Annotated in this window: 50 protein-coding genes and 1 other RNA gene (2 of these 51 cut by a window edge); 21 read left to right on the forward strand and 30 right to left on the reverse strand. The window is 64.1% G+C overall.

Annotation, left to right across the window (positions count from 1 at the left end; genetic code table 11):
• The 3 genes from J3474_RS12725 to J3474_RS12735 all read right to left on the reverse strand — a co-directional run.
• On the reverse strand, nt 1–325 hold the 5' portion of the coding sequence (locus J3474_RS12725; RefSeq protein ID WP_007011121.1) for an XrtA/PEP-CTERM system exopolysaccharide export protein. The gene continues 320 nt to the left of window position 1, outside the view; only the first 325 of its 645 coding nucleotides appear in the window; it begins with the start codon at nt 323–325; the stop codon falls past the left edge of the window.
• Between the two features lie 172 nt (nt 326–497).
• Complete coding sequence (locus J3474_RS12730; RefSeq protein ID WP_207094452.1) at nt 498–1724, reverse strand: pyridoxal-dependent decarboxylase, exosortase A system-associated; 1227 nt, start codon at nt 1722–1724, stop codon at nt 498–500.
• Complete coding sequence (locus J3474_RS12735; RefSeq protein ID WP_207094453.1) at nt 1721–3247, reverse strand: acyl-CoA ligase (AMP-forming), exosortase A system-associated; 1527 nt, start codon at nt 3245–3247, stop codon at nt 1721–1723. The genes J3474_RS12730 and J3474_RS12735 overlap by 4 nt, the downstream gene beginning before the upstream one ends.
• A 39-nt stretch (nt 3248–3286) precedes the next feature.
• Between J3474_RS12735 and J3474_RS12740 the strand changes: the two genes are divergently transcribed.
• The 4 genes from J3474_RS12740 to J3474_RS12755 are packed head-to-tail and all read left to right on the forward strand — an operon-like array spanning nt 3287 to nt 6085.
• The gene (locus J3474_RS12740) at nt 3287–4312 is read left to right on the forward strand and encodes a GNAT family N-acetyltransferase (RefSeq protein WP_242528390.1); all 1026 of its coding nucleotides are present in this window, start codon (nt 3287–3289) and stop codon (nt 4310–4312) included.
• Between the two features lie 39 nt (nt 4313–4351).
• Nucleotides 4352–4615: an acyl carrier protein gene (locus J3474_RS12745; RefSeq protein ID WP_007011125.1), complete on the forward strand. Its 264-nt coding sequence runs from the start codon at nt 4352–4354 to the stop codon at nt 4613–4615.
• A gap of 7 nt (nt 4616–4622) precedes the next feature.
• Nucleotides 4623–5297 carry a hypothetical protein gene (locus J3474_RS12750; protein WP_207094455.1) on the forward strand — a complete coding sequence of 225 codons (675 nt, stop codon included), beginning with the start codon at nt 4623–4625 and terminating at the stop codon, nt 5295–5297.
• Complete coding sequence (locus tag J3474_RS12755; RefSeq protein ID WP_207094456.1) at nt 5294–6085, forward strand: hydrolase 1, exosortase A system-associated; 792 nt, start codon at nt 5294–5296, stop codon at nt 6083–6085. Before J3474_RS12750 ends, J3474_RS12755 begins: the two co-directional genes overlap by 4 nt.
• Nucleotides 6086–6182: 97 nt before the next feature.
• Here the strand turns inward: J3474_RS12755 and trxB are convergent, their stop codons facing one another.
• Nucleotides 6183–7154 carry a thioredoxin-disulfide reductase gene (trxB, locus tag J3474_RS12760; RefSeq protein WP_007011128.1) on the reverse strand — a complete coding sequence of 324 codons (972 nt, stop codon included), beginning with the start codon at nt 7152–7154 and terminating at the stop codon, nt 6183–6185.
• A gap of 333 nt (nt 7155–7487) precedes the next feature.
• Here trxB and J3474_RS12765 point away from each other — a divergent pair, with 333 nt between their 5' ends.
• The 4 genes from J3474_RS12765 (at nt 7488) to J3474_RS12780 (ending at nt 12732) form a co-directional block, all read left to right on the forward strand.
• The gene (locus J3474_RS12765; RefSeq protein ID WP_207094457.1) at nt 7488–8366 is read left to right on the forward strand and encodes an alpha/beta fold hydrolase; all 879 of its coding nucleotides are present in this window, start codon (nt 7488–7490) and stop codon (nt 8364–8366) included.
• 222 nt (nt 8367–8588) lie between these two features.
• Nucleotides 8589–9698 carry an HlyD family secretion protein gene (locus tag J3474_RS12770; RefSeq protein ID WP_207094458.1) on the forward strand — a complete coding sequence of 370 codons (1110 nt, stop codon included), beginning with the start codon at nt 8589–8591 and terminating at the stop codon, nt 9696–9698.
• A 24-nt stretch (nt 9699–9722) separates the two neighbouring features.
• A complete protein-coding gene (locus J3474_RS12775; protein ID WP_207094459.1) occupies nt 9723–11264 on the forward strand; it encodes an MDR family MFS transporter in 1542 nt (513 codons plus the stop codon).
• Nucleotide 11265: 1 nt separating this feature from the next.
• Nucleotides 11266–12732: an efflux transporter outer membrane subunit gene (locus J3474_RS12780; RefSeq protein ID WP_242528391.1), complete on the forward strand. Its 1467-nt coding sequence runs from the start codon at nt 11266–11268 to the stop codon at nt 12730–12732.
• A 49-nt stretch (nt 12733–12781) separates the two neighbouring features.
• Here the strand turns inward: J3474_RS12780 and J3474_RS12785 are convergent, their stop codons facing one another.
• Entirely contained in the window at nt 12782–12952 is a 171-nt protein-coding gene (locus tag J3474_RS12785) for a hypothetical protein (RefSeq protein ID WP_242528392.1), read from the reverse strand.
• A gap of 624 nt (nt 12953–13576) precedes the next feature.
• Between J3474_RS12785 and modA the strand changes: the two genes are divergently transcribed.
• From modA to J3474_RS12800, 3 genes are read left to right on the forward strand one after another with little or no spacing between them, the layout of a single operon-like run.
• Nucleotides 13577–14356: a molybdate ABC transporter substrate-binding protein gene (gene modA / locus J3474_RS12790; RefSeq protein WP_207094461.1), complete on the forward strand. Its 780-nt coding sequence runs from the start codon at nt 13577–13579 to the stop codon at nt 14354–14356.
• A 12-nt stretch (nt 14357–14368) separates the two neighbouring features.
• On the forward strand, nt 14369–15070 hold the full coding sequence (gene modB / locus J3474_RS12795) for a molybdate ABC transporter permease subunit (RefSeq protein WP_207094462.1): 702 nt from the start codon (nt 14369–14371) through the stop codon (nt 15068–15070).
• Nucleotides 15060–15695, forward strand: a complete 636-nt coding sequence (locus J3474_RS12800; protein ID WP_007011136.1) for a molybdenum ABC transporter ATP-binding protein — start codon at nt 15060–15062, stop codon at nt 15693–15695. The genes modB and J3474_RS12800 overlap by 11 nt, the downstream gene beginning before the upstream one ends.
• Before the next feature lie 58 nt (nt 15696–15753).
• On the opposite strand, the gene J3474_RS12805 is transcribed toward J3474_RS12800, so the two are convergent.
• The 7 genes from J3474_RS12805 to J3474_RS12835 all read right to left on the reverse strand — a co-directional run bounded on the left by J3474_RS12805 (nt 15754) and on the right by J3474_RS12835 (nt 26508).
• Nucleotides 15754–15972, reverse strand: coding sequence for a formate dehydrogenase subunit delta (locus tag J3474_RS12805; RefSeq protein WP_242528393.1), 219 nt, complete (start codon nt 15970–15972; stop codon nt 15754–15756).
• Between the two features lie 10 nt (nt 15973–15982).
• Nucleotides 15983–18823 (reverse strand): formate dehydrogenase subunit alpha, encoded by a 2841-nt coding sequence (gene fdhF, locus J3474_RS12810; protein WP_207094464.1) that lies wholly within the window; start codon nt 18821–18823, stop codon nt 15983–15985.
• A gap of 6 nt (nt 18824–18829) precedes the next feature.
• A complete protein-coding gene (locus J3474_RS12815) occupies nt 18830–20383 on the reverse strand; it encodes an NADH-quinone oxidoreductase subunit NuoF (protein ID WP_207094465.1) in 1554 nt (517 codons plus the stop codon).
• Nucleotides 20380–20844, reverse strand: a complete 465-nt coding sequence (locus J3474_RS12820) for a formate dehydrogenase subunit gamma (RefSeq protein ID WP_013833306.1) — start codon at nt 20842–20844, stop codon at nt 20380–20382. Before J3474_RS12820 ends, J3474_RS12815 begins: the two co-directional genes overlap by 4 nt.
• Before the next feature lie 84 nt (nt 20845–20928).
• Nucleotides 20929–21825, reverse strand: a complete 897-nt coding sequence (locus J3474_RS12825) for a LysR family transcriptional regulator (RefSeq protein WP_207094466.1) — start codon at nt 21823–21825, stop codon at nt 20929–20931.
• Nucleotides 21826–21934: 109 nt separating this feature from the next.
• Nucleotides 21935–23752 (reverse strand): translation elongation factor 4, encoded by a 1818-nt coding sequence (lepA, locus tag J3474_RS12830; RefSeq protein WP_007011142.1) that lies wholly within the window; start codon nt 23750–23752, stop codon nt 21935–21937.
• Between the two features lie 32 nt (nt 23753–23784).
• A complete protein-coding gene (locus J3474_RS12835) occupies nt 23785–26508 on the reverse strand; it encodes an EAL domain-containing protein (protein WP_207094467.1) in 2724 nt (907 codons plus the stop codon).
• A 214-nt stretch (nt 26509–26722) separates the two neighbouring features.
• Here J3474_RS12835 and J3474_RS12840 point away from each other — a divergent pair, with 214 nt between their 5' ends.
• Complete coding sequence (locus J3474_RS12840; RefSeq protein ID WP_207094468.1) at nt 26723–28033, forward strand: FAD-dependent oxidoreductase; 1311 nt, start codon at nt 26723–26725, stop codon at nt 28031–28033.
• Nucleotides 28034–28060: 27 nt separating this feature from the next.
• Here J3474_RS12840 and J3474_RS12845 read toward each other — a convergent pair whose 3' ends face one another.
• The gene (locus tag J3474_RS12845) at nt 28061–29443 is read right to left on the reverse strand and encodes a mechanosensitive ion channel family protein (RefSeq protein ID WP_207094469.1); all 1383 of its coding nucleotides are present in this window, start codon (nt 29441–29443) and stop codon (nt 28061–28063) included.
• Between the two features lie 187 nt (nt 29444–29630).
• Nucleotides 29631–30749 (reverse strand): DNA polymerase III subunit beta, encoded by a 1119-nt coding sequence (gene dnaN, locus J3474_RS12850; protein WP_007011146.1) that lies wholly within the window; start codon nt 30747–30749, stop codon nt 29631–29633.
• Nucleotides 30750–30974: 225 nt separating this feature from the next.
• Here dnaN and J3474_RS12855 point away from each other — a divergent pair, with 225 nt between their 5' ends.
• Complete coding sequence (locus J3474_RS12855) at nt 30975–31382, forward strand: hypothetical protein (RefSeq protein ID WP_242528394.1); 408 nt, start codon at nt 30975–30977, stop codon at nt 31380–31382.
• A gap of 27 nt (nt 31383–31409) precedes the next feature.
• Here J3474_RS12855 and fabG read toward each other — a convergent pair whose 3' ends face one another.
• From fabG to J3474_RS12875, 4 genes are all read right to left on the reverse strand, one after another.
• Nucleotides 31410–32174: a 3-oxoacyl-[acyl-carrier-protein] reductase gene (fabG, locus tag J3474_RS12860; RefSeq protein WP_007011148.1), complete on the reverse strand. Its 765-nt coding sequence runs from the start codon at nt 32172–32174 to the stop codon at nt 31410–31412.
• Between the two features lie 129 nt (nt 32175–32303).
• Nucleotides 32304–33239: an ACP S-malonyltransferase gene (fabD, locus tag J3474_RS12865; protein ID WP_207094470.1), complete on the reverse strand. Its 936-nt coding sequence runs from the start codon at nt 33237–33239 to the stop codon at nt 32304–32306.
• Between the two features lie 122 nt (nt 33240–33361).
• Nucleotides 33362–33889 (reverse strand): VOC family protein, encoded by a 528-nt coding sequence (locus J3474_RS12870; protein ID WP_013833299.1) that lies wholly within the window; start codon nt 33887–33889, stop codon nt 33362–33364.
• A 45-nt stretch (nt 33890–33934) separates the two neighbouring features.
• Nucleotides 33935–34738 carry an LD-carboxypeptidase gene (locus tag J3474_RS12875; RefSeq protein WP_207094471.1) on the reverse strand — a complete coding sequence of 268 codons (804 nt, stop codon included), beginning with the start codon at nt 34736–34738 and terminating at the stop codon, nt 33935–33937.
• A 54-nt stretch (nt 34739–34792) separates the two neighbouring features.
• Between J3474_RS12875 and J3474_RS12880 the strand changes: the two genes are divergently transcribed.
• Nucleotides 34793–36205 carry a glutamate ligase domain-containing protein gene (locus J3474_RS12880; RefSeq protein ID WP_207094472.1) on the forward strand — a complete coding sequence of 471 codons (1413 nt, stop codon included), beginning with the start codon at nt 34793–34795 and terminating at the stop codon, nt 36203–36205.
• A gap of 23 nt (nt 36206–36228) precedes the next feature.
• Here J3474_RS12880 and J3474_RS12885 read toward each other — a convergent pair whose 3' ends face one another.
• Nucleotides 36229–37173 carry a DUF808 domain-containing protein gene (locus tag J3474_RS12885; RefSeq protein WP_207094473.1) on the reverse strand — a complete coding sequence of 315 codons (945 nt, stop codon included), beginning with the start codon at nt 37171–37173 and terminating at the stop codon, nt 36229–36231.
• A 259-nt stretch (nt 37174–37432) separates the two neighbouring features.
• On the opposite strand from J3474_RS12885, the gene J3474_RS12890 reads away from it, so the two are divergent.
• Nucleotides 37433–38260: a flagellin gene (locus tag J3474_RS12890; RefSeq protein ID WP_013833295.1), complete on the forward strand. Its 828-nt coding sequence runs from the start codon at nt 37433–37435 to the stop codon at nt 38258–38260.
• A gap of 110 nt (nt 38261–38370) precedes the next feature.
• On the opposite strand, the gene J3474_RS12895 is transcribed toward J3474_RS12890, so the two are convergent.
• Nucleotides 38371–39039: a glutathione S-transferase gene (locus J3474_RS12895; protein ID WP_013833294.1), complete on the reverse strand. Its 669-nt coding sequence runs from the start codon at nt 39037–39039 to the stop codon at nt 38371–38373.
• Nucleotides 39040–39166: 127 nt separating this feature from the next.
• On the opposite strand from J3474_RS12895, the gene J3474_RS12900 reads away from it, so the two are divergent.
• From J3474_RS12900 to J3474_RS12920, 5 genes are all read left to right on the forward strand, one after another.
• Nucleotides 39167–40387 (forward strand): polyhydroxyalkanoate depolymerase, encoded by a 1221-nt coding sequence (locus J3474_RS12900; RefSeq protein ID WP_207094474.1) that lies wholly within the window; start codon nt 39167–39169, stop codon nt 40385–40387.
• Nucleotides 40388–40589: 202 nt separating this feature from the next.
• On the forward strand, nt 40590–40952 hold the full coding sequence (gene rpsF, locus J3474_RS12905) for a 30S ribosomal protein S6 (RefSeq protein ID WP_007011157.1): 363 nt from the start codon (nt 40590–40592) through the stop codon (nt 40950–40952).
• A gap of 3 nt (nt 40953–40955) precedes the next feature.
• A complete protein-coding gene (gene rpsR, locus J3474_RS12910; RefSeq protein WP_007011158.1) occupies nt 40956–41180 on the forward strand; it encodes a 30S ribosomal protein S18 in 225 nt (74 codons plus the stop codon).
• Between the two features lie 14 nt (nt 41181–41194).
• Nucleotides 41195–41803, forward strand: a complete 609-nt coding sequence (gene rplI / locus J3474_RS12915; protein WP_013833291.1) for a 50S ribosomal protein L9 — start codon at nt 41195–41197, stop codon at nt 41801–41803.
• Nucleotides 41804–41953: 150 nt separating this feature from the next.
• Entirely contained in the window at nt 41954–43384 is a 1431-nt protein-coding gene (locus J3474_RS12920) for an AMP nucleosidase (protein ID WP_207094475.1), read from the forward strand.
• A gap of 56 nt (nt 43385–43440) precedes the next feature.
• On the opposite strand, the gene J3474_RS12925 is transcribed toward J3474_RS12920, so the two are convergent.
• The 10 genes from J3474_RS12925 to hrpB all read right to left on the reverse strand — a co-directional run bounded on the left by J3474_RS12925 (nt 43441) and on the right by hrpB (nt 56058).
• Nucleotides 43441–45267, reverse strand: coding sequence for a M2 family metallopeptidase (locus J3474_RS12925; RefSeq protein ID WP_207094476.1), 1827 nt, complete (start codon nt 45265–45267; stop codon nt 43441–43443).
• A gap of 118 nt (nt 45268–45385) precedes the next feature.
• On the reverse strand, nt 45386–46141 hold the full coding sequence (locus J3474_RS12930) for an alpha/beta fold hydrolase (protein ID WP_207094477.1): 756 nt from the start codon (nt 46139–46141) through the stop codon (nt 45386–45388).
• Entirely contained in the window at nt 46142–46585 is a 444-nt protein-coding gene (locus tag J3474_RS12935; RefSeq protein ID WP_007011164.1) for a GFA family protein, read from the reverse strand. It lies immediately after the preceding gene.
• A gap of 149 nt (nt 46586–46734) precedes the next feature.
• A complete protein-coding gene (locus J3474_RS12940; RefSeq protein ID WP_013833288.1) occupies nt 46735–47760 on the reverse strand; it encodes an aspartate-semialdehyde dehydrogenase in 1026 nt (341 codons plus the stop codon).
• 188 nt (nt 47761–47948) lie between these two features.
• Nucleotides 47949–50357, reverse strand: coding sequence for an endopeptidase La (gene lon / locus J3474_RS12945; protein WP_207094478.1), 2409 nt, complete (start codon nt 50355–50357; stop codon nt 47949–47951).
• Nucleotides 50358–50577: 220 nt separating this feature from the next.
• Nucleotides 50578–50922 carry a YbaB/EbfC family nucleoid-associated protein gene (locus J3474_RS12950; protein WP_013833286.1) on the reverse strand — a complete coding sequence of 115 codons (345 nt, stop codon included), beginning with the start codon at nt 50920–50922 and terminating at the stop codon, nt 50578–50580.
• A gap of 1 nt (nt 50923) precedes the next feature.
• Nucleotides 50924–52897 carry a DNA polymerase III subunit gamma/tau gene (locus J3474_RS12955; RefSeq protein ID WP_376706531.1) on the reverse strand — a complete coding sequence of 658 codons (1974 nt, stop codon included), beginning with the start codon at nt 52895–52897 and terminating at the stop codon, nt 50924–50926.
• Nucleotides 52898–53033: 136 nt separating this feature from the next.
• Nucleotides 53034–53128, reverse strand: an RNA gene (gene ffs / locus J3474_RS12960) — signal recognition particle sRNA small type.
• A gap of 69 nt (nt 53129–53197) precedes the next feature.
• Nucleotides 53198–53476 carry an ETC complex I subunit gene (locus J3474_RS12965; RefSeq protein ID WP_207094480.1) on the reverse strand — a complete coding sequence of 93 codons (279 nt, stop codon included), beginning with the start codon at nt 53474–53476 and terminating at the stop codon, nt 53198–53200.
• Between the two features lie 95 nt (nt 53477–53571).
• Nucleotides 53572–56058: an ATP-dependent helicase HrpB gene (gene hrpB / locus J3474_RS12970; RefSeq protein ID WP_207094481.1), complete on the reverse strand. Its 2487-nt coding sequence runs from the start codon at nt 56056–56058 to the stop codon at nt 53572–53574.
• Nucleotides 56059–56198: 140 nt separating this feature from the next.
• Between hrpB and J3474_RS12975 the strand changes: the two genes are divergently transcribed.
• Nucleotides 56199–57671: the 5' portion of a bifunctional diguanylate cyclase/phosphodiesterase gene (locus tag J3474_RS12975; protein ID WP_242528395.1), read on the forward strand. 480 nt of this gene lie beyond the right edge of the window; the window shows 1473 of its 1953 coding nt (coding positions 1–1473); its start codon is at nt 56199–56201; the stop codon falls past the right edge of the window.

Below are 57671 nucleotides of genomic sequence, written 5' to 3' on the forward strand. Positions count from 1 at the left end.
CAATGTACTGCGAAAGCTGCAGGCGTATGTCCTGCGCCAGCATCGAAGGAGTCTTGCCTACCGCGGGCATGTCGGTGATCAGCGGCGTGGTGATGCGCCCGTCGGGACGGACCTGAACTTTCGCGCCCAGCTCGGGGTTGCGCCACACGAAGATGGTCAGCTCATCCAGCGGGCCGATGACATATTCCTCGCCCGGGCCTTCCTGCATGGCAACGAAGGAGGCCGGGGGGAGTTCGGGCGCTGCACCGCCGCTTGCACATCCGCTGAGAGTCACGCCGGCAAGCGCGCAAACGGCGAGCAGGCGAGGCAGACGGCGATACGGCATGGGCACTTCCCTCACTGCGCCGACCCGCCGCAATCCTCACGAGAGCGGCGGACCTGGCGAAATCCGGCTCCCGCTATCGGTCAAAAGGGTGAACATAGCGTTAGCCTTGAGGGACGAATTGGCGGCAGGTCCCGAATCGGGACGCGCAAATGCCTAAATCCTTACGGCTTTTTCAGACCAGCAGTTCGCGGGCCGGTCCCTGCCCCAGGAAATTCGCCGGACTGGCGCTGGCACCATAAGCCCCGGCACAGAACACCGCCACGAGATCGCCAACCTCGGCGCGCGGGAACCCGCCCTTGTCCGCCAGTTTGTCGAGCGGCGTGCACAGGCAACCGACGATGGACGCCTCTTCCTCGACCTCGGCTCCGAAGCGCGTGGCTATCGCCGAGGGATAGTTGCGGCGCACAACGGTTCCGAAATTGCCCGAGGCCGCGAGCTGGTGATGCAACCCGCCATCGGTGATCAGAAAAACTTCGCCGTGGCTGACCTTCCGGTCGACGATGCGGGCAATGTAAACACCTGATTCGCCCACGAGATATCTGCCCAGCTCGATGCAGAAATGCGTTTCGCGCAAGGCGTCCGGCAGGTTCTCGAAGCGCTCGGCCAGCCGCTCGCCGATGAGCGAAATGTCCAGTGCTTCGTCTCCCGGGAAATAGGGGATACCGAAGCCGCCACCGAGATTGCAGTGCGGCAGAGGCGCTCCGCTTTCATCGGCAAGACGCGCTGCAAGGTCGAGGGTCTGGCCCTGGGTCTCTGCAATCGCCTCGGCGGAAAGCGCCTGGCTGCCAGCGAATATGTGAAAGCCGCGCCATTCGGCGCCGCTGGCGATGACTTCGCGCACGAGCGCGGGAACCCGCTCGGCATCGAGCCCGAAAGGCTTGGCGCCGCCGCCCATCTTCATGCCCGAACCCTTGAGGTCGAAATCGGGGTTGACCCGGATCGCCAGCCGCGGCGTCACTCCCAGCTGCCCGGCGATTGCCAGCGCCCGCGCAGCCTCGCCCTCGGATTCGAGATTGAGCGTCACCCCGGCCATAATCGCCGCTTCCAGCTCGGCATCGCGTTTGCCGGGGCCTGCGAAGCTCACCTTGTCGAGCGCAATCCCGGCACCGCGCACGATCTCCAGCTCACCGCCCGAGGCAATGTCGAAGCCGTCGACAAGACCGGACATCGCCGAGAGCAGCGGCGCGAAGGGATTGGCCTTCACCGCGTAATGCAGCGACAACCGCCCCGGCATCGCGGCGCGCAGGGCCGCGACCCGTTCGCGCACCCGGTCGGCGGAATAGAGGAACAGCGGGGTTCCACCGGCTTCTTCCACCCAATGCGTCACCGGCTTGCCGCCCATCGCCAGAACGCCGTCAATGGAGGTGAACCCGGCCGGGATCGGTCCGAGCGCCTTCATGCCGCAAGCTCCGCCTGCAGACCGGTGCGGTCGATCTTGCCATTGGGACCGATCGGCATGGCATCGCGCCAGTGAATGACCTTGGGCTGCATGAAATTCGGCAGTTCCTGCATGAGTTTACGGGGCAATTCCTGTTCGGGGTTTTCGGCGCCGGGGGCCATCCGGACGATCAGGTGGACCGCCTGTCCCAGCCGTTCGTCGGCCAGGCCCAGCGCGACCGCCTCGGCAACGAGGCCAGTGGCGAGCGCGGCTTCCTCGATTTCCTGCGGGCTGATGCGGTTGCCCGCGCTCTTTATCATCGCATCGCGCCGCCCGACGAAGTAGAGCAGCCCGTCCGCCTCGCGCCGCACCCGGTCACCCGACCAGACGGCAATTCCGCCATAAGCGGAGCTCGCGGGCGCCGGCCTGTAGCGTTCGGCGGTACGTTCCGGGTCCTGCCAGTAGCCCTGGGCGACGAGCGGCCCGCAGTGAACCAGTTCCCCCTCCTCACCGTCGGCTGCCGGTTCGCCCGCATCGTTGATGACGAGAATCTCGGCATGGGGGATCGCCTTGCCCATCGAGGTGGGATGGCTATCGACCAGTGCGGGATCTAGATAGGTCGAGCGGAACGCCTCGGTCAGGCCGTACATCGGGAAAAGCCGCGCCTGCGGGAACAGCGCCCGCAAGCGCCGCACCAGATCCACGGTGAGCGCACCCCCGCTGTTGGTCAGGCGGCGCAGCTTGCCGGCAGTCTCTTCCGGCCAGTCGAGTTCGCAGACCTGCACCCAAAGCGGCGGTACGGCGGCCAGGGTGGTAATGCCGTGGCGCTCTACCGCTTTCACCAGATCGCGCGGCAGCAGGTAGTCGAGCGGGACGACGCAGCCGCCCGCATACCATGTCGAAAGCAGCTGGTTCTGCCCGTAATCGAAGGACAGCGGCAAGACCGCCAACGTGCGGTCGTCACCTGCAAGATCCAGATAATCGGCCACGGCCTCGGCCCCGAGCCACATGTTGGCATGGCTGAGCATAACGCCCTTGGGCCGCCCCGTGGATCCGCTGGTGTAGAGGATCGCCGCCAGCGCATCGGGATCGGCATCCGACAAGCCCACATCGCCGCCGAGGTCCGTCGCTGCGGCGAGGGCCGCAGGCTCCTCGACCACGCGGCAATGCCCGGGGACATCGGCCTCGCCCAGGGTTTTCAGGCGCGCGGGCGTACCGATCAGCATGGCGGCGCCGCTGTCGGCCAGGATATGCGCGACCTGTGCGTGCTTGAGCAACGGATTGACCGGCACATGGACCAGCCCGGCACGGGCTGCCGCGAGCGGCAACAGGCAGGTCAGTTCGCCCTTGGCCGCCCAACTCGCCACGCGCGCGCCTGCCTGCGGCACTTCCCGCGCCAGCCAGGCGGCCAGGCGGGAGACACGCGTTCTTAAGTCCTTGTAGTTAAGAACGCCCTCGCGCAGCACGAGGGCATCGGCCGTATCGTCCCCGCGAAGGACGAGATGGTCGAGCGGAAGGACCCTGTTTTCGCTCTTGCCGCGCATTGTGGTGGAACTGCTCCCGAGAGGCTTTTGGAAGGTATCGTGGTAAAGATCGAATATCACTCCGATCTTAAGGAACTGCAATCCGACGCGCAGCTTGCAAGGCTGCTCTCGGCGGAGTGCCAGTCCGCGCCGTTCGATCGCCTTGCATGGTGGGAAGCGCTTGGCAAGCATTGTGCCATCGCGCCGCTGCTCGCTGTTGCGCGCGCAGGAGACGCCGTCGCCGTCCTGCCGCTCACCGGCGATGGCGGCCACCTTTCGGCACTGGCGAACTGGTACACTTTCCGGTTTCGCCCGGTGGTTTCGCACCCCCCGCAAGCCGAAGTCCTGCTCGCGCAGCTGGCCCGCGATCTGGCCGCAAAGGCGCGCCGCCTGACGCTTGCCGGCCTGCCCGAGGAAGACGGCACTGCATCGCGCATCGAATCAGCCTTTCGTAAGGCCGGTTGGCTGGTCATGCGCGAAGCCAGCGACACAAATCATGTCCTCGAAGTATCTGATCGCAGCTTTGACGACTATATCGCCGGGCGTCCCGGCAAGCTGCGTACGACGCTCAAGCGCAAGACAAGGAAAGTCGCGGTCGAGATCATCACCCATTTCGATGCGCAGGCATGGGAGCAGTACGAGGTGATCTATGCCGAGAGCTGGAAGCCGGAAGAAGGCTCTCCGGACTTCCTGCGGGCCTTTGCCAAGTCCGAGGGCGAAGCAGGCCGCCTGCGCCTTGGTATTGCCAGGGCCGCCGACGATCCCCAAGGCCCCGCCATCGCAGCGCAGATGTGGACGGTCGAGGGCGGAACGGCCTTCATTCACAAGCTGGCGCACCGCGAGAGCGCCAGGCCGCTATCCCCCGGTTCGATCCTCAGCGCAGCGCTGCTGCGTCATGTCATCGAGGTCGACAGGGTTGCGCTGGTGGACTTCGGCACCGGCGACGATCCCTACAAGCGCGACTGGATGGAACAGGTGCGGCCACGATATCGACTGGACATGTTTCGCCCGCTCGATCCGCACAACTGGCTCATCGTGGCACGGATCGGCCTGCGACGCCTTGCCGCAAGTGCGAAGGGCGGCTAGAGCCGCAGGCCAAAGTGAAAGGCTTTTGTTGAGGGGGCCATGCAAGACGATACCGACCTGCTGCTGCGTCGCATCCTGACGGATGTGCTCGGACTCGCGCAGGGCCAGGCCGACACGTTCGATGCCGAAACCGGCTTGTTCGGCCACCTGCCTGAACTCGATTCGATGGCGGTCGCCGGGCTCCTGACCGAAATCGAGGATCGCCTCGACATCGTGATCGAAGACGACGAGATCGACGGCGAAATGCTCGAGACGTTCGGCGGCCTGCTCGAGTTCACCAAGTCCAAGCGCGCCGAGGCCTGATCGGGCGGTGACACCGGCGAGCTGGCCCTGTCCGCTGCCCGCCGGCGGCTTCGTCAATGAACTCGCCCTCTGCTTCGATCGCAACCGCGCCACGCGGTTGCTGATTGTCCCGGCGTTGTTCGACGAGGGCAACAAGCTGCGCCGCGTGACAGTGGAAACGATGCGCCGGCTCGATGCGGCCGGGATCGACTGCATCCTGCCGGACCTGCCCGGTTGCAACGAAAGCCTCCAGCCGCTCGACCGGCAGACGCCCGAAGTCTGGCGCAGCGCGATGGACGCTGCCGCCACGCAGTTTCGCGCAACGCACGTGATGGGCCTTCGCGGCGGCTGCATGTTCACGCCACAAGGCCTTCCAGGCTGGCATTACGCCCCGGTGAAGGCCGCCTCGATCCTTCGCCAGATGCTGCGCGCGCGAATTCTTGCCAGCCGCGAGGCTGGACGTGAGGAAAACCGCGAAGACCTGACCCTGCTAGCCAGGGAGCAAGGCATCGAACTTGCCGGCTATCCCCTCTCGCCCGAATTCTGGCGCGAGTTCGAGCCAATGATCGCTTCGCAGAACGCCAGAGTGATCGAGCAGGCCGAGGTCGGCGGCAGCGGCCTTTGGCTTCGCGCTGAACCGGATGAAGCGCCCGAGCAGGCCGACGCGCTTGCCGCGATCCTGACCTGGGGCGTCACGGGATGAACCGGCGCCATTTCCTGTTCGATTGCGAAGGCGTCCAGCTAGCCGCGACACTGGACGATGGAGCTGCAACAGTCGGCCTGCTTCTTGTCAGCGGCGGCAACGAAGTGCGCGCCGGAGCATGGAACGGACAGGCAAAATTCGCCGCCCGGATTGCCGTCCAAGGTTATCCCGTCATGCGTTTCGACCGCCGAGGCGTGGGGGACAGCGAGGGCGAGAACGGCGAATTCCGTTCCAGCGCGCCCGACATAGCTTCTGCGCTCACTGCATTTCGCCGCGAATGCCCGCAGCTCACCAAGATCGTCGCCTTCGGCAATTGCGATGCCGCCAGTGCATTGATGCTGTCGTGCGGCATGGGCATAGGCGCGGGCATCGACGCGATGGTGCTTTCCAACCCGTGGACGATAGAGGACGATGCACAGGAGGAACCCGCCGAAGTGGTCCGCGACCACTATCGTCGCCGTCTCACCGATCCTGCCGCAATCCGCCGCCTGCTGACCGGCAAAGTCTCGATCGGCAAGCTCTTGCGCAGCCTCCTGTCGGCCGCGCGCCCTGCACCGACCGAGCTATCCGGCCTCGCCGCCGAGATGGCCGAGGGTATTGCGTCCTATCCTGGCCGCATTCGTTTCCTCGTCGCCGCGCGCGACAGGACCGGGCAGGCGTTCCTTGCAAGATGGGACAAGTCCGACACTCGCATGCAGATATGCCCCGATGCGACCCACAGCTACGTCGAAGCCCACGCCCAGGACTGGCTGGTGGCACGGGTTATCGACGTGCTGGAGGCAGCCTGACAGCTGCAAGGGCGCTGGATCGACGCGGCCCTGGTGCCAGTCTGGAAATCCTCCCCACTTTCCGCGAAGGAAGCGGAGAGGATTGTCCGGGAACGTCTCAGGCTTCGACCTTGGCCGACTCGGCGAATTCCTTTTCGGCAAGGAAGCGTTCGGCATCGAGCGCGGCCATGCAGCCGGTGCCCGCAGCGGTAATCGCCTGGCGATATACATGGTCCATCACGTCGCCGCAGGCGAAAACGCCCGGGACGTCGGTCTTGGGCGTGCCGGGCTCGACGAGCAGGTAGCCCGACTCGTCCATGGCAAGCTGGCCCTTGAACAGCTCGGTCGCCGGGGCGTGGCCGATGGCAACGAAGGCGCCTTCGGTCTCGATCTCGCTCTCCTCGCCGGTCACCGTATCGATCAGCTTGAGCGCCCGCAGGCCGCCGCCCTCGCCGCCGCCCAGGAAGCTGTCGACGCGCTTGTTCCACACGACGTTGATCTTGGGATGCGCGAAGAGCCGGTCCTGCAGGATCTTCTCGGCGCGCAGCGAATCGCGGCGGTGGATCAGGGTGACGTCATCGGAATGGTTGGTGAGGTAGAGCGCTTCCTCGACGGCGGTGTTGCCGCCGCCGATGACCACGACCTTCTTGCCGCGATAGAAGAAGCCGTCGCAGGTGGCGCAGGCCGAAACGCCCTTGCCCGAGAGTTCCTGCTCGCCGGGAACGCCGAGCCAGCGCGCCTGCGCACCGGTGGCAATGACAAGCGTGTCACCCTCGTAAACATCGCCGCTATCGCCCTGCGCGGTGAACTTGTCGCCCGAAAGATCGACCGAGGTGATCGTATCCCACATCATGCGCGTGCCGACGTGTTCGGCCTGGGCCTGCATTTCCTGCATCAACCACGGACCCTGGATGACTTCGCGGAAACCGGGATAATTCTCGACATCGGTGGTGATGGTGAGCTGGCCGCCGGGCTGGAGGCCCTGCACCACGATCGGCTCCATGCCTGCGCGGGCACCGTAGATCGCGGCGGAAAGCCCGGCCGGACCGGAACCGATAATGAGCATGCGGGTCTTGTGCGTCGTCGCCACGTCTAACCTCTTGTGTAAAACCTGCGCGTAAAGCTTTTCGCTGCCGGAGATAGGAGCAAGCGGGCCGCTTTGCCAAGCATGAGCGCGGCAAGGATTAGTTTCATCCCCGCAAATGCAAGCATCCTGCGCGCCCAGTCGGTCCAGCGACATCTCTGGACCCGCCAACCCTTCAGGCGCGATTCGGTCGGTCCGAATGGGAGACTTCCGAATCGCGGGGATACGACAGAAAGTGCCGGATCGACCGGCAGTTTTCCCGGCGAACGTTTCCTGTGACCACGCCCGCGGAATCGTGAGACCAATTGACCTTCAGCCCCTCCCGATCCACTTGAAGGCATGGAAAGCCTGCTTGGACCCACGTCGAACCGCTTCGTCTCGCAACGCCTGCGCCTGCACTACGTGGACTGGGGCAATCCCGAGGCACCGCCGCTGATCCTGCAGCACGGGGGGCGCGATCATTGCCGCAGTTGGGACTGGGTGGCAGAGGAGCTGCGCCACGACTGGCACGTCATCTGTCCGGACCTGCGCGGTCATGGCGACAGCGAGTGGTCACCTGAAGGCAACTACGCGATGGACGCTTTTACCTACGATCTCGCGCAGCTGATCCACACCTTGGGCTATGACAAGGTGACGATCATGGCCCATTCGCTTGGCGCCAACATCGCCACACGCTTCACCGGGCTCTATCCGGAAAAGGTCGAGAAGTTCGTCAATATCGAGGGACTGGGGCCCAATCTCGAAGAACGCCGCAAGATGCTGGGCGAGTGCTCGTCCGACCGGCTGCGCGACTGGATTTCCAAGAAGCGCTCGGCTGCTGCACGCACCCCGCGCAAGTACCCGTCCCTGCGGGCTGCCTACGAACGCATGAAGTCGGAAAATTCCTTTCTCACGGTCGAACAGGCGCGGCACCTCACCATCCATGGCGCGAGCCGCAACGAGGATGGCACCTGGAGCTGGAAATTCGACAACTACCTCAACGTCTGGCCGGTGGTGGACCTTCCTGGCGAACACGTGATCGCCTTGTGGGAGGCAATCACCTGTCCGATTCTCATGCTTTGGGGGAAGGACAGTTTTGCTTCGAGCCCTGCCCTCGATGGCCGCATGGACCATTTCCCATCCGCGCGCCTGATCGAGTACGACGATGCCGGACATTGGCTGCACCATGACCAGTTCGACCGGTTCATGCGCGACGTGAGGGCATTCCTCACCACCTGAGCGCCCGCTGCGAATTGGCTGCCGCAGCCCTGAAAGAGCCGCAAAACAATTGACGAGACCGGGCAAATTTCCGGTCCGATCGATCGTGCCCGTGCACAAAGCAGCGCACCATCACCATAGAGCCGTAAATGCCAGCGATGGTATCCAGATTCTCCGATCTTCCTGTTGCAGATACTATCCATGCTTAGTATAAGCTTGCTGCAAATCGACACAGGAAGTCGCATGAACGCGCAAAGCACCATTCCAACCGCCAGCGAAATCGACCCGGTCATCACGCCCCGCAAGCGCAGCCGCCGTACCATCCTGATGATCGCCGGGCCGGCGATCATCCTGCTGATCGCACTGGTCGTCTATCTCTGGAGTGGCCGTTACGAATCGACCGACAACGCATCGCTGCAAACCGGCATGGTAGCCATCAGCCCGAGCATTTCAGGCAAGGTCACCTCGATAGAGGTGAAGGAAAACCAGCACGTCAGGAAAGGCGATGTCCTGTTCCGGATCGAGTCCAACAGCTTGAAGGCCGCGGTCGCCGAAGCCGAGGCGGCTCTGGCCACGGCGCGCACCGATGTGCGTTCGCGCCAGGCCGATTATCGCGAAGCACTGTCGCAAGTCAGCGCGGCCCAGGCGCGCTACGATTTCGCGACCAGCGAGTCCGCTCGCCAAAAATCGCTCGTGGCAGAAGGGATTTCTTCGAGAGCCCAGTTCGATGAAGCAACGACCGTCATGCGCACCGCGCGCGATGCGATTGCCGCGGCGAAAGCAAAGGCAGACAGCCTGCGCGCCGAGCTTTCGGGTCAGGTGGAAGGTTCGATCGACAGCCAACCCGACGTGCGGAAGGCCGCCGCACAACTGGCCCGGGCCCGGATCAATCTGAACGATGCCGTAGTGCGCGCGCCGCAGGATGGCGTCGTGACCCGCGTGAACCAGCTTCAGGTCGGCAACTACGTTTTGCCGGGCCGACCGGTCTTCATGATGACCGGGCTGCGATACTGGGTCCAGGCGAACTTCAAGGAAGACCAGTTGCGCTACATGCGCGTGGGTCAGCCGGTCACGATCACGATTGACGCATTTCCCAGCCTGGAATTGCACGGTCGCGTCGAGAGCTTCAGCCCGGGTACCGGCTCCAGCTTTTCCGTCCTCCCGGCCGACAATGCGACGGGCAACTGGATCAAGGTGGTCCAGCGCTTACCCGTCCAGATCGCCATCGACGATGTGCCCGAGGGCCTGCCGCTCGGTGCCGGGTTGAGCGCCGATGTCGAAGTCGACACCGGTCACGAACGTCACCTCTTCGGCGCCGACAGCCCGCCCGCCGCCTCCGGCGGCAAGCAGTAAGCGCGGCGCAGGATCGTCCTCGTCGTGAGCTCGGAACAGCCCATCCAGTATCCTTCGCCGGCGCGGCGCCTGCTCATCACGATACCGTCGATGATTGCCTCGACGATGGTCTTCGTGGACGTCACGATCGCCAACGTCGCGCTTCCCCACATGCAGGCCAGCCTTTCGGCTTCGCAGGAGCAGGTGCTGTGGGTGCTGACGTCCTATCTCGTGGCGGGCGCTATCGCGACGCCGCTGAGCGGCTGGCTCGCCGGACGTGTAGGCCGCAAGAACGTCATGCTTTTTTCGGTCGGCGGCTTCACGCTGGCCTCGATGCTCTGCGGCCTGTCGACCGACCTCGGCACGATCGTTTTCGCCCGCTTCCTGCAAGGCAGCTGCGGAGCTGCGCTCGTACCGCTCAGTCAGGCGATCCTCCTCGATATCAATCCACCGAAGGACCACGCCAAGGCCATGGCGATCTTTACGATCGGCTCCCTCGCCGGTCCGATCATCGGTCCGACCCTTGGCGGCTATCTCACCGACACCCTGAGCTGGCGCTGGGTTTTCTTCATCAACGTTCCCTTCGGCATTCTGGCCTTTATCGGCATGCTCGTTTTCCTGGGGCGCCGACACAATCGGGATTGCCCGCCTTTCGACAAGTTCGGATTCCTGACGATATCCATCGCACTGGCTGCCCTGCAGCTCCTGCTCGACCGCGGCGAACATCTCGACTGGTTCGATTCGGATGAAATCAGGATCTACGGCCTCATCCTTATCATCGCGCTCTATCTGGCGGCCATCCATCTGGCGACGAGCCCGAATCCCTTCCTTCGCCCCGAACTGTTCAAGGATCGCAATTTCACGGTCAGCGTTCTGGTCAACACCATCCTCGGCATGGTGACATTCGCCTCGATGCCGATGATCGTGGTCATGACCCAGTCGCTCCTTGGCTATTCCGCAATGCAGACAGGTCTGGTCAGCTTGCCGCGCACCTTAGGCGCCTTGATTGCGATGATCGCCGTAACGCGACTGGTCGCACTGTTCGAGGCCCGCTTCCTGCTGCTGGCAGGCATGATCATCATGTGCATCGGCATGCTGATGTATTCGAACATCGATCTTTTCGTCGATGAGCGCACGCTGGTGGTGACCGGCTTCGTGCTGGGTCTGGGAAGTGGCCTGATGTTCGTTCCGCTCTCGGTCGTGGCATTCTCGACACTGCAGGCGCGGCTTCGCAACGAAGGTACGGCGATGTACGCGTTGACCCGCAATATCGGCAATGCCGTGGGAATTTCGCTACTGCAGTTTCAATACAGCCACTTCGCCGCGCAATCGCAAGACAGCCTTGTCCAGGGCGTCAGGCCAGACAATCCGATCATGCAATACACGCGGCCCGATTTCGACTTCAATTCGGTGGCGGCCCTGAGCGGCATGAAAGCGCAGATCATGCGGCAAGCCGCCATGGTCGGCGACATCTCTGTCTATCATCTGATCTTTTTGGCCTCGATCGCCACAATGCCACTCATCCTGCTCATGCGCGGCCGCAAGGCCGACAAAGTAGACCCGGCAACGCTTCCGCATGGGGAATGACATGAAACGCAAGATCGCCGTCCTGCTCCCGCTTTTCTTGGCAGGCGCCTGCACGAGCATCGGCCCCGATTTCACCCGCCCCGCAGCACCGTCGGTCGAAGCCGGCTATGCAAGCGACGGCGAAGGACGCGCCGAACTCGCCGCAGGGCCTCAGCTGCAATGGTGGAAGGCTTTCCAGTCGCCTCGCCTCGACGCGCTCGTCGCACAGGCCATGAGCGGAAATCACAGCCTTGCAGCCAGCCGGGCTACTCTGGAAAAGGCGCGCCAGCGCATTGCCGCGGTGGCGGGTCACTCGCTGCCGCAGGTCGATGCCGATACCCGCGCCGAATACCAGAAGGTCAACCTCTCCGCCTTCGGACTTTCCGATCGCTTCGGTTCAGGCGGAATCAAAAACCCGGAATTCGACCTCTACACGCTGGGCGCAGGCGTCCGCTACGATCTCGATCTGTTTGGGCGCAACCGCCGCGCGCTGGAGCAGGCCGCTGCGCAGGCCGAAGCGCAGGAACGCGCCACCGAGGCCGCGCACCTGGTGATTGCCGGGCGCGTCGTCACCCAGGTCCTGGCAATCGCCGCGCTGAACGACACGATCGCCACACAGAACCGCCTGCTTGTGGAAGACGAGCGCAATCTCGACCTGACCCGCAAGCGCCGGGATGCAGGTTCGGGGACGCTCGTCGAAGTGCTGAGCGCGCAAGGCCAGCTGGCCGGCGACCGGGCGAGTCTTCCCTCGCTCGAACAGGAGCTGGCGCAAGGCCGCGCCATGCTGGCGGTATTGCTGGGCCTTTCTCCGGCGCAGCTCGGACCAACCGAATTCAGCCTCGACGACTTTGCCCTGCCGGACAACATCCCGGTCGCGCTGCCCTCCAATCTGGTTCGCAAGCGCCCCGATATCCTGGAAGCGGAAGCGCGGCTCCACGCGGCGGTTGCCGCCGTCGGCGTCGCCACGGCCGACCTCTATCCCGACATCACGCTGGGCGCCTCGATCACGCAGTCGACCTCGGAGCCCGACCGGATCACCAGCACCAAGTTCAATGCCTTCGACATCTTCGCCGGCCTGACCGCACCAATCTTTCACGGCGGCACACTCAAGGCAAACAAGCGCGGCGCGGAAGCAGAAGCACAGGCAGCCGCTGCACAATATCGCGAAGTCGTGACCGAAGCTTTCGGCCAGGTGTCCGGCCTCCTGTCTGCCTTGGGCAATGACGGCCGCGAACTGGCCGCGCGCGCCGATGCAGCGCAGATAGCGGACCGTTCGCTGCACCTGTCACGGCGCAGTTTCGAAGTCGGCAACAGCGGCGTGCTGCAGGTTCTCGACGCAAACCGCACGTTCCAGCGGGCCAATCTGGCCCTGCTGGAAGCCCGGACCAGTCAGTACCAGAACGTGGCGCGCCTCTACGCCGCAACGGCAGGCGGCTGGTTATCCGACACGTCCCAAGACGTCCAAAGCACAGAGGCGCCTACCGGCTGATACCGGTAGGCGCCTCCTAGATCCGAAACCGGCCCCGAACGGCGGCCGATCAGCCCAGCAGGAAATATCCCAGCGCGGCCCAGCACGCCATGCAGAGCGCTATGGCCAGTACCAGCCCGCGTGCATCGTGTTCGCTCTCGCCTTCCATGTCGTCCGGCGCGGAACACGCGAAGCGGCTGGCCCGCCCGCTCTTGCGGTCGTTCCCGGCTTCGAATCCCATAAATCTCTCGTCTGCGACCTTCATTCAGCATCCCCATCCACACGGTCGGCGTCTCCAATTTGCCAACCTTGCGATCCGTCATTGAATTGAGCGGATCGATATTGCCCCCAAGTGCGCCCGGACCTTGTTAATATTGTTGATCCGGTCCCGGGCAACGCTTCGTTTATAACAGAGACGCCCGGAATTTACCAGAACTTGCCGAATGGAACCTTGACGTTTCACATCGAGAGGCTTGCCCCTAAGAAAATTTCGAGGACTGGGCATTTCGTTCCAGCTCCGCCACACAAACCTGCAAGTCGCTAACCTGAGTTAACGCAATGCAGCAACAGGGGCTCGTGGCCGAATTGGCTGCATTTGCACTTGGCAACCGCCGTCCAGTTCGTCCCGGTGCCGCAAGGCAATAAAACCCCGCGGGACAAAGTCGATCACACGCAGGCCAAGCTATTCAGGAAACGCCTTTTCCCAACCAGTTCCGAAAATTGCCCAAGTCCCCGGCAGGACTGGCGCGAATCGCGAAAATCGTCCCGGCGTCCGGCAGCTCCTCGTTTCGCTCCCCCAAGGGCGCCCTTGCCATTCGGGCCACGCCATATATCATCGTATATAGCACCAGCGGAGCCCCCCGAATTGACTGCCTTCTCCCGCCTGATCGGCCTGATCCTCTCTTTCGCCCTGCTTTTGGCAGCCCCGCTTGCCCATGCCGCAGGCGGCAGGACCGGGCCACTCGTACTGGCCGCGGCCAGTCTGCAGGAAGCCATGAACGCCGCGGCAGACGGCTGGGCGGCCAAGGGGCATGCCCGCCCGCGGATCTCGTTTGCCGGCACTTCCGCCCTCGCCCGCCAGATCGAGGCCGGCGCACAGGCGGACCTGTTCGTCTCGGCAGACGAGGCCTGGATGGACGAAGTGCAAAAGAAGGGCTTTCTGCGCCCTCGCACGCGCGTTTCCTTCCTGCGCAACGTCCTCGTGATCGCCGCCCCGCGCAGCAGCTCGCTCAAGATCGCAGTCGGTCCCGGTTTCGCTCTAGACAAGGCTCTGGGCAATGGCCGCCTCGCCATAGCCGACCCGCGCGGCGTGCCGGCCGGAATCTATGCGAGACAGGCCCTGACCCGTCTCGGCGTCTGGAACTCGATTTCCCGCAAGCTCGCCCCGGCGGAAAACGTGCGCGCGGCTCTGGCCCTCGTCAGCCGAGGAGCCGCCCCGCTGGGCATCGTCTATGCCACCGACGTGCAGGCCGACCCGAAAGTGCGGGCCGTCGGTACGTTCCCGATCACCTCACATGATCCGATCAGCTATCCGGTCGCGATCCTCAAGACCTCCCGCAATCCCGATGCCGAGAACTTCCGCCGGTTCCTCCTGTCCGGCGAAGGCAAGGCGATCTTCCGACGCTTCGGTTTCGGCACGCAGTAAGCCCTTCGCCTCATGACCGCACTCAGCCCGCAAGAGTGGGAAGTCCTGCTGCTTTCCCTGAAAGTCAGCACGGTAGCGATCCTGGCGGTCCTGCCGCTCGCCTTCGCGCTGGCATGGGTGCTGGCGCGCTGGCGCTTTCCCGGCAAGGTCCTCGTCGATGCCCTGGTCCACCTGCCGCTGGTCTTGCCCCCGGTCGTGACCGGCTGGCTGCTGCTGCTCGCCTTTGGCACCAATGCCCCGCTGGGCCGGTTCTTCTCCGAATATCTGGGACTGACCTTCCTGTTCCGCTGGACCGGCGCGGCGCTCGCCGCCGCAGTCATGGCGCTGCCATTGATGGTGCGCGCCATGCGCCTTTCGCTCGAAGCGGTGGACACCCGCCTGGAAAGCGCCGCACGCACGCTCGGTGCCAGCCGCTTGCGCACGTTCGCCTCGATCACCCTGCCGCTGGCGTCCTCGGGCATTCTTGCCGGCCTCGTCCTCGGCCTCGCCCGCTCGGTGGGCGAGTTCGGCGCGACGATAACTTTCGCCTCGAACATTCCCGGCGAGACACAGACGCTTCCGCTGGCCATCTACAGCGAGCTCCAGATCCCGGGATCCGAACTGCAGGTCGTGCGCCTCGCAGTCCTGTCGGTCCTGCTTTCGATCGGTGCGCTGGTCCTGTCCGAATGGCTCGCGCGGCGTAGCGGCCAGGGAAAGGTGCGCCATGTCCTTTGACATCGACGTGACCATCCGGCGCGGTTCTTCCCACCTGACCTACACCTTCGAGACCGGCAAGGGCCTGACCGCGCTGTTCGGACCTTCGGGCGCGGGCAAGACGAGCCTGCTTGACGCAATTGCAGGTCTCGTACGTCCCGCATCGGGCCGCATCGCGGTTTCCGGCACAGTCCTGTTCGACAAGGACAAGCGCATCGATATGCGCCCCGAACAGCGCCGCTGCGGCTATGTGTTCCAGGATCTGCGCCTCTTCCCGCACAAGTCCGTGCGCGCGAACCTTGAGTTCGGCTGGAGGCTTGCCGCGCATCACGAGCGCTGGCTCTCGTTCGAGACTGCGCTGGATTTCCTCGGGATCGGCCACCTGCTCGGCCGCATGCCCGCGACACTATCGGGAGGCGAGGCCCAGCGCGTGGCGATCGGCAGGGCCCTGCTGTCCGGCCCGCGCTTCCTGCTCCTCGACGAACCGCTCGCCTCGGTCGACGCCGAAAGGCGCGGAGAAATCCTGCGCCTGATCGAGCGGGTACGCGACGAACTGGCGCTGCCGATACTCTACGTGAGCCATGACCGGCCCGAAGTGGAGCGGCTGGCTGACCGGATCATTCCGGTTGAGGGTGTCGAGGCCTGATCAGGGGCCTGCTGCAGGCGTCGCGTACGGTCCTTCGACATGCCCTGCCCGGGGAAAGTCAGGCCGCCACGCGCAATTTCTCGAAGACCGCAGGCACGGGCTCGGGCAGCTCGACGTCCGGATCGTCCAGCATTTCAAGCGCCTGCGCCTTCATGTGCGGGTCCCAGTAAAGCAGGATATGTTCCGCTGTCGCCTGAACCGCCGCCGCTTCGCCCTTCGAGGCGAAATTGCGGAAGATCTGGCCTGCCATGTGGATCAGATGTTCACGCGTGTTCATCATTGCCGGATCACTCCGCAGGCTCGGCAGCTTCGATCCGCCGGCTCGCTTCCGCCTGTTCGCGGTAGCTCTTCTGCCAGTCGGACGGACCGTTCGAGGGCGTGACCTGCACGGCCGTCACCTTGTACTCCGGGCAATTTGTCGCCCAGTCCGAGTAGTCGGTGGTGATGACGTTGGCCTGCGTATCGGGATGGTGGAACGTGGTGTACACGACGCCCGGCGCCACGCGGTCGGTAATCCTGGCGCGCAGGGTCGTCTCCCCCGCACGGCTGCGCAGCGAAACCCAGTCACCGTCACGCACACCGCGGTTCTCCGCATCGTGCGGGTGGATCTCCAGCCGGTCCTCGGCGTGCCAATCGACATTCGCGGTGCGGCGGGTCTGCGCGCCGACGTTGTACTGGCTGAGGATCCGCCCCGTGGTCAGCAGCAGCGGGAAACGCGGTCCGGTGCGCTCGTCCGTCGGCACATAGTCGGTGACCACGAACATGCCCTTGCCGCGCACGAAATGATCGATGTGCATCATCGGCGTGCCCTCGGGCGCGGCCTCGTTCATCGGCCACTGCACCGATCCACGCTGCTCCAGCACATCGTAGTTCACGCCCGTAAAGGTCGGCGTGAGGCGCGCAATCTCGTCCATGATCTGCGACGGATGCGTGTAATCCCAGCCCAGCCCCATGGCATTGGCGACAAGCTGGACCACTTCCCAGTCGGCATAGCCGTTGAGCGGCTCCATCACTTTGCGCACCAGCTGGATGCGGCGCTCGGCATTGGTGAAGGTCCCGTCCTTCTCGAGGAATGTCGAGCCCGGCAGGAAGACGTGCGCGTAGTTCGCCGTCTCGTTCAGGAAAAGATCCTGCACGACCACGCACTCCATCGCCGCCAGCCCCGCCGCAACGTGCCTGGTGTTGGGATCGGACTGCAGGATATCCTCGCCCTGGATGAAAATCCCCTTGAAGGTGCCGTCGGTCGCGGCATCGAGCATGTTGGGAATGCGCAGGCCCGGTTCGGGATCGAGGCTGACGCCCCAGTCCTTTTCGAACAACGCGCGCGTATCGCCGTCCGAGATGTGGCGATAGCCGGAAAGTTCGTGCGGGAAGCTGCCCATGTCGCAGGCCCCCTGCACGTTGTTCTGGCCGCGCAGCGGGTTCACGCCGGCGCCTTCCTTGCCGACATTGCCCGTCGCCATGGCAAGGTTGGCGATGGCCATGACCGTCGAGGAGCCCTGGCTGTGTTCGGTCACGCCAAGACCGTAATAGATCGCGGCATTGCCGCCGGTGGCGTAAAGCCGGGCCGCGGCGCGCACATCCTCGGCGGGAACGCCTGTAAGGTCCTCGATCGCTTCCGGCGAGCGTGCAGGGTCGGAGACGAATTCGGCCCATTCGGCATAGGCATCGCCGTCGCACCTCTCGCGCACATAGGCCTCGTCCACGAGGCCCTCGGTCACGATCACATGCGCCATCGCCGTAAGCATCGCGACATTGGTACCGGGGCGCAACGGCAGGTGGTGCGAAGCCTCGATATGCGGCGAGCGGACGAGGTCGATGCGTCGCGGATCGATGACGATCAGCTTCGCCCCCTTGCGCAGCCGCCGCTTCATGTGGCTGGCGAAAACCGGATGGCCGTCCGTCGGATTCGCGCCGATGACCAGGATCACGTCGGCATGCTGCACGCTGTCGAAGTCCTGTGTGCCGGCAGAAGTGCCGAAAGTCGTCTTCAGGCCATAGCCGGTCGGCGAATGGCAGACGCGCGCGCAAGTATCGACATTGTTGTTGCCGAAGCCCTGTCGCACCAGTTTCTGGACGAGGAACGTTTCCTCGTTGGTGCAGCGGCTGGAGGTAATGCCGCCGATCGAACGGGTGCCGTAGGCATTCTGGATGCGCCGGAATTCGCGGGCGACGTGGCCGATCGCCTCTTCCCACGACACCTCGCGCCAGGGCTCATGGACCGAGCTGCGCACCATGGGATTGACGATGCGGTCGCCATGCCGGGCATAGCCCCAGGCGAAGCGGCCCTTGACGCAGGAGTGGCCGTGGTTGGCCTTGCCGTCCTTCCACGGCACCATGCGCACCAGTTCCTCCCCGCGCATCTCGGCGCGGAAGGTGCAGCCGACGCCGCAATAGGCGCAAGTGGTCACCACCGCGCGATCAGGCGTGCCTTTCTCGATCACGGTGTTCTCGATCAGGGCAGACGTCGGGCAGGCCTGCACGCAGGCGCCGCAGGAAACGCACTCGGAGGACAGGAAGTCCTCGTCCTGACTGGCCGCGATCTTGCTGGCAAAACCGCGTCCGTCGACCGTCAGCGCCAGCGTCCCCTGCGTCTCGTCGCAGGCGCGCACGCACCGCGAGCAGACGATGCACTTGGCCGGATCGAAGGTGAAATAGGGGTTGCTCTCGTCCTTGCAGCCTTCGAGGTGGTTTTCGCCCTCGTAGCCGAAGCGCACATCGCGCAGCCCGACCGCGCCCGCCTGGTCCTGCAACTCGCAATCGCCGTTGGCACTGCATGTCAGGCAGTCGAGCGGATGGTCGGAGATGTACAGCTCCATCACCCCGCGCCGCAGCTTGCGCAGCTTGTCGGTCTCGGTGCGCACCACCATGCCGGGTGCAACCGGCGTGGTGCAGGAGGCCGGATAGCCATTGCGCCCCTCGACCTCGACGAGGCAAAGGCGGCACGAGCCGAAGCTTTCAAGGCTATCGGTGGCGCATAGCTTGGGAATGTCGGTCTCCACCATGGCGGCTGCGCGCATGATCGAAGTGCCAGCGGGGACGGTCAGCTCCTGCCCGTCGATGGTGAGCGATACCGCCTGACCGCTTGCAGCCGGGGTGCCGAAATCCTTTTCGCGGGTGAATGTCATCAGGTCTTACTCCGCCGCTTCGGGCAGCGCATTGCCGCCGCCGAAGTCTTCGGGGAAATGGTCGAGCGCGCTCAGGACCGGGTACGGGGTGAAACCGCCCAGGGCGCAGAGCGAACCGTGCTTCATGGTGTCGCAAAGGTCGCGCAGCAGTTCGACTTCCTGGTCGTGGGTGCGGGCCGAGCGGCTGGCGTTGCGGATCTGCGGCATGGTCTCAAGCACTCCGGCCGCGCGCGGCGCCTTGGCCACGATGCGGTCGATCAGTTCGACGCCGCGCGTGGAGCCGATGCGGCAGGGCGTGCACTTGCCGCAGCTCTCGACCGCGCAGAATTCCATGGCGAAACGGGCCATGTGCGCCATGTCCACGCTGTCGTCGAAGACGGTGATGCCGGCATGGCCGATCAACCCGCCCGCTTGCGCAAACGCCTCGTAGTCGAATGGAAGGTGGAACATCGAAGGCGGGAAATAGGCGCCCAGCGGGCCGCCGACCTGCACCGCGCGAACTGGACGGCCACTGGCAGTGCCGCCGCCGATCTCGTTGACCAGCTCGCCCAGCGTCACGCCGAAGCCCACTTCGTAAAGCCCGCCGTTCCTGACGTTACCGGCGATCTGGATCGGCATCGTGCCGCGCGACCTGCCGAAACCGACATCGGCATAGGCCTGCGCGCCTTCGGCCAGAATGAAGGGCACTGCCGCGAGGCTCAGGACATTGTTGATGACCGTGGGCTTGCCCCAGAGCCCCTCGATGGCGGGCAACGGCGGTTTGGCGCGCACCTGGCCGCGCTTGCCCTCGATGGAATCGAGCAGCGCGGTTTCCTCGCCGCAGACGTAGGCCCCGGCGCCGACGCGCACCTCCAGCGTGAAGGGCGCGATCTTGCCCGCGGAACGGGCGATGGCCTCGCGCATGGCCTCGATGGCGAAGGGATACTCGCTGCGGATGTAGATGTAGCCGTGACCTGCGCCGACCGCGTGGCCGGCAATCGCCATGCCCTCGATCAGGCAATAGGGATCGCCTTCCATCAGCATGCGGTCGGCAAATGTGCCGCTGTCACCCTCGTCCGCGTTGCAGACAATGAACTTCTCGTCAGCAGGGGTATCGAGGACGGTCTGCCACTTGATGCCGGTAGGAAAGCCCGCCCCGCCGCGGCCGCGCAGGCCCGACGCCTTGACGGCATCGACCACGTCCTGCGACGAAAGTCCGATGGCAGCCTCCAGCCCCTTCCAACCGCCATGGGCGGCATAGTCGGCAAGGCTGAGCGGGTCGGTCACGCCGCAGCGCGCGAAGGTGAAGCGCTGCTGGCGCGCGAAGAAGGGATGATCGCCGATGGCACCGATACGCGCACCGTGGCTGCCATCCAGAACGGCTGCCACGTCATCGGGACCGACCGGGCCGTAGGCCACGCGTCCTTCATCCGTCTCCACCTCGACGAGCGGTTCGATCGCGAAGAGACCGTGGGAGCCGGTGCGCACGACTTCGCATCCCGCCTCGGCGAAAGCCTGCGCCACCGCGTCTGCGCCCAGGGCAAGCGAAGCCATGTCCTTGCTGATGAAGACACGGGTCATGCTTCCACCTCGCTGGCAATGGCGACGACACGGGCACTGTCGATGCGGGCAACCGGCCGGTCATCGACCAGAGCATTGGGACCAATGGCGCAAAGCCCCAGGCAATAGACCGGCTCGAGCGCGACCTGTCCGTCCTTGCGCGCATGGCCCATGGCAACGCCAAGCTGGTGCGAAAGCTGCGCTTCGATGGCCGCACCGCCGCGCGACTGGCAGCTTTCCGCGCGGCACAGCTTGACGACGTGGCGCGCCGGCGCCTCTGTCCGGAAATCGTGGTAGAAGCTGATCACCCCATGCACTTCGGCGCGGCTGAGGTTTAGCGCATCGGCGATCAGCGGCACGGCGGCCGGATCGACATGGCCGAACTCCTCCTGCAGCGCATGAAGCAACGGCAGCAGCGCGCCGCGCGTGTCCGACTGCACGAAGCGGTCGATAGCTGTCTGTATCCCGGCAATATCTGTCATGGCATCTTTCTCTTTGCCGTGACGCTGCGACATCGCGCGCGGACGGTCAAATTGATTAGGGCAATGCCTGATAGATAATCTCAATCAAGCACCCGTCAGTCCTGCAATGGACCGCGCGCAGCCAAGGGCGGCATTCGCCACCGGATCGAGCGGCGCGCGATCCCCGACGATCACCCCGATCCGGCTGACCGCGGCATCCATCGTCAGTGGATGGACGCTGGCCCAGTCGGCTCCCTCGATCAGCCCCACGTAGCGTTCGGGCATGACTGTCGCGAGACCGCCGGAGCGCACCATCGCGAGCAGCGCCACATACCCGTCCGCCGTTGCCCGAGGGCGCACGGAGACGCCCTGCCCGCTCATCAATGTATCGAGGATACGGCGGTTCTGCATGCCCTGGTGCAGCAGGCAGAAGGGATAACCTTCGACCTGCCCCCACGTGACCGCACCCGGCGGGGGCCTGCGTCCAGCGGCAGCAGTCACGAAGACATAGCGCTCGGCATAAAGCGGCACGCTGATGACGTTGGCCGGGCTTTCGTGGTCAAGATAGGTGATTCCCGCGTCGATCTCGTAAGCCTCGATGGCGCGCACGATTTCTCGCGAGGTCTGCGAACGTACCGAGATCGTCATGCCCGGATGCAGGCGCAGCAGCGCCTCGGCGAAGGCACCGACGCTGGGGGTTGCGGCGGGGATCACGCCCAGGCGGAACTCGCCATGGAGCGGCCCGTCCAGCGCCTCGACCGCATGGACCATGCCCTCATGCGCGGCGAGCAACTGCTGCGCCCAGGGCAACATCGCGCGCCCTTCCTCGGTCAGCCCGATGAAGCGCCGGTCGCGCTCGACAAGCCGCTTGCCGAGCTGGTCCTCCAGCGCAGCCAGCGCAGAGGACAGTGTCGGCTGCGTCACCCCGCAAGCCTCCGCAGCCCGCGCAAAGTGTCCCTCGCGCGCCAGCGTCACGAAATAGCGCAAGGCCCTCAACTGCATCCGTCCATCCCGATCGCTTCAGATAGACGTTCTCTATCAGAAGCGGAGCAAAGGGTGAAACGCTGCAGTCATCCCGGCGAAAGCCGGGATCCGGACGGGGCCCGGTCCCTTACTCCTCGCCCATGCGCAGGGCGGCAATGAAGGCTTCCTGCGGGATGCTGACGTTGCCGTACTCGCGCATGCGGGCCTTGCCCTTCTTCTGCTTTTCCAGAAGCTTCTTCTTGCGGCTGATGTCGCCGCCATAGCACTTGGCGGTAACGTCCTTACGCAGGGCGGCGATGGTTTCGCGGGCGATCACCTTGCCGCCGATCGCGGCCTGGATCGGGATCTTGAACAGGTGGCGCGGGATCAGGTCCTTGAGGCGCTCGCACATGCCGCGGCCGCGTTCCTCGGCGACCGAGCGGTGGACTATCATCGAGAGCGCATCGACCGGCTCGTTGTTGACGAGAATGTTCATCTTCACGAGATCGCCTGCACGCAGGCCGATCTGCTCGTAGTCGAAGCTGGCATAGCCGCGGCTGATCGACTTGAGGCGGTCGTAGAAGTCGAACACCACTTCATTGAGCGGAAGTTCGTAGGTCACTTGGGCGCGCCCGCCGACGTACGTGAGGTCCTTCTGGATACCGCGGCGATCCTGGCATAGCTTCAGGATCGGGCCGAGGTATTCGTCGGGCGTATAGATGACCGCCTTGATCCAAGGCTCCTCGATTTCCTCGATCCGGTTGGGATCGGGATAGTCGGCCGGGTTGTGCAGCTCGATCGTCTGCGCTTCCTCGTTCTTCGAATGCGAAAGCTGGATGCGATAGACGACGCTGGGTGCCGTGGTGATGAGGTCGAGGTCGTATTCGCGGCTGAGGCGCTCCTGGATGATCTCCAGGTGCAACAGGCCGAGGAAACCGCAGCGGAAGCCGAAGCCGAGCGCCGCGCTCGTTTCCATCTCGTAGGTGAAACTGGCGTCGTTGAGGCGCAGCTTGCCGATAGATTCGCGCAGCTTCTCGAAGTCCGCCGCATCGACCGGGAACAGGCCGCAGAAGACCACCGACTGGACTTCCTTGTAGCCGGGCAAAGCCTTGACCGCACCGTTCTTGACCGTGGTGATGGTGTCGCCGACCTTGGCCTGCTCCACTTCCTTGATCTGCGCAGTGATGAAGCCGATCTCGCCGGGGCCGAGTTCGGGCAGGTCGATGCGCTTGGGAGTGAAGCAGCCGACGCGGTCGATCAGATGCTCGGTACCGCCCTGCATGAACTTGACCTGCAGGCCCTTGCGGATCGCGCCGTCCATGACGCGCACCAGAATGACGACGCCGAGGTAGGGATCGTACCAGGAATCGACCAGCAGCGCCTTGAGCGGGGCGTCACGGTCCCCCTGCGGCGCCGGAATTCGCGTAACGATGGCCTCGAGCGTTTCCTCCACGCCGATGCCGGACTTGGCGCTGGCAAGGACAGCCTCGGAGGCGTCGATGCCGATGATGTCCTCGATCTCGGCCTTCACCTTCTCCGGTTCGGCGGCGGGCAGGTCGATCTTGTTGATCACAGGGACGATCTCGTGATCGTGCTCGATCGACTGATAGACGTTGGCAAGCGTCTGCGCCTCGACGCCCTGCGCGGCATCGACCACCAGCAGCGCGCCTTCGCAGGCGGCAAGGCTGCGGCTCACCTCGTAGGCGAAGTCGACGTGGCCGGGCGTGTCCATGAGATTGAGCTCATAGGTCACGCCGTCCTTGGCAGTGTAGTTGAGACGCACCGTCTGCGCCTTGATGGTGATCCCGCGCTCTTTCTCGATGTCCATGTTGTCCAGCACCTGGGCGGACATCTCGCGCTCGGTCAGGCCCCCGGTGAACTGGATCAGCCGGTCGGCAAGCGTCGACTTGCCATGGTCGATATGCGCGATAATCGAGAAATTTCGGATCTGCGAGAGTTCGGTCATGAGTGCGCCGTTAGCAGCGCTTTTCGCACCTGTCAGCCTGCCTTGCGCAGGACTGCCGTTTCCTTCTTCTCGCGCGGGGGACGCGGCGGGGTAAAGACGACCGCTCCCTTTGCATCGATTTCCAGCGAACGGGCGAATTTCACGCCCATCCGGTCTTCCTTGCACCACTGTGCTTCAGCCACCACGACGCAGTTTTCGGCAAGATGAATCGCGAAACGCGTGCCTGCCGGAACGTTCCAGAGCCCCTCCACCAGCGCGCCGGTGCGCGAGATATTGCGGATCGTCGCGTGGTAGCTGTGGGATTCGTGATCGAGCACGACCTTGCGCAGCATTGTCTGGCGTGCGGCGCGCGCCGAACGCGGGCCCCTTGCCTCCGCGATGAGCCCCTCTTCGAGACGGCGGGTCGCCTCCTCGGCGGTCAGGCTGCGTTCGTAGATGTAGCCCTGCACGTGGCTGCAGCCCAACTTGCGCACGAGTTCGAGTTCGTCGAGCGTCTCGACCCCTTCTGCCGTGGTCTCCATGCCAAGCGCTTCGGCAAGGCTGACGATCGAGGCGATGATCGCCCCGTTGCGGCTTCCGGTAACAGTCGCGCCGCGCACGAAGCTCTGGTCGATCTTGATCTTGTCGAACGGCGCCTTTTTCAGATAGCCGAGCGAGGAATAGCCGGTTCCGAAATCGTCGAGTGCGAGCCGTACGCCGACACCCTTCAGCGATGAGAACATCGCCTCGGTCGACTTGTCGTCGCCCAGGAAAACGCTTTCGGTAATCTCGAGTTCGAGGCGGCCGGGGGCGATGCCGGAAGAAGCGATGGCGCTGGTGACGATGGCCGGCAACGCAGGATTGGCAAACTGGAGGGGCGATACGTTCACGGCCACGCGCACGTCGTCGGGCCATGTGGCAAGGTCGCGGCACGCGGTGCGCAGGGCCCACTCGCCGATCTGGCCGACCAGACCGGTTTCCTCGGCTATCGGCACGAACTTGGCCGGGGACATGTAACCATGCTTGGGATGGTTCCAGCGCAGCAGTGCCTCAAAGCCGGTGATCTGTTCGGTCGTGGTTCGCACTTGCGGCTGGTAGTGCAGTTCCAGCGCGCCTTCAGCTATGGCGTCGCGCAAGTCCTGCTCAAGCTGCTGGCGCTCCTGCGCATCGCTATGCAGGTCCTCGTCGTAGAAGTGATGCCGCCCGCGCCCGCCGCCCTTCGCGGCATAGAGTGCAAGGTCGGCATTTCGGATGATCGCTTCCGAGGTGGTGCCGTCGTCCGGACACACCGAGATGCCCACCGATGCGCCGATGACGACGCGGCTGCCTTCGATCGAGTAGGGCTGCGACAGGTTCTCGATGATCCGCCGGGCAAGATGCGCCAGTCCCTCTCGCTGGTGATGCCCGGGAAGCAGTACCTGGAATTCGTCGCCGCCAAGACGCCCGACGCGGCCCATGTTGCCGACGGTCGAGCGCAGGCGATCGGCCACCTGCACCAGAAGGGCGTCGCCCGCCGGGTGGCCCATCGTATCGTTGACCTGCTTGAACCGGTCGAGGTCCAGCAGGAAGACCGCGCAGCTGCGGCTGTCGATGCGCGGCGAATTGAGCAGCTTCTCCAGCCACTCGGACATCTGGAAGCGGTTCGCCAGCTTGGTCAGCGAATCGAATCGGGCCAGCTGGGTCACGTGCTGCTGCGACTTGCGTGTTTCGGTCAGGTCTGTGCCCGAACCGCGAAAGCCCATGAAATTGTTGAACTGGTCGAGCACCGGCCGCCCGCTGATCGACCACCAGCGTTCTTCCTCCTCATCGGTCGCGGCGCGGACCGACAGGTCCTGGAATGAGGACCGGGTGGAGAGGTGGAAGACAAGCGTGCGCTCGCTTTCCTGTTGCTGTCCTTGGAGCACGAAGAGACTGGTGAAGGGTCGACCTTCCAATTCCTCCAACGGCTTGTCCAAGAGCTGGGCGATGCGCGGAGACACATAAACGATCTGCCCGCGCCGGTCGGTTTCCCAGAACCAGCCCTGCCCGGTCTGTTCGTATTCGTTGAGCAGTTCCTCGGCGCGGCGCTGCTCCTTCTCCCGTTCCGCCAGCCTGTCGGCTTCGCGCCTGGCAATGCGGCTCTGGCGAACGCCGAGATAGAGGGCGAGGCAACCGCCCAATGCGAGGAGGACGACGGCGCCGAACGAGCGCGAGACGAAAGTCCCGCTGCTCCAAAGGGCCAGCGTCGCCCCGATGATCGAGGTCGTCCGCCCTTGCAGCAGGGCGGCCGCCACAAGCATGAGAATGACGAACGAATTGACCATGAGCGCCAGATCGAAGTCCGGACTGTACTGACTCCAGCGGACCGTTCCGAAACCGAAGATGCCCATGGGCGCGGCCACGGCGAGGAGCATCAGCGGATAACGCTGCCAGGCCGTGTGATGCAGGGCCTGCTCCCAGCGCGCGAAGATCGGCGAGGCAAGGCAAAGCATTATGGCCACAAGGCCGCACGCAGATGGCAACAGGCCCGGGTAGCTGACCGACAGCAGCCCCATCGCCACCATCATCATGAGCATGACCGGGCCCATCAGTTCCCAGCGGGCCGCGATGAAGAAATGCAAGGGATCGCTGCTCGGCAAGTCGGATCGGAACAGCGCGAAGTTGCCTGTTTCCGTCCTTTCGACCGGCTGCGGCGAATCGGGGCGCTTCGCGAATCCGCTGTCGGCGCCCTGCGAACGCACCGCGCGCGCACTGGACCGCACCTTTTCCAGCGATGTCGGAAGCCCCTTGGATGCCATGACAAGTCTATGCCGTGCGGGGCCTTGCGAAACGGTTAAGTCGCCCCCCGTAGGCACAGGTCCGGCCCATCGGCCAAGCCGTTGCATTATTGCGGCAAATCAGGCGCTCAAAAGCAGGGTTTCTTGGCGATTTCTCTTGCCGATTGCCCCCCGGGCATGCTTGCTTCGGCTCAAAGCAGCTGGACAGCGTCCGCACACCCTGGGAGACTCATTCATGCGGCATATTGCGATCGTCGGTTCCGGGCCTGCCGGCTACTACACAGCGGAAGCGGCGCTCAAGCAGTGGGGAGAAGACGTCAGGGTCGACATTTTCGATACCCTGCCCGTTCCTTTCGGCCTGATCCGCAGCGGCGTTGCGCCCGATCACCAGTCGATCAAGGGCGTGTCGCGCCGCTACGAGGCGACCGCGCTGACCGACAACGTGCGTTTCGTCGGAAACGTGATGATCGGTCGCGACCTGACGATCGGTGAGTTGCAGGCGCTTTACGATGCGGTCATCCTCGCCACCGGCGCCCCCAACGACCGCAAGCTGGGGATTGATGGCGAGGATCTGCCCAACGTCTTCGGCAGCGCCTCTTTCGTCGGCTGGTACAATGGACACCCCGACTTCGCCGAACTCGACCCGGCGCTTTCGCACGATACGGCGGTCATCATCGGCAACGGCAATGTCGCACTCGACGTCGCGCGCATTCTCGCCAAGTCGCAGGCGGAATTCGCTGGGAGCGACATCGTCTCCCATGCCCTGAGCGCGCTCGATGCCTCGAAGATCAGCCGCATCGTAATTCTCGGGCGTCGCGGACCGCACCAGATCGCGATGACGCCCAAGGAACTGGGTGAGCTCGGCCATCTCGAACGCGCATGCCCATGGGTCGATACCGCCGATCTTCCCGACGAAAGCGAGGACGCAGCTCTCGACCCCGGCCAGCGCAAGTCGGTGGGGCACCTGCGCAGCTTTGCCGCGCCCGACCAGGCGGACTGCAAGCCCGGCCAAGTGCTCGTCGAGTTCGACTTCTTCGCCTCGCCCAAGGCGATCGTCGGCACCGAGCGCATCGAGGAAATCGAGGTCGAACGCACCCGACTCGAAGGCGGCAAGGCCATCGGCACGGGCGAGACCTATCGCATTCCTGCCGGGCTCGTGGTCGCTTGCATCGGCTACCAGACATCCAAGATCCCCGACGTGCCTTTCGACGAGCGCAACGGCCGCTTTGCCAACGAGGAAGGCCGAATCTCTCCGGGCCTCTATTGCGTGGGCTGGGCACGGCGCGGGCCGACCGGGACCATCGGCACCAATCGCCCCGACGGCTTCGCCATCATCGAGAAAGTCGCCGAAGACATCGGCGAAGGTGCCGGCAAGGCAGGCCGCCCCGGTTTCGACGCCCTCGCCGCGGAACGGGGCATCAACTATATGAAATTCACCGACTGGCAGAAGATCGACGAGGCCGAAGTCGCCAATGCCCGCGACGGTTCGCCCCGCGAAAAGTTCGTGGCGGTCGAGAAGATGATCGCCGCGGCCAGCAAGCCGTAAGGTCTGCCGCGAAGGAGGCTCGCGGCGCTATTCCACGGGCCTCCTCGAATCGAGCAGGTCCTTCTCCGCCTCGCGCCCTGCCCTGCGTTCCTTCGCGATCATCTCGCTGATCTCGTCGTCTGGGGCGACGTGTTCGGCAGTGACAGGTGGGAGATCGGCCGCCGCGGGGGCCGGCTCAAGCTCGGGCACAGCCTTGCCGGTAACGTCGAGCAGGTTGAGCGGTGCCTGCTGGTCGAAGCGCAGGCGGTAGATCGGTTCGGGCAAGGCGAATCCGGCCGATTCCAGCGCCGCCTTGACGGTGGGAATGGCCTGACTGCGCGCCTTGTACCAATCGGTCTTTTCCTGGTCGATCCAGCCCAGAAAGCGCAGGACGATGTTGGAATCGCCGACGTTTTCCAGCCGCGCGGCCGGTGGCGGATCGGTCAGGACGAAGTCGAGTTTCGTCAGCGCATCTACGCCCAGTTGCCGTGCCGCGGTCGGATCGGAATCGGCATCGATCCCCAGTTCAAAATCGAAGCGCCGCTGCGGATTGCGGGTGTAGTTGAGGATCACCGCCTTGAAGACCATGCCGTTGGGAATGCGCAGGTGGTTGCCGTCCAAAGTCATCAGGATCGTGGCGCGACTCGTCAGGCGGATAACCCGCCCCTCGTACTGGTCGATGACGACCCAGTCGTTGGCGCGGAAGGGTTGCCGCACCGAAAGCATGACTGACGAAACGTAATTCTCGATCGTGTCGCGCATGGCAAAACCCAGCGCGATACCGACGATCCCCGCCCCGCCGAGCACTGCTCCCAAGAGGGCTCCGGCTCCCAGCATCTGCAGCCCGATGACGAGGCCGCCGGTCACGAAGACGAAGCGGATGGCGCTGGCGATGAGTTCGGTGAGAAAATTGCTCGGCGCGAGCCGCCGCCAGATCCACGTCAGGGAGGCGAGGACATAACCGATCAATGAGATAACCAGCGCGACCACCACCGCCGCCGCAACCAGCGGCAACATCTTCACGAAATCGGAGAACTTCTGGGAAAAGACACCCAGAGACTGGACACTCTGCCCAACCGAAACGTCGCGCTTTATGCCGTTTTCGACCGTGACCACACCCAGAATGCGCGATGCGATCTGCTCGGCGCGGTCGATATCCTCGACAGCCGTGACCTTGCCACCCAGGCTCACCACGCCCTGCTGCACGGAAACGGTGACGCGGTTTAGGTTCGGCACGGCCGCGAAAATGCCCTCGATGCGCCGCGCGATCCGCTCGTCCGAACCGCTGTCGCTGGTGGCGTCGATCGTCTGCGCCTGCGTCGGTGCAGGACTGGGCGTTGCGCCCTGATCCAGGCTCGGCAGCAGCGCGGCACGCGCACTCGATGGAAAGGCAGCGCTTGCCCCGATAATCAGCAGGAGCACGGCCGGCATGAGGCGCCATGACCGTAGGCCGCTCTCCCGACCTGGCCTCGTTTGGGTCCCCATCATGCCTCCTCGTCTCCGGCTAGCGTGCAGGATGGAGGCTGTGGCCTGCGAGCGATCCTGTCAAATGCCTGAAAAGGAAAAGGGCCGGAAGCTTGTCGCTCCGGCCCTTCTGCCTTGTTCCAGAACCTTGCGGTCAGACACGCATCGGCATCAGGACGTAGAGCGCCGGGCTCTTTTCGTCCTGACGGATGAGCGTCGGCGCACCGGCGTCAGCGAGGTGCATTTCCACGCTGTCACCCTCGATCTGGCCGAGGATGTCCTTGAGGTAATTGGCATTGAAGCCGATCTCGAAGCCTTCCGAAGCGTATTCGGCAGGGACTTCCTCAGCCGCGGTGCCGTTGTCGGGCGAGGTCACCGAAAGCGTGACGCGGTCCGGCTCAAGCGCCATCTTCACTGCACGGGTCTTTTCGGTGGCGATGGTCGCCACGCGGTCCACGCCTTCGAAGAAGCTGCGCGGATCGACCCGCAGCAGCTTGTCGTTCCCGGTCGGGATGACCCGCGTATAGTCCGGGAAGGTTCCGTCGATCAGCTTGCTGGTCAGGACGACGCCGTTCTCACCACCCAGCGTGAAGCGGATCTTCGAGGCCGACAGGTCGATCAGGACATTGGTGTCCAGCGCCTCTTCCAGCAGCTTGCGCAGTTCGGCCACGCATTTGCGCGGAACGATCACGTCGGGCATGCCCTCTGCGCCGTCGGGACGCTTGATCGTGAAGCGGGCGAGACGGTGACCGTCAGTGGCCGCAGCCTTCAACTCCTCGTCCGAGACATGCAGGAAGATACCGTTGAGATAGTAGCGCGTTTCCTCGGTCGAGATTGCGAAACGGGTTCGGTCGATCATCTGCGCCAGGGTGGCGGCAGGGATCTCGAAGCTCGTCGGCAATTCGCCCTCGGCGATGACCGGGAAGTCGTCACGCGGCAGGGTCGGAAGCTGGAAGCGGCTGCGCCCGGCCTTCACGACCATGCGGTTGTCGGCGGCATCAAGACTGACCTGACTGCCTTCGGGCAGCTTGCGGGCAATGTCGAAAAGAAGGTGCGCGGAAACCGTGACCGATCCCGGCGTGTCGACCGAGACCGCGCTCAGGTTCTCAACCACCTGGATGTCCAGGTCGGTCGCCATGATCCGCAGTGAACCACCCGCGGCTGCCTCGATCAGCACGTTCGAGAGAATGGGAATGGTATTGCGCCGCTCAACGACTGACTGCACGTGGGACAGGCATCGCAGGAGCGTGGAACGTTCGATCGTGGCCTTCATGATAGCCTCAGGTCCCCCTTGCTAGGCCTAGGGATCGGGTGATCCCGAATTTCAGGACGAATATCTCTAACGCACCGCAGCGAAGCGGCAAGCATCAAGTGCGGGCATTCCGGCGAATCTGGGGATAAATGCGGAGTTTTCCCGCGATTTTCGGACCTTGATCACTTCACCCCCGATCCCTCGTCCCGAAGCAGGACGGGGTTGCCCCGGCATCCATTAGGTCACATGTACCACGCACACCGCATCGCGAGCGAACCGGACGACCGGGAAAGGAGTGACTTGGCCAACTTCCTGCGCATCGAACGCGAGACACGAGACGGAGAAGCGCGCCCGATCTCCCTCAAGGAATGGAGCGAGGCCATCGACAATGTCGATGGCGTGCGCCTGTGCGTCGGCGATGCCTCGGTGCGCAATCCGCTGACCAAGGAAAACGTGATCATCCCCAACCGGGGCGGCGATGCCGAAATCTTCCGCGAGGACTGCAACCGCTGGCTGCGGGTCCTGTGGTGGTCGCCTCACGGGTCGATCCACTTCACTGCGCCGGAAAGCAGCGACGACCCGCTGCTGGTCACCGCGCGCGCCTTGGCCGGTCAACTCGAGGCCAGGATCGTGGGCGACGAGGGAGAAATCTGAGACGCCCCCTCGCCACCTGAAACCCTGTCAGATCATCACCATGCCGCCGTTGACGTGGATCGTCTGGCCGGTGACGTAGCCGGCTTCCTTCGAAGCCAGGAACACGGTGGCGGCTGCGATGTCATCGCCCTCGCCCATGCGGCCCATCGGGATCTTCGCATTGAGCGCTTCCTTCTGGGCATCGGGCAGCACGTCGGTCATCGCGGTGCGGATGAAGCCCGGCGCGATGCAGTTCACGGTCACGTTGCGGCTGGCAAGTTCCTGAGCGAGGCTCTTCGACATGGCGGTGATGCCGCCCTTCGCCGCGCAATAGTTCATCTGCCCCGGATTGCCGGTGGTGCCGACGACCGAAGTGACGTTGATGATGCGGCCGAAGCGGGCCTTCATCATCGGCTTGGTCACCGCGCGCATCAGGCGGAAGGTGGATTCGAGGTTGACCTTGATCACCGCGTCCCACTCCTCGTCCTTCATGCGCATGGCGAGGTTGTCGCGCGTGATGCCCGCATTGTTGACGAGGATGTCGATCTTGCCGAGCGTCTCGAGTGCGGCCGGAACCAGCTTCTCGACGTCTTCGGGGTTCGACAGGTTGCAGGCGATGGCGACATGGTCGACTTCCTGCAGGTGCTGCGGGGTGTGCTCGTCCAGCTCATCGCGGAAAATCCGCAGCTTTTCGGCGTTGGAACCGGAAATCACGAGGCGGGCGCCCTGCGAGGCGAGCGCGCGGGCGATCGAGGAACCGATGCCGCCCGAGGCACCGGTTACAAGAGCAGTCATTCCGTGAAGATCGAACATTGGGGAAACTCCTTGAGACGTCGTGCCGGCACCTTCCGGCAAGCGCGGAACCGGCATCGCTGGCGCATTCGGCAGACCGCAGTCTCTTCGAACCGCCAGTGCTCCCGGGTCAAGCCCGGGACGACGTTTTCACAATACCTTTGCCAGTTCTTCGATCTCGGCCATCGAGGTAGCCGAGGCGACTTCGACCTCGCCGGCCGAACGCTTGATCATCGGGCCGACGACTTTGCCGCCGATCTCGACGAAGTTCTCGACGCCCGCTTCCTTCATCGCGATCGCGCTTTCGCGCCAGCGCACGCGGCCGGTGACCTGCTCGACGAGCAGGCGGCGCACTTCCGCGGGATCGGTGACGACGCCTGCAGTCACGTTGGCGAAGAGCGCGACCTGCAAGGTGCCGGGAGCGGTCTTCTCCAGCGCCTCGGCCATGGCATCGGCAGCCGGCTGCATCAACGGGCAGTGGAACGGCGCGGAAACCGGCAGCGCAATGCCGCGCTTGATACCGAAATCCTTGACGAGGCCGATAGCGCGCTCGATCGCGCCCTTGTGGCCCGAGATCACGACCTGGGTCGGATCGTTGTCATTGGCGACGGCGCAGACTTCGCCCTCGGCAGCAGCCTCGGCCAGTGCAGTCGCCTTCTCGATGTCGGCACCCAGCAGCGCCGCCATGGCGCCCACGCCCACCGGCACGGCTGCCTGCATCGACTGGCCGCGCAGCTTCAGCAGGCGCGCGGTGTCTGCAAGGCTGAAGGCCCCGGCAGCGCACAACGCGGTATATTCACCCAGCGAGTGGCCGGCGACGAAGTCCGCCTTGTCCGCCAGCGCGATCCCGCCTTCCTTTTCCAATACGCGCAGCACTGCAATGGCATTGGCCATGATCGCCGGCTGGGCGTTCTCGGTAAGGGTCAGTTCCTCTTCGGGGCCCTGCGTCATGATCTTGAACATGCCCTGGCCGAGTGCGTCGTCGACCTCTTCGAAAACCTCGCGGGCGACCGCGCTGGCTTGGGCAAGTTCTGCACCCATGCCGACCTTCTGGCTGCCCTGCCCCGGAAAAACAAAAGCACGCATCTTATCTGTCCTCCATCCTCGCGGGTTTGCGGCCAAGGCTCCTGCGTGGAAGCTGTCCTGACGAGGAAAGCGGCAGCGCTTATTGTCACAGGGCCCTGAGGGCAACCCCCTTGTGGCTCACATCAGTTGAAGGAAATCTCGCGGATCACGCCCTTCGACATGTCTCCGGCGCACTTGCGGACATAGTCATAGAAGCCCGTAAGCGACTCTACCGGCTGATAAAGTTCGAGCATGTGGCCATAGCGCGCGATCGTATCGACGAAAACATAACGGAAGCCATCGGTCATCGCGGCGTCGAGGGCGATTTCATGGCCCTGCGCCTCAAATTCGGCGGCCGCCTGCGCCACGTCGTCCACGAAGAGCGCGACATGGTGCATCCCGCCCTGCCCCGATCCTTCCGGATAGACGTCGTGAAAGGCCGACGGCCCAGGATTATTCTGCTGGCAGAACTCGATCATCACTTCGCCCCACTGACCGTAGGCACTGGAATGATCGAGCTCGCGCTCGACACCCCGGTGCAAGGCCCGGGTCAGCGGAATATGTTCGGCCACGAAGTAAGGGCCCGAGCCGAAGGTCTCGCTATGAGCCAGGGCGGCGGCGCGGATGTCGGGCACGAAGTAGGCGATCTGGCGGATCGGAAGGTTCGGCATCGTCTCTCCTCGGTATTCTTGTCGGGAGCGATGCTGCGCTTCTCTTCAGCCGAAGGGAACTATCTTATTGGCTGCGTCGTGCCCGATGTCGGCCGATCCCAGGAACGGGATCGCGTGGCGTTCGCACCAGTGGCGGGCGATCTCCTCGGCATCGCAGCCGAAGGGCCGGTCGTTCTCGGGAACGTCGCTCACCCGCCCGAGGCGCAGGCCGGCAATGCCGCCCAGATGCGCCGTCAGATGAAAGAAGAGCCGGTCCACAGCGTAGAGATACTCCGAAACTTCCTCGACCATCACGACGTGCCGGGCGAGGCCAGGCATCAGCCGCGTCCCGCACAGCATCGAGAGCGTCATGAGGTTGAAGGCCACACTCGGATGGCTCTCCAGCGAAGATTCGAGGCCCGATCTGTCTCCGCCAATGAAGCCCAGCGTGCGGCGGATCGCATCCTCGCCGCCTTGCCGCCGGATGTCGGCAAGCATCGGCGCATGTACGGATTTGCCGATCCTCGCGCGATAGAAAGCGCCCAGTAGGTAACCGGCATCGGAATAGCCCAGCCAGGTCTTGTTCTGCGCGACATGGGAGAAGCGGTCTATCGCATCCTCGGCAATCCGGCAGGCTCCATAGCCTCCGCGCGCGAACCACACAGCATCGAAGCCCGGATCGTTCGCGCATTCCACCAGCACATCGAGACGCCGCGAGTCGCTGCCGGCGAAATGGCCTTCGACTTCGAAGCACTGCGGGTGAACATGCAACTCCAAACCGGGAAATTCCACGGCCGCCAGAGCCGCGACGCGTTCCGCGTCCTCGTGGGTGATCGGGGTGGACGGTGCACAAACTGCGATGCGGGTCATGCTCCCTTCCTATCGAGGTTGTCAGGACGGGCAAGGCCGCATACCGAAGCGCACATGACAGACACGAAAGCCCTCACGACCCATCCCTGGTTTTTCTGCGGAATCGGCGGCTCGGGCATGCTTCCGCTGGCCCTGATTCTCAAGGGCCTGGGCGCGCAAGTCGAGGGCTCCGACCGCAGCCGCGACCAGGGGCGCACGCCGCAGAAATTCGCGTGGCTGGAAGAGCTGGGCTTCACCCTGTTCCCGCAGGACGGCAGCGGCATGCGCTCCAGCGCGCAGACGCTCGTGGCCTCCGCTGCGGTCGAGGATACCGTGCCCGAAGTCGTGCGCTCCGGGGAACTGGGCTGCGCGCGCATGAGCCGGGCCGAGCTGCTGGCGACCCTGTTCAATGCTGCCCCGGCGGGAATCGCCATCGGCGGGACCAGCGGAAAGTCGACCGTTACCGGCATGACCGGGTGGATCCTGACCGAGGCCGGACGAGACCCGACGATCATGAACGGCGCGGTGATGAAGAACTTCGCCACGCCCGACGCGCCTTTCGCGAGCGCGCGGGTGGGCCAAGGCGATGTCTTCGTCTCCGAAGTCGACGAAAGCGACGGCTCGATCGCACTGTACCGGCCCAAGGTGGCCGTACTCGGCAATGTCAGCCTCGATCACAAGAGCCTGGAGGAACTGCGCCAGCTCTTCGGCGATTTCCTCGCTCATGCCGAAACTGCCGCGATCAATCTCGACGATGCCGAGACTGCCGCGCTCGCGCCGCGGGCTCGCAAGCTGGTAACCTTCGGGATTGCCTCGCCCGAGGCGCAGATCGTAGCAGGAGAAATCGCCGAGGGCGCAACCGGCCTTGCCGCCACGATCACCGACCGGCGCGACGGATCGGCCCATGCGCTCAAGCTCAGGGTACCGGGACGCCATAACCTCTACAACGCGCTGGCCGCGATTGCCGCTGCCAATGCCTGCGGTGTCGGTGTGGCCGACGCCGTGGCTGCGCTCGGATCGTTCGAGGGGCTGGCGCGCCGGTTCGACATCGTCGGCACTTCGCCCTCTGGCGTGACCGTGATCGACGATTTCGGGCACAATCCGGACAAGGTTTCGGCCACGCTGGCGACGCTCAAAGCGCATGAGGGACGTGTGATCGCCTTCTTCCAGCCCCATGGCTTCGGCCCCTTGCGCCAGATGGGCGCGGAACTGGCCGAAGTGCTTGCGGCCAGGCTGGGCCCCGAGGACATCACGATCCTTTGCGATCCGGTCTATTTCGGCGGTACGGTCGACCGTTCCGAGGGCAGCGAACGCATCGTGCGCCTGATCCGCGAGGCGGGCGGGAAAGCCGAGCACGTTCCCGCTCGCAGCGATTGCGCGGATCGCATCGTCGAGATGGCCCGCCCCGGGGACCGCATCGTCGTGATGGGCGCGCGTGACGATACCCTGACCACCTTCGCGCGCGGCATCCTCAACCGCCTGCCCTGACAGGGGCGAGCGGCGCTCGCAAGTCAGTGTGCGGTGCCGCGTGCCTTCGCAATCAGGTGGACAGCCAGGGCAATTACCGTCCCAAGGACAATGCCGACCATTGCTGATGCCAGGGCATAGCTGACCCAGCCAAGTATACCGCCAAGCGCTCCCGCCGCAGCTTCGACGGTGTGCTGAAAGTCATGCGCCAGATGCGCTGGATAGCCTAGGCCAAGCTCCTCGAGGCCATGGAGAATGATCCCGCCGCCAACCCAGAGCATCGCCAGCGTGCCGACCGTGCTCAGCAGCGCCAACACCTTGGGCATCGCCCTGAGCAACACACGCCCGACGCTCTGCGCCGCGCGGCTTTCCTTTTGTGCGAGATGCAGGCCGATGTCATCCATCTTCACGATCAGCGCGACGGCGCCATAGACGACTGCAGTGATCAGCACGCCGACCACGGCCAGCGCTGCCGCACGCGAGAGGAACGAACTGTCGGCCACTTCCGACAGCGCGATCGCCATGATCTCGGCCGACAGGATCAGGTCGGTGCGGATCGCTCCCGATACGCGGGTCTTCTCGAATGCCGCGATGTCTTCGACCGGGGTCTCCAGCGTTTCCCCGTGCTGCGCCCCGCCCAGCTTCTCGATGACTTTCTCCGCGCCCTCGAAGGCGAGGTAGAGGCCGCCCAGCATCAGGATCGGCGTGATCGCCCAAGGCAGGAAGGCGCTGAGCAGCAGCGCGATCGGCAGCAGGATCAACAGCTTGTTGCGCAGGCTGCCCTTGGTGATCTGCCAGATGATCGGCAATTCGCGGTCGGGCGTAAACTCGGTGACGTAGCCGGGCGTCACGGCCGCATCGTCGATGACGACGCCCGCCGCCTTGCTGCCGGCCTTGGCCACCCCTGCCCCGACATCGTCGAGCGAGGCCGCGGCGGCGCGGGCGATAACCGATACGTCGTCGAGCAGGGCAACTAGACCGGTAGCCATCTAAGCCGATTTCCTTCGTGTCGCTGTTTCCAGCTTGAGAACGCGTGCATGTCCGCAGAAGCTGCAAGGATCAAGAAAAAGGCGCGCAAGGCCCGGGAAAACCGCCGATTTTACCTGGCACTCGTCTCCTCTGCGGCCACTTCGGGGAGAGAAAAAATCGTCTGCGGCCTTAAAGCCCCCTTCCGGTGGCCGTTCTTCCCCATGTCAAGGGAACGCCAAATGACGCGGACCCGAAACGCTTTAAACTGGGGAAAAAGTCATGTCTGTCATCAACACGAATATCAGCGCCATCGTCGCTACCAACGCTTCGAATTCCGCCAGCAAGATGCTCGGTACCGCCATGGAACGCCTGTCGACCGGCAAGCGCATCAACTCCGCCAAGGATGACGCCGCCGGCCTCGCGATTTCCACCTCCATGACCTCGCAGATCAAGGGCATGAGCCAGGGCATCCGCAATGCCAACGATGGCATCTCAATGGCACAGACCGCCGACGGCGCCCTTTCGGAAGTCACCAACATGCTCCAGCGTGTTCGCGAACTGACTGTCCAGGCATCGAACGACACCTATTCGGCTGATGACCGCACCCGTATCCAGACCGAAGTTACGCAGCTTCAGGACCAGATCACCGACGTTCTCGGCAACACCGAGTTCAACGGCAACAAGCTGTTCGACGGCACCGCCGGCACCGCTGGCGTCGTGACCATCCAGGTCGGCGCGAACGCTTCGGACACCATCGACCTCACCTTCAGCGACGTCAGCGCCGGCACCGGTATGACCGCGGCTCTCGCAGTCGACGTCCAGGCCCTGGCCGGTACCGAACTCGACAGCCTCGACACCGCCATGGACGAAGTCTCGACGCTGCGCGCCAACCTCGGTGCCTCGCAGAACCGCCTCGACTCGGCCGTCAATACGATGACCGCTAACGTCACCAACCTTTCCGACGCCCGTTCGCGGATCGAAGACGCCGACTATTCGGCCGAAACCACCGCGATGGCCAAGGCCCAGATCCTGTCGCAGGCATCGACCGCGATGATCGCTCAGGCCAATCAGGCCCAGCAGAACGTCATGTCGCTGCTGCGCGGCTAATCTATCCGACCAGTTTCACGGTCCCCAAGGGGCCCGGCGGACTTCATGTTCGCCGGGTCTTTTGCTTTTGGGGCTTTGCAAGTCGCCTGAACCCGCTGCGACTTGCCACCTCAAAACTCCACTTCGAGCTCTTCCATTTCCTCCGGCTCCGCCTTTGCGGCGGCGATCCATTCCTGCATCGGTGCCCACTCGAAGATCGTGCCGCAGTAAGCTGCACACTCAGGTGCGAGCGGGACGGCGTAAGTAATGAAGCGTGTCGCCACGGGAGCGTACATCGCATCGGCCATGGTCGGTTGCGCGCCGAACAGGAAGGGGCCGCCGAAACGTTCGAGGCAGTCCTGCCAGATCGATTCGATTCGCTCGATGTCCGGCCTGGCGCCGGAGAACACGGGAAAGCTCTCATGCTTCACCTTGAGATTCATAGGCAGGGCTGAGCGAAGGTTACTGAAGCCCGAATGGATCTCACCCGAGATCGAGCGGCACAGGGCCCGTGCGATCGGGTCCCTGGGTAGCAACCCGGCTTCGGGGAACTGCTCGTTCAGGAACTCGGCAATTGCCAGGGTATCCCAGACACTTGCGCCATTGTAATTGAGCCGGGGCACCAGCACGGATGGTGACAGGAGCAGCAGTTCGGCGCGGTTCGCCGCATCGTTGGCAACCTTGCGCTCCTCTACCTCCAGACCGGCAAGTCGGCACAGGAGCCAACCGCGCAGCGACCATGCCGAATAGGTCTTGCTGGAAATCGTGAGTTTCGCTGTCGTCGGGGCCGTCTCATTCATCGTCGCCGCCTCCAATGCCTGCTTTCGCTTGCATATGTTTATGATGCAGCGCAGCATGAATCCAGCTCGAATGCGATTCTGTTTTCAGAATCGGGCCGGGCGAAGCAACGAGGGGTAGACGCAAGCAATGCTTTACCACGCATACCAGGCGTATTGCGACGTGCTTGCACCTGCGCGCATGGGATCGCTGCTGGCTACCAGCTTCCGGAACAAGTTTCTGGCTCATGCCTCATCGGCACCGATGACGCGGCGCGTCTTCGCACTTGCGGAAGTGTTCAACACAACCGCAATCACCCATCACCGACCGCCTTACGGCATCAGTCGGGTCCTCTCCGGTAACCGCGAGGTTTCGGTGCGCGAGGAAGTGACGCTGGACATGCCCTTCGGCAACCTGCTGCACTTTGCCAAGGACGAAGTCGTCGCACCGCAACCCAGGATCCTCGTCGTCGCGCCGCTGTCCGGCCACTTCGCCACGCTTCTGCGCAGCACGATTGATACCCTCCTGCGCGATCACGACGTTTATATCACCGACTGGAAGAATGCCCGCGACGTTCCGGTAAGCGATGGACGGTTCGGCTTCGACGAATATGTCGACTACGTGATCCGCTTCCTGCAGGAACTGGGTCAGGGCGCGCATGTCCTTGCGGTCTGCCAACCCTGCGTCCCGGTTCTCGCTGCAGTGGCAGTCATGGCCCAGAACGACGATCCCTGCCAGCCCCGCTCGATGTCGCTGATGGGCGGCCCGATCGACACCCGCGAATCGCCGACGGTCGTCAACGAACTGGCCACCAGCCACCCCTATTCCTGGTTCGAGGACAACCTGATCTACCCGGTCCCCTGGCGCTACAAGGGCGCCGGACGCAAGGTCTATCCCGGCTTCGTCCAGCTCTCGGCATTCATGGCGATGAACCAGGACCGGCACTTCGCACAGTTCCGCAAGCTCTACCAGCACATCGCCGACCTGGAGCAGCTGGAAGCGGACAAGATCATCGAATTCTACGACGAATATCTCGCCGTCCTCGACCTCACCGCCGAGTTCTATCTCGAGACCATCGACAAGGTCTTCCAGCGCGCCCTGCTCGCAAAAGGTGAACTGGAACATCATGGCCGCCGCGTCGACTGTTCGGCGATCCGCAAGACGGCTCTTCTCACCGTCGAGGGGGAGCGCGACGACATCTGCGCGGTAGGCCAGACCGCCGCGGCGCATTTCCTGTGCTCCAGCCTGCGCCCGCACCTCAAGCGCCATCACCTGCAGCCCGGGGTCGGTCACTACGGCATCTTCTCCGGTTCGCGCTGGGAACGTCAGGTCTATCCGCAGGTCCGGAACCTCGTACTGGCGATGAGCTGATCCGGGCCGCATCGAAGCGAAGGCGAGCCGGCAAAAGACTGCGCGTTTGGTCCATTGCACTTGCAAATGCCTGCAGATCGGCTAAGGGCCCCGCTTCCGCGTCCTTCCGCAAGGATCGCGTGGAAGGTTGAAGAAAGCCGGAGGGGCCCCGCAATCCCGCGGACAAGCCAGCGATCGGTTAGGACAGATAAAGGACGCTGCTGTGCCGCTTTACGAGCACATTTTCCTGGCGCGCCAGGATCTCAGCCAGTCGCAGGTTGATGCGCTGGCCGCCGCCGCTACCGAGATCGTCGAGTCGAACCAGGGCAAGGTCACCAAGACCGAGACCTGGGGTCTCAAGAACCTCGCGTACAAGATCAAGCGTAACCGCAAGGCTCACTTCGTGATGCTGAACATCGAAGCCAACGGCGACACCGTCGCCGAGCTCGAGCGTCAGACTGCCATCAACGAAGACGTCATCCGCTACATGACCATCCGCGTCGACGAGCATGAAGCTGGTCCGTCGGTCATGATGCGCAAGTCGGACCGCGACAACCGTCGCCGCCGCGAACGCGAGGGGAACTGATCCATGGCACGTGCATTTTTCCGTCGCCGCAAGTCCTGCCCGTTCTCGGGCAAGAACGCGCCGCAGATCGACTACAAGGACGTGCGTCTGCTCCAGGGCTTCATGTCCGAGCGTGGCAAGATCGTTCCGAGCCGCATCACTGCGGTTTCCGCCAAGAAGCAGCGTGAACTGAGCCAGGCGATCAAGCGCGCCCGGCACATCGGCCTGCTGCCCTTCATCGTCAAGTAAGGGAGGTTAGCCCCATGGACATCATCCTCCTCGAACGCGTCGAAAAGCTCGGCAACATCGGCGACGTCGTTTCCGTCAAGGACGGTTTCGCGCGCAACTACCTGCTGCCGAACAAGAAGGCGCTGCGCGCCAACGACGCCAACAAGAAGGTCTTCGAAGCCAATCGCGCGAAGATCGAAGCCGAGAACGCCGAAAAGCGTTCGGCCGCCGAGCAGCACTCGTCGAGCGTCGAAGGCAAGCAGGTCGTCCTGATCCGCGCCTCGTCGAACTCGGGCCAGCTCTACGGTTCGGTTTCGGTGCGTGACATCGTCGAAGCACTCAACGCCGACGGCGCCGACGTTGCCAAGCAGATGATCGTGCTCGAACGCCCGATCAAGACGCTCGGCATCTTCGACGTTCGCGTCAGCCTGCACCCGGAAGTCTCGGTCAACGTCAAGGTGAACGTTGCCCGTTCGCCGGACGAAGCCGAACTGCAGGCGCAGGGCGTCGACGTCATGGCAGCGATGTTCGAACAGGACACCGCAGGCTTCACCGAGGCTTACGATCCCAACGCCGAGCCCGGCGAGATCGTGACCGAGGAAGCCGAAGAGGCTGCTGCGGCAGAAGGCGAAGAGCAGGCCTGAGCCTGACCTTCAACGACTACGCGTCACAAGGTTTGAAGGCCCTCGCTTCGACAACGAAGCGGGGGCCTTTCCTGTTGCGCGCCGCCCGGACGACCACAGCTGCAGCGCAAGTGCCCTTGCGCTGCAATATGAAGGGCGTAATTTTGGGCGATGGACAAGATAAAACAGACCCTTGAACACCTGAACCGCACTTACGAGGCTGCCGTCGCCTGCCTCAAATCCGACATCGAAGCCTTCATGAAGACCGGCGCGCTGCCCCCGCCGGAGCGCCGCGCCGACCGCCAATGGTGCTACCCGGAACTGCGGATCACCTATCACGGCAAGGAACGCGGAGCCGTTTATTCGCGGGCGTTCGGCCGTCTTGCCCAGCCCGGCACTTACGTGACCACGATCACCCGGCCGCACCTGTTCTCCGACTATCTCTCGACTCAGCTCTCGCTGCTGGACGACGAGTACGAGATCGAAGTCGAAGTCTCGCGTTCGGCGCAGGAAATTCCCTTTCCCTACGTCCTCGACGGTGTGGCGGTGGGAAGCGTGACGCCGCAGGAACTTGCCTGCCATTTCCCAAGCACCGAACTTGCCATGATCGGCGACGAGATCGCCGACGGGATCGACTTCTTCGCGCCCGAAGATCCGCTGCCGCTCGCCCTGTTCGATGGGCTGCGGACCGACTTCAGCCTTGCACGCCTGGCGCACTACACCGGCACCAGCCCGGACCACTGTCAGCGTTTCATCCTGTTCACCAACTATCACCGCTATGTCGATGAATTCGTTGACTGGGCCGGCCGAATGATCGGGAGCGACGACTACGTCGCCCTATCGGGAGCTGGCGGGCTCTATCTCGACGCGCCGGTGGACAATGCGCGCCAGCGCCTGTCCGACACGGCATGGCGGCGTCACCAGATGCCGGCCTATCACCTGATCCGCGAGGACCGTTCGGGCATCACGCTCGTCAATATCGGCGTCGGCCCCTCCAACGCCAAGACGATCACCGATCACCTTGCCGTCCTGCGGCCCGAAGCCTGGCTGATGATCGGCCATTGCGGCGGCCTGCGCGAAAGCCAGCGCATCGGCGACTATGTGCTTGCCCATGCCTACTTGCGCGACGACCATGTGCTCGACCCGGTTCTGCCACCCGAAATTCCACTCCCGGCCATCGCCGAAGTCCAGCAGGCACTGGCTACGGCGGCCGAGACCGTCAGCGGTGAAGGCGGAACCAACCTGAAGAAGCGCATGCGCACCGGCACCGTCGTCACGACCGACGATCGCAACTGGGAACTGCGCTACACCGCATCGGCCCATCGCTTCAGCCTCTCGCGCGCCATCGGCATCGACATGGAAAGTGCCACGATCAGCGCGCAAGGTTACCGGTTTCGCGTTCCCTACGGCACGCTTCTGTGCGTTTCCGACAAGCCGCTGCACGGGGAACTGAAACTGCCGGGACAGGCCAACCGCTTTTACGAGGAAGCCATCGCCGGACATCTCAAGATCGGCCTAGAAGCCTGCGACCTGCTGCGTTCGGAGGGTGACCGCCTGCACAGCCGCAAACTGCGCGCCTTCAACGAACCACCGTTCCGCTGATCGAGGCCGAGACGACAAGCCGCCCCGGCAGCACTGCTGCCGGGGCGGTTATCCGGTTACCAGCCCTGCTTCTGGCCCTTGTTCTGCTCGTCGAGCCACTTCTTGAGCGGAGCGAAATACTCGAGCATCGGCTTGGCGCTCATCTTGCTCGATCCGGTGAAGGCCTTGAGCGCTTCCGGCCAGGGCTTGGACATGCCCATCTCGAGCATGCGATCCAGGTTCTCGCCCACCTTCCTGTTTCCGTAGAAGCTGCAGCGATGCAGCGGCCCCTTCCAACCTGCCTGCTCGCATGCGGCCTGGTAGAACTGGAACTGGAGAATGCGGGCCAGGAAGTAGCGCGTGTAGGGCGTGTTGCCCGGGATATGGTACTTCGCGCCCGGATCGAAAGCATCGGCCGGACGGTCCACCGGCGGCCTGATGCCCTGGTACTCCAGCCGCATGTCGGTCCAGGCCTTGTTGTAGTCCGCCGGCTTGATCGAACCGTCGAAGACGCCCCAGCGCCAGCGATCGATGAGCAGGCCGAAGGGCAGGAACGCCACCTTGTCCATCGCCTGTCGCAGCAGAAGACCGATATCCTTGTCGGCACTGGGGACCTTGCTCTTGTCGAGCAGGCCGATGTCGACGAGGTACTGCGGCGTGATCGAAAGCGCGATGAAGTCTCCGATTGCCTCGTGGAAGCCGTCATTGGCGCCGTTGAGGTAGAGATAGGGCTGCTTGTTGTAGGCGCGCTGGTAGTAGTTGTGCCCCAGTTCATGGTGAATCGTGACGAAATCGTCCGAGTTCACCTTGGTGCACATCTTGATGCGGATGTCGTCCTTGTTGTCGACGTCCCAGGCCGAGGCATGGCAGATCACCTCGCGGTCGCGCGGCTTGGTGATCATCGAACGGGTCCAGAACGTGTCCGGCAGCGGCGCGAAGCCGAGCGAAGAGTAGAAGCCCTCGCCCGTCTTCACCATGTCGAGCGGGGTCTTGCCCTTGGCCTTGAGCAGATCGCCGATGTCGTAGCCCAGATCGCCTGCACCCTGCGGCGCCACGAGCGGATAGATGTTGCCCCACTCCTGCGCCCACATGTTGCCCAGCAGGTCGGCGCGGATCGGCCCGGTTTCGGGCTGGACCTGATCGCCGTACTTCTCGTTCAGCTTGCGGCGCACGTAAGTGTGCAGCGCCAGATAGAGCGGCTTCACTTCCTGCCACAGTCGCTCGGTTTCTGCCGAAAACTGCTGCGGCGTCATGTCGTAGCCCGACCGCCACATCGCGCCGACGTCGGAATAGCCAAGCTCCTTCGCGCCTTCGTTGGCGATCGTCACCATCTTGGCGTAGTCGTCCTTCATCGGCTTGCCGACATTGTCGTGCCAGCTCTCCCACATCTCGGCATATTCGGCCGGGGTATGGTCGAGGTTGCCCATCTCGGCCTCGATGTCCGAACCGTTGATCGGCTTGCCGTCGAGCGTGCCCTTCCCCTTGCCGTAAGTCGAGGACAGGCGCGTGGTGATCGCGCTCAGTTCATCGGCAGCGCCCGGCGTGGTCGGTGCGGGCAGGACGATGCCCTGGCGCAGGATGCCCAGCTTGCGGGCGACATCGGCGTCGAGCCCCTGCACTCTGGCGTACTTCGCGGCCTCCACCGCATAGTCTACCTGCTTCTCGGTGATCGCCGCGTTCGACTGGGCAACGAGCGCGTCGGTATCCTCGGTGATGTAGGTGTAGTTCACCCAGTTGATCCGGGCATTGTCTACTGAAGCGTCGAACAGGTCCTTCTCGGCCGATGCGACGAACTTTGCCGCGCCTTCGGGGGTCATCGGATAGTCGGCTGCAGCGTCCTTTGCCACGGCCGGTACGGCCAGGCTGACGGCCAGCGCCGCCAATGCGGTAGATGCAAATTTCATGGGGGGATTTTGCCTCTCGGTATTTCTGGATGGGGCAAGATTAGCCGCACCCGGGGCAAGTTCAACCGAGCAGGATAATCACCCCCGGAAATGCATCATTCAATGAAGCGGAGCGCGCTCACTCATCAAGGAATTCGGCCATGGCGCGGCCCATGTCCTTGAACGTCACCGAGGACATGTGGTTGCCCGGGGTCTCGACATAGCGGCCCTGCGGCAGCGCCTCGGCCAGTTCCTGCGCAGAGCCGTTGTCCGCGTCGTCCTTTCCGCAAACGCATAGCGTGGGCATCGTCACCCGGGCGATCGCATCGGCAGAAGTATCGTCGACGGATTCCAGCAGCAGGCGCGCGGCAACCCGGTCGATCTTCATGGACTTCATGAAGGCCTGTGCGACGAACGCCGGGTCGCCCCGCTCGATCGAACCGAAGCGGTCGATGGCATCGACGAAGTGGGCGCTGCGCCGTGCCCACCCGGATAGGCCGGAAAGACCCATGCCGCCAAGGATCAGCTTGCGCGGAGAAAGGCCTGCCAGCACGCCTCGCACCGAAGTGCGCGCGCCGAGCGAGAAGCCGCCAAGGTCAAAGTCCGAAAAGCCCAGTTCGGCGATCAGCAGCGTCAGGTCCTCGACCAGCACGTCTTCGGGATAGGCCTCGGGATCGTGGGGGGCTTCGCTTTCGCCGTGCGCGCGCAGATCGGGCATGATCACTTCGAAACCCGCATCGGCGAGGATTTGCGCATTGCCGTACTTGATCCAGTTGACCTCGGCGCTGGAGAACAACCCGTGGACCAGCACCAATGGCCGCCCCTGCCCCAAGGTATGCACCGCCAGACGCGTACCGCCGAAACCTTCGATGTAATCCTTGCGCAATTCGCTCACTTACGGAACCTCCAGACCTGCCGCCTTCCAGCGCGAAGCGACGCTTTCGGTCGTCGCGCTGTAGTGCCTTGGCAGGTCCTTGGTATCGAGCCAGCTTTCATGCAAGCTTTCGCAGCCGGAATGGGCCACCGGACGGAAATATCCAGGCTCGTCGAAGCTCCCCAGCGTCAGGTCCATATTGCCGCTCGACTGGATGAAGTCGAAGCCCAGCGGCGTGCCGCAATGCGAACAGAACGGCCGCCTGGCTACCGGGGAACTGGCGTACCACTCCGGCTCATGCTCCCAGACGACGCCTGCCGTCGCCAGTTGCACGAAGGCAGCGGCGAACCCGCCGGTGGCCTTCTGGCACATGCGGCAATGGCACAGGTAGGCCTCGTCGTTCTCGATCTGCGCGCGATAGCGAATGCGACCGCACTGGCAGCCGCCGGTCATGGTTCTGGTCATGGCGCGAAGCTATAACACTCGCCTGCCGGGCAAAAGGGGCAGCTTCCCATCACCGCCACGCACTTCGAGGTGAACGAAAAAGGCCTCCGGAACTCTCGTCCCGGAGGCCTTTTCCTTTCATGCGTCACGCCGCGCAGGCGCTGTCCGCGTCAACCCTTCTTGAGGTGACGACGGCCAAGCAGTTCGGCAATCTGCACCGCGTTCAGAGCCGCGCCCTTGCGCAGGTTGTCCGAGACGCACCACAGGGCGAGACCGTTTTCGACCGTGGAGTCGTCACGCACGCGGCTGATGTAGGTCGCGCTGTCGCCGACACATTCGATCGGCGAGACGTATCCACCGTCCTCACGCTTGTCGACGAGCATGATGCCCGGCGCTTCGCGCAGGATGTTCTGGGCCTGCTCGGCCGAGATCTCGTTCTCGAACTCGAGCGTGATCGATTCGGCGTGGCCGACGAAGACCGGCACGCGCACGCAGGTCGCCTGAACCTTGACCGCCGGATCGAGGATCTTCTTGGTCTCGACGACCATCTTCCACTCTTCCTTGGTGGAACCGTCGTCGAGGAAGACGTCGATGTGCGGGATCACGTTGAAGGCGATCTGCTTGGTGAACTTCTTGGGTTCGACCTGATCGCCCACGAAGATCGCGCGACTCTGCTCGAACAGTTCGTCCATGCCCGCCTTGCCCGCGCCGGAAACCGACTGGTAGGTCGACACGACGACGCGCTTGATCTTGGCGGCATCGTGAAGCGGCTTGAGCGCGACGACCATCTGCGCGGTCGAGCAGTTCGGGTTCGCGATGATATTGCGCTTGGTGTAGCCGTCGATGGCGTCCGGGTTCACCTCGGGCACGATCAGCGGAACGTCCGGCTCCATGCGGTAGAGCGACGAGTTGTCGATCACGACGCAGCCCTGGCTGGCAGCCTTGGGCGCATAGATCTTGGTCGGCCCCGATCCCGCGGCGAAGAGCGCAATGTCCCAGCCGGTGAAATCGAAGTGCTCGATGTTCTTTACTTTGAGTTTCTTGCCGGTCTCACCGAAATCAATCTCCATGCCGGTGGAGCGCGGCGAAGCAACCGCTGCGATTTCATCGCAGGGAAACTCGCGCTCGGCGAGGATGTTGAGCATTTCGCGGCCGACATTTCCGGTCGCACCGACAACGGCTACCCGGTAACCCATTTCAAGACCTTTCCAGTTTCAATTCGCGCCCGGCATTCGTGCGTGCACGAAGGCGGCGCGTTAGCGCCAGTCCGCGTGCGACACAAGGCCGCAGCGCACTGGCATTTCTTTCAGGCAGGCAATCGCGACTGAAAGTTACCGACGAGCGCCTGCCACCCCTTCCGGAATTGCAGGCACCCGTTTCAACTTCAGTGTGCGGTTGCCGACGGTGAGGAGCTGTGCGCAGGTGCCGCGGCCAGTTCGTCGGCCTCGGTCCACTCGATTTCTTCCAGCGCCTCCGTAAGCGCTCGCGAAAGCACTTCATCGACATGGGAGACCGGGATGATTTCCAGGTCTTCCTTCACGTTCTCGGGGATTTCGGCGAGATCCTTGCGGTTCTCTTCCGGAATGAGAACGGTGGTAATTCCGCCGCGCAGAGCCGCCAGGAGCTTTTCCTTGAGGCCGCCGATCGGCAGGACGCGCCCACGCAGCGTAACTTCGCCGGTCATGGCGATATCCTTGCGCACCGGCACCCCGGTCAGGGTCGAGACGATCGAGGTGACCATCCCGATACCGGCCGAAGGACCGTCCTTGGGCACCGCGCCTTCGGGAAGGTGGATGTGGATGTCCTTCTTCTGGAATACCGACGGCTTGATGCCATAGGCCGGCGAACGCGCCTTCACGAAGCTGAAGGCGGTCTGGATCGATTCGTTCATCACTTCACCCAGCTTTCCGGTCGCCTTGATGGCGCCCTTGCCCGGGACGGTGACGCTTTCGATCGTCAGCAGTTCGCCGCCGACTTCGGTCCAGGCAAGCCCGGTGACGGCACCGACCTGGTTCTCTTCCTCGCCCACGCCGTGGCGGAACTTGCGCACGCCGGCAAAGTCGGCAAGGTTTTCAGGCGTGATCGTCACGCTCGTCGCCTTGCCTTCAAGGATCTGGCGCAGCGACTTGCGGGCCAGGCGCGCGATCTCGCGCTCCAGGGTACGCACGCCGGCTTCGCGGGTGTAGTAGCGGATCAGGTCACGCAGACCTTCCTCGGTCAGCGTGAATTCCTCGTCCTTGAGGCCATGCACTTCCACCTGCTTGCGGATCAGGTGGCGCTCCGCGATCTCGACCTTCTCGTCCTCGGTGTACCCCTCGAGACGGATGATCTCCATGCGGTCGAGCAAGGCCTGCGGCAGGTTGAGGCTGTTCGCAGTGCACACGAACATCACGTCGGACAGGTCGAAGTCCAGCTCCAGGTAGTGGTCCTGGAACTTCGCGTTCTGTTCGGGATCGAGCACTTCGAGAAGGGCCGAAGCAGGGTCGCCGCGGAAGTCCTGACCCAGCTTGTCGATCTCGTCGAGCAGGAACAGCGGGTTCGACTTACCGGCCTTCTTGAGGTTGGTAATGATCTTGCCCGGCAGCGAGCCGATGTAGGTGCGGCGGTGGCCGCGGATCTCGGCCTCGTCGCGCACGCCGCCCAGCGACTGGCGGATGAACTCGCGCCCGGTCGCCTTGGCGATCGACTTGCCGAGCGAGGTCTTGCCCACGCCCGGAGGACCCACGAGGCACAGGATCGGCCCCTTGAGCTTGTTGGTGCGCGCCTGAACGGCGAGATACTCGATGATGCGGTCCTTGACCTTGTCGAGCGCGTAATGATCGGCATCGAGGATCGTCTGCGCCTCGGAAATGTCGCGCTTGAGCTTCGACTTCTTGCCCCAGGGCAGGCCGAGCAGGACATCGAGGTAATTGCGGATGACCGTCGCCTCGGCGCTCATCGGCTGCATGGACCTGAGCTTCTTCAGTTCGCCCATCGCCTTTTCGCGGGCTTCCTTCGAAAGCTTGGTCTTCTCGATCTTCTCCTGCAGTTCCTGCAGTTCGTTCGCTTCCTCGCCGTCGCCGCCGCCCAGCTCCGACTGGATCGCCTTGAGCTGTTCGTTGAGGTAGTACTCGCGCTGCGTCTTCTCCATCTGCCGCTTCACACGGCCGCGGATCTTGCGCTCCACCTGCAGGACGCCAAGTTCGCCTTCCATGAAGGAATAGACCATCTCGAGGCGCTTGAGCGGATCGGCCTCGGAGAGGACAGCCTGCTTGTCCGAAACCTTGGCCGACAGCTGGGCTGCGACCGTGTCGGCCAGCTTGCCGGCGTCGTCGATTTCGCCGAACTGGTCGCCCGCATCCTGCGAGAGCTTCTTGTTGAGCTTGGCGTACTCGTTGAACTGTTCGACCACCGAGCGCATCATCGCTTCGACTTCGGTGCCCTCGGACTCGCTGGCCTCGATCTTCTCAACCTGCGCTATGAGCATTTCGCCTTCGGCGGATTCTTCGGCGCGCAGCGATTCGATGCGGGCGCGCTCCTGCCCTTCGACCAGCACGCGCACGGTTCCATCGGGCAGCTTGAGCAGCTGCAGCACGCTGGCGATCACGCCGGTATCATAAAGGTCGTCGCGATCGGGATCGTCGCAGCCGGGGTCGAGCTGCGCGAGCAGGAAGATGTCCTTCTCGCCGGCCATGGCAGCTTCCAGCGCAGCCACGGATTTCTCGCGACCGACGAAGAGCGGCACGACCATGCCGGGGAAAACGACGATGTCACGCAGGGGAAGGAGTGGAAGCAGGTTCACAGTCATATCCATTTCATCGCGAACGGGACGATCTCGCTCAGACCTCCCGTCAATCCGGGACGATATGGGGAGTTCTGTCCACTACGCAATGCATAGATTACCAAAGACTGTGGAAGTGCTGGCGTTCCCCCAAGCAATTATCCGTATAAAAAAACCCCGGCGCGATCTGCACCGGGGCTCTGCAATGCATAGGCGAACGCCTCCCGAAGGCAGGCGTTTCGCAGTCGAGTTCTCAATTGTTTCCGAAGGGCATCTTGAAGCCCGGCGGCAGACCCATGCCCTGCTGCGCCTTGGCCAGTTCCTCGTTGGCGACCGAGTCCGCCTTGACGCGCGCATCATTGTAGGCGGCAGCGATCAGGTCCTCGAGCATCTGCTTCTCGCTCGGCTGCATCAGGCTGTCGTCGATCGAGACGCCGATGACGCGACCCTTGGCCGAGCAACGGATCTTGACGAGACCGCCACCCGAAAGCCCTTCGACTTCCATCGAATCCAGCTTCGACTGGGTCTCGTTCATCTGCTTCTGGATGGTCTCGGCGGCCTGCTGTGCAGCCTGGATCATCTCTTCCATGGACTTCATCTCAACGTCTCCACTGTCGACCGCCGCCGCCAATTGCGGCCGGACGGTCATCCTGTATCAATTCGGCTCCCGGAAAGGCTGCTATCGTAGCAGCCACGAGCGGCGCATTGCGCATGGCCTCGCCTTCGGCTGCCCTCTGCGTCTCGGCCAGCTCGACGATAGTCGGCGCGCCCTGCCCTTCCACCTTCTCGACCTGCCAGCGCTCGCCGGTTGCCTTCGAGAGTGCGCCGCGCATGAGACCGGCGATATCCTCGCTGAAGCCCGGCGGCTGCGAATAGCGCAGGAGCCCTGCACCCAGTTCGACAACGCGGACCTGCATGCGCATGGTGTTTGCAACCGAGAGCTCGCCCATGTGCTCGACATCGTCGACCAACGCCTCCCAGCGCGGCGCGATGGCGGCAGGAGCCGTTGCATGCGCGGCCGGTCCGCCTGCGCTCGGTCCGCCTTCGCCAGCAGGCGCCGCGGCAGGCGCCCGAGCAGCGATCTCTTCCAGCTTGCGCACCAGCGCGCCCGGATCGGGCATATCAGAGGCATGCATGATCCGCAGCAGCGCCATCTGCGCAGCCACCAGCGGATCGGGGGCGGACTTCACTTCGTCATGGCCCTTGAGCATGAGCTGCCAGAGGCGATGAACCTGTCCGGCCTTGAGCGCCTTTGCCCAGCCCTCGATCGCTTCGCGTTCCTCCGCCGCATGCGCATCGACCACTTCGCCGGCCACTTGCGCGACGGCGACGCGATGCGTGAGGTCCATGAGGCCGCGCATCATCGCAATCGGCTCGATCCCCAGGGAGAATTGCCTTGCGATCAGTTCCAGCAGGGCCGCTCCGTCACCGTCGAGGATCGCGCTCAGCAACTTGCGCTGAACCGACTTGTCGGAAAGGCCCAGCATGTCGCGGACCTTCTCGGCCCGGACCTGCCCCTCGCCGTCGAGATCGGCATGGGCGATGGCCTGGTCGAGAATGGACAAGCCGTCGCGCACCGACCCTTCGGCGGCCGCGGCCACCATCGAGAGCGCTTCCTCCTCGGCCTCCACGCCTTCCTTGCCGCAGACATTGGCGAAATGCTCTGCAAGCATCGGCGTCGGGATGCGCCGCAAGTCGAACCGCTGGCAGCGCGAGAGAACCGTGACCGGCAGCTTGTCCACTTCGGTGGTCGCGAAGAGGAACTTCACGTGGGCCGGCGGCTCCTCAAGCGTCTTGAGCAAGGCATTGAATGCATTGCGCGACAGCATGTGGACTTCGTCGATAATGTAGATCTTGTAGCGCGCGGAAACGGCGGCGTAGCGCACTGCCTCGATGATCTCGCGCACGTCGTCGACGCCGGTATGCGAAGCCGCGTCCATCTCGATCACGTCGATATGGCGCCCTTCGGCAATGGCAACGCACGGTTCGCAACGGCCGCAAGGATTGATCGTCGGGCCGCCCTGCCCGTCGGGACCTATGCAGTTGAGCGCCTTGGCGATGAGGCGCGCGGTCGAAGTCTTGCCGACACCGCGCACGCCGGTCATCAGGAAGGCATGGGCCAGCCGGTCGCGCTTGATCGCATTGGCGAGGGTCTGCACCATCGCCTCCTGCCCGATCAGTTCGTCGAAAGTCTGCGGACGGTACTTGCGGGCGAGCACGCGATAGGGCTGGGCCGCAGTCCCGGCATGCGGGTTCGCCGGAGCTGGCTTGGGAGCCGCTATGGGTGCTTCAGCTTTCGGCTCGGGGGCAGCGGGTTCCGGCGCAGGCGCAGGTTCTGGTGCAGGCTCGGGTTCCGCTACCGCCTCGAACAATGGCGGTAATTCGGCTTGGGGGCCCGGGTCTGCAGCGTCGGTCGCTGGCGGCGCTGTGGGCGGTGCCGGTTCGGGATCACCGAACATGGAGGCTTGCCCGGCCGCTTCCAGCTCGGCTGCCGAGGCGGGAGTCTCCTCCTCATCCTCGTTATGCCAGGGGGGCGCATCGCCGAACATGTCGCGTGAATCGTCCATCACCATCCAAACTAGGCGCTGGCGAGCCGGTTGTCAGGGGGAAAGGCGAATGCTCCACAGTCTGTCCCCGGCCAAGTTGCCGGGACGCACGTACGGCGCGCTTCCCCAAGGCTGAACATGTGGCTGGGCCGTGACGGTGTGGGGTAAAGGAGCCGAGCGACCCGTCGCAATCCGTTTTGGCTGCTTCCTTCCGGACCTGACCAGGTTCGCGAACGCAAACGTCCACCCGACTCCCGGGCCGCCATATGGCTGGCGTTCGCCCGGATTGCAAGACCCGGTTCGCGAACCGGGTGCAACTATTTCAGATCAGCGAAAATTGTCGGCGTAGGCCTGGATCTTCAGGCGGCGCGGCGGCGTGGAATGAATCACCACGTCGATGCCGTAGCGATCGGCGTAGGCCCGTGCTTCCTCACAAGTGGGGAACCTCAGCTGGACCTGCTGGTTCATATCGCCGGAACCGGCCCAACCCATCAGGGGATCGGGCTGCTTCGCTTCTGCGGGAACGAAATCGAGGACCCACTGATCCAGCAGTGCCTTGCCGGACTGCATGGCATTTTTCGGGCGCTGATAGATACGTGCACTCATGGCGGTCGCTTTGCCTCCGAATCGCGCCGGAAATCAAGCCGGAATCACACTTCCCCCGATTGTCTTCCCGATCCTGCCGTTTGCGGGTACGGATCTCAGCGCCTGCGCGAGGCTTCGAAGGCATTGCGGGTCTTGAGGCTGGGGTCCTCGGCCCAAGGCTCGTCCGGCCAGCGATGCCTGGGATAGCGCCCCTTCATGTCGCGCTGCACGTCGCGCCACGATCCACGCCAGAAGCCGGGCAGATCGCGCGTCGTCTGGATCGGCCGCCCCGCAGGCGACGTCAGCTTGAGCAACAGAGGTTGCGGCGGCTGACCGAACGTCGGATGGCTATCGAGGCCGAAAAGCCCCTGCACGCGCACTTCCACGCTGGGCCCGCCCTCGTCTTCGTAGTCGATCGCATGGCTCGATCCGGCCGGGCTGCGAAACTCCGCCGGGGCCAGCCGTTCGAGCACCTGCTGGTCGTCCCAGGTCAGGCGCCCCAGCAAGGCCGCGTGCAAGGCGCCCTTGTCGATGGCGTCGAGGCGACGACCGACGAGAGGCCCCAGCCATGTATCGAGATCGGCCAGCATCGCCTCCTCGCCCAGCGCCGACAGCCCGGCGAATCGGGCGCGGCGCAGCAGCGAGAGGCTGCTCTTGCCGAACGGCACCAGAGCCAGCCCCTTCTCGCGCACCCGGTCGAGCAGGAATGCCGCAATGGCGCCGGGATCGGGAGACGGATCGGGCCCGCTCGCCAGGGTAATCGCGCCAAGCCGCCGCTGCTGACGGGCCTCGACCCGGCCTTCGGCCTCGTTCCAGCGCAGGATCGAGCGCCGCTCGATCCGCTCTGCCAGCCAGGTCTCGACCTCGGAAGGCTCCAGCGAAGCGCCGGAAAGGATGCGCGCGCCCTTCGCCTGCCCCTGCGCATCGCCGATCACCATCCAGTCGCGCGAGGCGAGCGGCGATGTCGGGTCGAGAATGTACCCCCTGCCCCCTGCGGAGAGCCAGGTCTCGCCCGAAGCATCGCGGCGACGCGCGACCATGTCGGGTCGCCCCAGCGCAAGAAGCACGCCAACCGGTACATCGCCGCCAGCCGTGTCTTTCGCCATGTCCTGCGCCCCGTCATCGCGCCTCGCCTTGACCAGCGCCGAAGCGCGGCGGGACCAGCCATCTGCCAGCCTGCGAGAGGCTTGCGCGCGCGCAGAGCGGTCGCTCTCCCAGCGCGCGAGTCGCTGCGCCAGATCCTCGCTGCGACCACCCAGACCGCGTTCCTGCAGCAGCAGGGCCAACCGGGCAGCCACGTTCTCTGCCCCGAAATCCGCTGCGCGCAGCACCATGGCCGCCTGCGCCGGATCGAGCGGCAGGCTTGCCATCTCGCGGCCGAAAGGTGTGATCCGCCCTTCCGCGTCAAGCGCTCCGAGGGCTGCAAGCTGGCTGCGCGCGGCATCGAGCGCGGGCGGCGGAGGAGGATCGAGCCAGGCCATGGCTGCCGGATCGCCCGCCCCCCACTGCGCCAGCGATAGCGTCAGCGGCGCCAGATCGCTGGTCAGCATTTCGGGAGGATCGAACTCAGGACGGCCCGCATGGCCGGCCTCTTCCCACAGGCGATAGGCCGTTCCGGGCTGCTGGCGCGCAGCACGACCTGCGCGCTGGGCCGCCGAAGCCCGGCTCGCCCGATGCGTCACGAGCCGGGTCACGCCCGCTGCCTTGTCGAATTCCGCGCGGCGCGAAAGACCGCAGTCCACCACTACCGAAACGCCGTCGAGCGTGAGCGAGGTCTCGGCAATCGCGGTCGACAGTACGACACGGCGCCGCCCCTGCGGATCGCGGCGAATGGCAGTGCGCTGCGCGGCGGGCTCGCACTGGCCATGCAGCGGCAGTACAAGTGCGGCAGGCAGCTTCTCCGCCAGACGCTCGGCCGCTCGGTCGATCTCGCGCACGCCCGGCAGGAACGCGAGGATATCGCCGTCTTCTTCGCGCCATGCAGCAAGGATCGCAGATGTCACCGCATCTTCGATCCGCAGATCGGGCGAAGCGCCGAACCAGCGGATCGTCAGTGGCCAGGACTTGCCCTCGCTTTCGATCACGGGCGCGTCGCTTCCGAGCAGGCGCGCGAACCTCGTACCGTCTATCGTTGCCGACATGACCACCACGCGCAGGTCGTCGCGCAAGACTTCGCGCGTTTCGAGAGCGAGCGCGAGGCCGAGATCGCTGTCGAGATGACGCTCGTGCGCCTCGTCGAAGAGGACCGCGCTGATTCCCGGCAATTCCGGGTCGGAGAGGATCGAGGCAACGAAGATCGCCTCGGTCATCACCAGCACGCGCGTCTTACCGGAGCGCTTCGTATCGAGACGCGTCACGTAGCCGATCGTCTCGCCCGCCTTCTCGCCAAGCATTTCGGCCATGCGCTCTGCAGCTGCACGCGCCGCCACGCGGCGCGGGGACAGCAGGATGACCGTGCCGTCGCACCAGGGCTCGCCCAGCAAGGCGGGCGCCACAGCCGTCGTCTTGCCCGCACCGGGCGGCGCGATCAACACGCAGGCGGTGCGGTCTCTCAAGGCCTGAAGGAGGTCCGGAAGGACGGTGTGGATTGGCAGAGTGGTCACGCCCGGTCCCTTAGATCGGCTGCCATGCCGAAGGAAGGCCTCACCAGAACCCGTGCAGACGCATCCGTCCTAGTGCGCGCATGGCATGTACCAATCTTAAACCATTCTTGGGTACCTGATTTCGTCAGGAGTCTAATGATTTGGCAGACGAAACGCGCAAGACGCCCCGGTCGTACAGGCCAGGCCAGTATCCCCTGCCCGTGGCGCAGTATCTGCGTCTGCGCGAACAGGTGCCGCCGCTATATGGCCTCGTCGCCGTAAACTCCGCCATATTCGCCTTCACGCATCGCAACCTTGCCCCCGAGTACCTCACGCTCTCGGTTCCTGCAGGACTCATTGCGTTCAGCATCATTCGCATGCTCGTCTGGATGCGGCCGCTGACGGCAAGGGACCTGGATCCCGCGCGCGCGCTCAAACGCCTGCGCGTGACGGTCTTCATCTCCATGTTGCTCGCCATGACCTGCCTTGTCTGGGCTACGGTGCTGGTCCAGTACGGCGGTCCCTACGAGCGGGGCCACTTCGCGATCTTCATCGCGATAACCGTCCTGGGCTGCACGTTCTGCCTAAGTTTCCTGCCGATGGCAGCGACATTGGTGAATGTCGCGGTGCTCGGCGGCTTTCTGGCCTACAGCTTTCTGTCAGGCAGTTCGGTCATGGTGGCCATTGCCATCAACATCTCTCTGGTTTCGCTGGTCGTGCTCAAGATCCTGCGCGATTCCTATGCCTCGTTCGTACATCTGGAGAGCACACAGAGGGATCTGACCTGCGAAAGGCGTCAGGCCCAGGCCCTGGGGGAGGAGAACGCCCGCCTCGCCATGACCGATGCGCTGACCGGACTGCCCAACCGCCGCTATTTCTTCGCGACCCTGGAAGGTCTGCTGGAATGCGCGCAGCCGCAGGACCAGTTCTGCGTCGGGCTGATCGACCTCGATCGCTTCAAGCCCATCAATGACACCCACGGCCACGTACAGGGCGACCGGCTCCTGCAGCTTCTGGGCGAGCGGATCATGACGTTGTGCCCAGCCGACGTCGTCATCGCCCGCCTTGGCGGCGACGAATTCGGCATCATCTCGATCGGCGGTCTCGAACAGGCCGAGGCCATCACCCACGCGCTGTTCACGACGATCCGGCAGCCCGCCAGACTGGGCGACGTCATCGTTTCCGTCGGCTGTTCCGCCGGCATCGCCCCCTATCCGGCGGCAGCCAAGTCAGCGAGCGTCCTCTACGACAACGCCGACTTCGCCCTTTATCACGCCAAGAAGAACAAGCGCGGGCAGTGCGTGCGCTTCACCTCGGAACTGGAGAAGCTGATCCGCTCGGAGCAGGCCCTCGATTCCGCGCTGCAGGCCGCCGATCTCATGACCGAACTGTCGGTCGTCTTCCAACCGATCATCAACACCGAGACGATGATCCCCAAGGGCGTCGAGTGCCTGGCGCGGTGGAATTCTCCGATCATCGGCCGCGTCCCTCCCGAAATGCTGATTGCCTCTGCAGAGCGTGTGGGACGGGCACGGCAGGTGACCCTGGCTCTGTTCGACAAGGCACTGGCCTCGCTCGATCGCATTCCCGAGGACATGGGCCTGACGTTCAACCTGTCGGGCAAGGACGTCGGC

Source organism: Novosphingobium sp. PY1 (assembly GCF_017312445.1).
In the GTDB taxonomy this organism is placed as follows: Bacteria; Pseudomonadota; Alphaproteobacteria; order Sphingomonadales; family Sphingomonadaceae; genus Novosphingobium.

What these genes read in the sequence shown, in the direction of transcription:
- modB (WP_207094462.1), top strand. Translation starts at nt 14,369, where the DNA reads ATGACCGCACTCAGCCCGCAAGAGTGGGAAGTCCTGCTGCTTTCCCTG.
- fdhF (WP_207094464.1), bottom strand. Translation starts at nt 18,823, where the DNA reads ATGACATTCACCCGCGAAAAGGATTTCGGCACCCCGGCTGCAAGCGGT.
- J3474_RS12755 (WP_207094456.1), top strand. Translation starts at nt 5,294, where the DNA reads ATGAACCGGCGCCATTTCCTGTTCGATTGCGAAGGCGTCCAGCTAGCC.
- J3474_RS12730 (WP_207094452.1), bottom strand. Translation starts at nt 1,724, where the DNA reads ATGAAGGCGCTCGGACCGATCCCGGCCGGGTTCACCTCCATTGACGGC.
- J3474_RS12820 (WP_013833306.1), bottom strand. Translation starts at nt 20,844, where the DNA reads ATGACAGATATTGCCGGGATACAGACAGCTATCGACCGCTTCGTGCAG.
- J3474_RS12955 (WP_376706531.1), bottom strand. Translation starts at nt 52,897, where the DNA reads ATGGTGATGGACGATTCACGCGACATGTTCGGCGATGCGCCCCCCTGG.
- J3474_RS12735 (WP_207094453.1), bottom strand. Translation starts at nt 3,247, where the DNA reads ATGCGCGGCAAGAGCGAAAACAGGGTCCTTCCGCTCGACCATCTCGTC.
- J3474_RS12780 (WP_242528391.1), top strand. Translation starts at nt 11,266, where the DNA reads ATGAAACGCAAGATCGCCGTCCTGCTCCCGCTTTTCTTGGCAGGCGCC.
- J3474_RS12800 (WP_007011136.1), top strand. Translation starts at nt 15,060, where the DNA reads ATGTCCTTTGACATCGACGTGACCATCCGGCGCGGTTCTTCCCACCTG.
- J3474_RS12805 (WP_242528393.1), bottom strand. Translation starts at nt 15,972, where the DNA reads ATGAACACGCGTGAACATCTGATCCACATGGCAGGCCAGATCTTCCGC.
- J3474_RS12885 (WP_207094473.1), bottom strand. Translation starts at nt 37,173, where the DNA reads ATGGCTACCGGTCTAGTTGCCCTGCTCGACGACGTATCGGTTATCGCC.
- J3474_RS12935 (WP_007011164.1), bottom strand. Translation starts at nt 46,585, where the DNA reads ATGACCAGAACCATGACCGGCGGCTGCCAGTGCGGTCGCATTCGCTAT.
- rpsR (WP_007011158.1), top strand. Translation starts at nt 40,956, where the DNA reads ATGGCACGTGCATTTTTCCGTCGCCGCAAGTCCTGCCCGTTCTCGGGC.
- J3474_RS12940 (WP_013833288.1), bottom strand. Translation starts at nt 47,760, where the DNA reads ATGGGTTACCGGGTAGCCGTTGTCGGTGCGACCGGAAATGTCGGCCGC.
- J3474_RS12745 (WP_007011125.1), top strand. Translation starts at nt 4,352, where the DNA reads ATGCAAGACGATACCGACCTGCTGCTGCGTCGCATCCTGACGGATGTG.
- J3474_RS12840 (WP_207094468.1), top strand. Translation starts at nt 26,723, where the DNA reads ATGCGGCATATTGCGATCGTCGGTTCCGGGCCTGCCGGCTACTACACA.
- J3474_RS12950 (WP_013833286.1), bottom strand. Translation starts at nt 50,922, where the DNA reads ATGAAGTCCATGGAAGAGATGATCCAGGCTGCACAGCAGGCCGCCGAG.
- J3474_RS12900 (WP_207094474.1), top strand. Translation starts at nt 39,167, where the DNA reads ATGCTTTACCACGCATACCAGGCGTATTGCGACGTGCTTGCACCTGCG.
- J3474_RS12770 (WP_207094458.1), top strand. Translation starts at nt 8,589, where the DNA reads ATGAACGCGCAAAGCACCATTCCAACCGCCAGCGAAATCGACCCGGTC.
- rplI (WP_013833291.1), top strand. Translation starts at nt 41,195, where the DNA reads ATGGACATCATCCTCCTCGAACGCGTCGAAAAGCTCGGCAACATCGGC.
- J3474_RS12890 (WP_013833295.1), top strand. Translation starts at nt 37,433, where the DNA reads ATGTCTGTCATCAACACGAATATCAGCGCCATCGTCGCTACCAACGCT.
- J3474_RS12835 (WP_207094467.1), bottom strand. Translation starts at nt 26,508, where the DNA reads ATGGCATCCAAGGGGCTTCCGACATCGCTGGAAAAGGTGCGGTCCAGT.
- J3474_RS12965 (WP_207094480.1), bottom strand. Translation starts at nt 53,476, where the DNA reads ATGAGTGCACGTATCTATCAGCGCCCGAAAAATGCCATGCAGTCCGGC.
- J3474_RS12895 (WP_013833294.1), bottom strand. Translation starts at nt 39,039, where the DNA reads ATGAATGAGACGGCCCCGACGACAGCGAAACTCACGATTTCCAGCAAG.
- J3474_RS12920 (WP_207094475.1), top strand. Translation starts at nt 41,954, where the DNA reads ATGGACAAGATAAAACAGACCCTTGAACACCTGAACCGCACTTACGAG.
- lon (WP_207094478.1), bottom strand. Translation starts at nt 50,357, where the DNA reads ATGGATATGACTGTGAACCTGCTTCCACTCCTTCCCCTGCGTGACATC.
- lepA (WP_007011142.1), bottom strand. Translation starts at nt 23,752, where the DNA reads ATGACCGAACTCTCGCAGATCCGAAATTTCTCGATTATCGCGCATATC.
- J3474_RS12855 (WP_242528394.1), top strand. Translation starts at nt 30,975, where the DNA reads ATGTACCACGCACACCGCATCGCGAGCGAACCGGACGACCGGGAAAGG.
- fabD (WP_207094470.1), bottom strand. Translation starts at nt 33,239, where the DNA reads ATGCGTGCTTTTGTTTTTCCGGGGCAGGGCAGCCAGAAGGTCGGCATG.
- J3474_RS12785 (WP_242528392.1), bottom strand. Translation starts at nt 12,952, where the DNA reads ATGGGATTCGAAGCCGGGAACGACCGCAAGAGCGGGCGGGCCAGCCGC.
- J3474_RS12875 (WP_207094471.1), bottom strand. Translation starts at nt 34,738, where the DNA reads ATGACCCGCATCGCAGTTTGTGCACCGTCCACCCCGATCACCCACGAG.
- J3474_RS12880 (WP_207094472.1), top strand. Translation starts at nt 34,793, where the DNA reads ATGACAGACACGAAAGCCCTCACGACCCATCCCTGGTTTTTCTGCGGA.
- J3474_RS12815 (WP_207094465.1), bottom strand. Translation starts at nt 20,383, where the DNA reads ATGACCCGTGTCTTCATCAGCAAGGACATGGCTTCGCTTGCCCTGGGC.
- J3474_RS12765 (WP_207094457.1), top strand. Translation starts at nt 7,488, where the DNA reads ATGGAAAGCCTGCTTGGACCCACGTCGAACCGCTTCGTCTCGCAACGC.
- fabG (WP_007011148.1), bottom strand. Translation starts at nt 32,174, where the DNA reads ATGTTCGATCTTCACGGAATGACTGCTCTTGTAACCGGTGCCTCGGGC.
- J3474_RS12825 (WP_207094466.1), bottom strand. Translation starts at nt 21,825, where the DNA reads ATGCAGTTGAGGGCCTTGCGCTATTTCGTGACGCTGGCGCGCGAGGGA.
- J3474_RS12870 (WP_013833299.1), bottom strand. Translation starts at nt 33,889, where the DNA reads ATGCCGAACCTTCCGATCCGCCAGATCGCCTACTTCGTGCCCGACATC.
- dnaN (WP_007011146.1), bottom strand. Translation starts at nt 30,749, where the DNA reads ATGAAGGCCACGATCGAACGTTCCACGCTCCTGCGATGCCTGTCCCAC.
- J3474_RS12925 (WP_207094476.1), bottom strand. Translation starts at nt 45,267, where the DNA reads ATGAAATTTGCATCTACCGCATTGGCGGCGCTGGCCGTCAGCCTGGCC.
- J3474_RS12845 (WP_207094469.1), bottom strand. Translation starts at nt 29,443, where the DNA reads ATGCCGGCCGTGCTCCTGCTGATTATCGGGGCAAGCGCTGCCTTTCCA.